General features: G+C 70.9%; 52 protein-coding genes (1 of these 52 cut by a window edge). 18 read left to right on the top strand and 34 right to left on the bottom strand.

Features of this window, described 5'->3' with window-relative positions:
• Positions 1 to 789: the 5' portion of a hypothetical protein gene (locus ACPT94_RS21410; RefSeq protein ID WP_360340221.1), read on the bottom strand. Its footprint begins 645 nt before the window's first position; the window shows 789 of its 1434 coding nt (coding positions 1–789); it begins with the start codon at positions 787 to 789; the stop codon falls past the left edge of the window.
• Positions 790 to 1042: 253 nt separating this feature from the next.
• On the opposite strand from ACPT94_RS21410, the gene ACPT94_RS21405 reads away from it, so the two are divergent.
• Positions 1043 to 2869 carry a DUF8508 domain-containing protein gene (locus tag ACPT94_RS21405; protein ID WP_425246566.1) on the top strand — a complete coding sequence of 609 codons (1827 nt, stop codon included), beginning with the start codon at positions 1043 to 1045 and terminating at the stop codon, positions 2867 to 2869.
• 115 nt (positions 2870 to 2984) lie between these two features.
• Here the strand turns inward: ACPT94_RS21405 and ACPT94_RS21400 are convergent, their stop codons facing one another.
• Positions 2985 to 3671 (bottom strand): antibiotic biosynthesis monooxygenase, encoded by a 687-nt coding sequence (locus ACPT94_RS21400; RefSeq protein ID WP_360340227.1) that lies wholly within the window; start codon positions 3669 to 3671, stop codon positions 2985 to 2987.
• 78 nt (positions 3672 to 3749) lie between these two features.
• On the opposite strand from ACPT94_RS21400, the gene ACPT94_RS21395 reads away from it, so the two are divergent.
• Positions 3750 to 4766 carry a YihY/virulence factor BrkB family protein gene (locus ACPT94_RS21395; RefSeq protein WP_360340230.1) on the top strand — a complete coding sequence of 339 codons (1017 nt, stop codon included), beginning with the start codon at positions 3750 to 3752 and terminating at the stop codon, positions 4764 to 4766.
• 237 nt (positions 4767 to 5003) lie between these two features.
• On the opposite strand, the gene ACPT94_RS21390 is transcribed toward ACPT94_RS21395, so the two are convergent.
• The 4 genes from ACPT94_RS21390 to ACPT94_RS21375 are packed head-to-tail and all read right to left on the bottom strand — an operon-like array spanning position 5004 to position 6945.
• Positions 5004 to 5651, bottom strand: coding sequence for a DUF3618 domain-containing protein (locus tag ACPT94_RS21390; protein WP_425246565.1), 648 nt, complete (start codon positions 5649 to 5651; stop codon positions 5004 to 5006).
• Positions 5648 to 6067: a phage holin family protein gene (locus ACPT94_RS21385; protein WP_360341705.1), complete on the bottom strand. Its 420-nt coding sequence runs from the start codon at positions 6065 to 6067 to the stop codon at positions 5648 to 5650. Before ACPT94_RS21385 ends, ACPT94_RS21390 begins: the two co-directional genes overlap by 4 nt.
• Before the next feature lie 54 nt (positions 6068 to 6121).
• Positions 6122 to 6808, bottom strand: a complete 687-nt coding sequence (locus ACPT94_RS21380) for a hypothetical protein (RefSeq protein ID WP_425246564.1) — start codon at positions 6806 to 6808, stop codon at positions 6122 to 6124.
• Positions 6805 to 6945, bottom strand: coding sequence for a hypothetical protein (locus ACPT94_RS21375; protein ID WP_425246563.1), 141 nt, complete (start codon positions 6943 to 6945; stop codon positions 6805 to 6807). Before ACPT94_RS21375 ends, ACPT94_RS21380 begins: the two co-directional genes overlap by 4 nt.
• Positions 6946 to 7149: 204 nt before the next feature.
• Between ACPT94_RS21375 and dapA the strand changes: the two genes are divergently transcribed.
• Both dapA and ACPT94_RS21365 read left to right on the top strand, forming a co-directional pair.
• Positions 7150 to 8049 (top strand): 4-hydroxy-tetrahydrodipicolinate synthase, encoded by a 900-nt coding sequence (dapA, locus tag ACPT94_RS21370; protein ID WP_425246562.1) that lies wholly within the window; start codon positions 7150 to 7152, stop codon positions 8047 to 8049.
• 67 nt (positions 8050 to 8116) lie between these two features.
• Entirely contained in the window at positions 8117 to 8620 is a 504-nt protein-coding gene (locus ACPT94_RS21365) for an HAD domain-containing protein (RefSeq protein ID WP_360341714.1), read from the top strand.
• A 57-nt stretch (positions 8621 to 8677) separates the two neighbouring features.
• Here ACPT94_RS21365 and dapD read toward each other — a convergent pair whose 3' ends face one another.
• A complete protein-coding gene (dapD, locus tag ACPT94_RS21360) occupies positions 8678 to 9667 on the bottom strand; it encodes a 2,3,4,5-tetrahydropyridine-2,6-dicarboxylate N-succinyltransferase (RefSeq protein WP_360341773.1) in 990 nt (329 codons plus the stop codon).
• A 221-nt stretch (positions 9668 to 9888) separates the two neighbouring features.
• On the opposite strand from dapD, the gene ACPT94_RS21355 reads away from it, so the two are divergent.
• Positions 9889 to 10773, top strand: a complete 885-nt coding sequence (locus ACPT94_RS21355) for a winged helix-turn-helix transcriptional regulator (RefSeq protein ID WP_360341776.1) — start codon at positions 9889 to 9891, stop codon at positions 10771 to 10773.
• Here ACPT94_RS21355 and ACPT94_RS21350 read toward each other — a convergent pair.
• Positions 10751 to 11299, bottom strand: coding sequence for a TetR/AcrR family transcriptional regulator (locus ACPT94_RS21350; protein ID WP_425246561.1), 549 nt, complete (start codon positions 11297 to 11299; stop codon positions 10751 to 10753). The two genes, ACPT94_RS21355 and ACPT94_RS21350, sit on opposite strands and share 23 nt — an antisense overlap.
• Positions 11299 to 11619, bottom strand: a complete 321-nt coding sequence (locus ACPT94_RS21345; RefSeq protein WP_425246560.1) for a DMT family transporter — start codon at positions 11617 to 11619, stop codon at positions 11299 to 11301. Before ACPT94_RS21345 ends, ACPT94_RS21350 begins: the two co-directional genes overlap by 1 nt.
• A 198-nt stretch (positions 11620 to 11817) precedes the next feature.
• On the opposite strand from ACPT94_RS21345, the gene ACPT94_RS21340 reads away from it, so the two are divergent.
• Positions 11818 to 12672 carry an AbfB domain-containing protein gene (locus ACPT94_RS21340; protein WP_360341785.1) on the top strand — a complete coding sequence of 285 codons (855 nt, stop codon included), beginning with the start codon at positions 11818 to 11820 and terminating at the stop codon, positions 12670 to 12672.
• Positions 12673 to 12768: 96 nt separating this feature from the next.
• Here the strand turns inward: ACPT94_RS21340 and ACPT94_RS21335 are convergent, their stop codons facing one another.
• From ACPT94_RS21335 to ACPT94_RS21300, 8 genes are all read right to left on the bottom strand, one after another.
• Complete coding sequence (locus ACPT94_RS21335) at positions 12769 to 13101, bottom strand: metal-sulfur cluster assembly factor (RefSeq protein ID WP_360341788.1); 333 nt, start codon at positions 13099 to 13101, stop codon at positions 12769 to 12771.
• A complete protein-coding gene (gene sufU, locus ACPT94_RS21330; RefSeq protein ID WP_360341791.1) occupies positions 13098 to 13562 on the bottom strand; it encodes a Fe-S cluster assembly sulfur transfer protein SufU in 465 nt (154 codons plus the stop codon). Before sufU ends, ACPT94_RS21335 begins: the two co-directional genes overlap by 4 nt.
• 10 nt (positions 13563 to 13572) lie before the next feature.
• Positions 13573 to 14829 (bottom strand): cysteine desulfurase, encoded by a 1257-nt coding sequence (locus ACPT94_RS21325; protein WP_360341794.1) that lies wholly within the window; start codon positions 14827 to 14829, stop codon positions 13573 to 13575.
• Complete coding sequence (gene sufC / locus ACPT94_RS21320) at positions 14826 to 15590, bottom strand: Fe-S cluster assembly ATPase SufC (protein ID WP_360341797.1); 765 nt, start codon at positions 15588 to 15590, stop codon at positions 14826 to 14828. The genes ACPT94_RS21325 and sufC overlap by 4 nt, the downstream gene beginning before the upstream one ends.
• 7 nt (positions 15591 to 15597) lie before the next feature.
• On the bottom strand, positions 15598 to 15918 hold the full coding sequence (locus ACPT94_RS21315; RefSeq protein ID WP_360341800.1) for a non-heme iron oxygenase ferredoxin subunit: 321 nt from the start codon (positions 15916 to 15918) through the stop codon (positions 15598 to 15600).
• The gene (sufD, locus tag ACPT94_RS21310) at positions 15915 to 17099 is read right to left on the bottom strand and encodes a Fe-S cluster assembly protein SufD (RefSeq protein WP_360341803.1); all 1185 of its coding nucleotides are present in this window, start codon (positions 17097 to 17099) and stop codon (positions 15915 to 15917) included. Before sufD ends, ACPT94_RS21315 begins: the two co-directional genes overlap by 4 nt.
• A 92-nt stretch (positions 17100 to 17191) precedes the next feature.
• The gene (sufB, locus tag ACPT94_RS21305; RefSeq protein ID WP_360341806.1) at positions 17192 to 18613 is read right to left on the bottom strand and encodes a Fe-S cluster assembly protein SufB; all 1422 of its coding nucleotides are present in this window, start codon (positions 18611 to 18613) and stop codon (positions 17192 to 17194) included.
• Positions 18610 to 19353 (bottom strand): helix-turn-helix transcriptional regulator, encoded by a 744-nt coding sequence (locus ACPT94_RS21300; RefSeq protein ID WP_360341809.1) that lies wholly within the window; start codon positions 19351 to 19353, stop codon positions 18610 to 18612. The genes sufB and ACPT94_RS21300 overlap by 4 nt, the downstream gene beginning before the upstream one ends.
• Positions 19354 to 19525: 172 nt before the next feature.
• Between ACPT94_RS21300 and ACPT94_RS21295 the strand changes: the two genes are divergently transcribed.
• From ACPT94_RS21295 to ACPT94_RS21280, 4 genes are all read left to right on the top strand, one after another.
• Entirely contained in the window at positions 19526 to 20341 is an 816-nt protein-coding gene (locus ACPT94_RS21295) for an AAC(3) family N-acetyltransferase (protein ID WP_425246559.1), read from the top strand.
• 128 nt (positions 20342 to 20469) lie between these two features.
• Positions 20470 to 21393, top strand: a complete 924-nt coding sequence (locus tag ACPT94_RS21290; protein WP_425246558.1) for an ABC transporter ATP-binding protein — start codon at positions 20470 to 20472, stop codon at positions 21391 to 21393.
• A gap of 50 nt (positions 21394 to 21443) precedes the next feature.
• Entirely contained in the window at positions 21444 to 22160 is a 717-nt protein-coding gene (locus tag ACPT94_RS21285; protein WP_425246606.1) for an ABC transporter permease, read from the top strand.
• Between the two features lie 47 nt (positions 22161 to 22207).
• Complete coding sequence (locus ACPT94_RS21280) at positions 22208 to 23227, top strand: COX15/CtaA family protein (protein ID WP_425246557.1); 1020 nt, start codon at positions 22208 to 22210, stop codon at positions 23225 to 23227.
• Here ACPT94_RS21280 and ACPT94_RS21275 read toward each other — a convergent pair.
• From ACPT94_RS21275 to ACPT94_RS21260, 4 genes are all read right to left on the bottom strand, one after another.
• Positions 23182 to 23919 carry a nucleotidyltransferase domain-containing protein gene (locus tag ACPT94_RS21275; RefSeq protein ID WP_425246556.1) on the bottom strand — a complete coding sequence of 246 codons (738 nt, stop codon included), beginning with the start codon at positions 23917 to 23919 and terminating at the stop codon, positions 23182 to 23184. The two genes, ACPT94_RS21280 and ACPT94_RS21275, sit on opposite strands and share 46 nt — an antisense overlap.
• Positions 23920 to 23937: 18 nt before the next feature.
• Positions 23938 to 25044, bottom strand: coding sequence for an amidohydrolase family protein (locus ACPT94_RS21270; protein ID WP_425246555.1), 1107 nt, complete (start codon positions 25042 to 25044; stop codon positions 23938 to 23940).
• Positions 25045 to 25124: 80 nt separating this feature from the next.
• Complete coding sequence (locus tag ACPT94_RS21265; RefSeq protein ID WP_360341827.1) at positions 25125 to 25457, bottom strand: hypothetical protein; 333 nt, start codon at positions 25455 to 25457, stop codon at positions 25125 to 25127.
• 90 nt (positions 25458 to 25547) lie between these two features.
• Positions 25548 to 26501 (bottom strand): heme o synthase, encoded by a 954-nt coding sequence (locus tag ACPT94_RS21260; protein WP_360342063.1) that lies wholly within the window; start codon positions 26499 to 26501, stop codon positions 25548 to 25550.
• 411 nt (positions 26502 to 26912) lie between these two features.
• On the opposite strand from ACPT94_RS21260, the gene tkt reads away from it, so the two are divergent.
• Genes tkt through pgl form a run of 5 tightly spaced genes read left to right on the top strand, consistent with a single transcriptional unit; the run spans position 26913 to position 33598 of the window.
• Positions 26913 to 29000, top strand: coding sequence for a transketolase (gene tkt / locus ACPT94_RS21255; protein WP_360341830.1), 2088 nt, complete (start codon positions 26913 to 26915; stop codon positions 28998 to 29000).
• A gap of 33 nt (positions 29001 to 29033) precedes the next feature.
• The gene (gene tal, locus ACPT94_RS21250) at positions 29034 to 30152 is read left to right on the top strand and encodes a transaldolase (RefSeq protein ID WP_360341833.1); all 1119 of its coding nucleotides are present in this window, start codon (positions 29034 to 29036) and stop codon (positions 30150 to 30152) included.
• A gap of 4 nt (positions 30153 to 30156) precedes the next feature.
• Complete coding sequence (gene zwf, locus ACPT94_RS21245; RefSeq protein ID WP_360341836.1) at positions 30157 to 31680, top strand: glucose-6-phosphate dehydrogenase; 1524 nt, start codon at positions 30157 to 30159, stop codon at positions 31678 to 31680.
• Positions 31677 to 32819, top strand: a complete 1143-nt coding sequence (opcA, locus tag ACPT94_RS21240; protein ID WP_360341839.1) for a glucose-6-phosphate dehydrogenase assembly protein OpcA — start codon at positions 31677 to 31679, stop codon at positions 32817 to 32819. The genes zwf and opcA overlap by 4 nt, the downstream gene beginning before the upstream one ends.
• Complete coding sequence (gene pgl / locus ACPT94_RS21235; protein WP_425246554.1) at positions 32816 to 33598, top strand: 6-phosphogluconolactonase; 783 nt, start codon at positions 32816 to 32818, stop codon at positions 33596 to 33598. The genes opcA and pgl overlap by 4 nt, the downstream gene beginning before the upstream one ends.
• 74 nt (positions 33599 to 33672) lie before the next feature.
• Here the strand turns inward: pgl and ACPT94_RS21230 are convergent, their stop codons facing one another.
• From ACPT94_RS21230 to ACPT94_RS21210, 5 genes are all read right to left on the bottom strand, one after another.
• On the bottom strand, positions 33673 to 34512 hold the full coding sequence (locus tag ACPT94_RS21230) for a carbohydrate ABC transporter permease (protein WP_425246553.1): 840 nt from the start codon (positions 34510 to 34512) through the stop codon (positions 33673 to 33675).
• Positions 34509 to 35870 (bottom strand): ABC transporter permease subunit, encoded by a 1362-nt coding sequence (locus ACPT94_RS21225; RefSeq protein WP_425246552.1) that lies wholly within the window; start codon positions 35868 to 35870, stop codon positions 34509 to 34511. The genes ACPT94_RS21230 and ACPT94_RS21225 overlap by 4 nt, the downstream gene beginning before the upstream one ends.
• Before the next feature lie 6 nt (positions 35871 to 35876).
• The gene (locus ACPT94_RS21220; RefSeq protein ID WP_425246551.1) at positions 35877 to 37205 is read right to left on the bottom strand and encodes an ABC transporter substrate-binding protein; all 1329 of its coding nucleotides are present in this window, start codon (positions 37203 to 37205) and stop codon (positions 35877 to 35879) included.
• A gap of 37 nt (positions 37206 to 37242) precedes the next feature.
• Positions 37243 to 38904 (bottom strand): glycoside hydrolase family 13 protein, encoded by a 1662-nt coding sequence (locus tag ACPT94_RS21215; protein ID WP_425246550.1) that lies wholly within the window; start codon positions 38902 to 38904, stop codon positions 37243 to 37245.
• 142 nt (positions 38905 to 39046) lie between these two features.
• A complete protein-coding gene (locus ACPT94_RS21210) occupies positions 39047 to 40315 on the bottom strand; it encodes an ABC transporter substrate-binding protein (protein WP_425246549.1) in 1269 nt (422 codons plus the stop codon).
• Between the two features lie 122 nt (positions 40316 to 40437).
• On the opposite strand from ACPT94_RS21210, the gene ACPT94_RS21205 reads away from it, so the two are divergent.
• From ACPT94_RS21205 to ACPT94_RS21195, 3 genes are read left to right on the top strand one after another with little or no spacing between them, the layout of a single operon-like run.
• Complete coding sequence (locus tag ACPT94_RS21205) at positions 40438 to 40953, top strand: PadR family transcriptional regulator (protein WP_425246548.1); 516 nt, start codon at positions 40438 to 40440, stop codon at positions 40951 to 40953.
• Positions 40950 to 41699: an ABC transporter ATP-binding protein gene (locus ACPT94_RS21200; protein ID WP_425246547.1), complete on the top strand. Its 750-nt coding sequence runs from the start codon at positions 40950 to 40952 to the stop codon at positions 41697 to 41699. Before ACPT94_RS21205 ends, ACPT94_RS21200 begins: the two co-directional genes overlap by 4 nt.
• A gap of 53 nt (positions 41700 to 41752) precedes the next feature.
• Entirely contained in the window at positions 41753 to 44035 is a 2283-nt protein-coding gene (locus ACPT94_RS21195; protein ID WP_425246546.1) for an ABC transporter permease, read from the top strand.
• Between the two features lie 794 nt (positions 44036 to 44829).
• On the opposite strand, the gene pgi is transcribed toward ACPT94_RS21195, so the two are convergent.
• The 8 genes from pgi to ACPT94_RS21155 form a co-directional block, all read right to left on the bottom strand.
• Positions 44830 to 46533, bottom strand: coding sequence for a glucose-6-phosphate isomerase (pgi, locus tag ACPT94_RS21190; protein ID WP_425246545.1), 1704 nt, complete (start codon positions 46531 to 46533; stop codon positions 44830 to 44832).
• A 467-nt stretch (positions 46534 to 47000) separates the two neighbouring features.
• Positions 47001 to 48269 (bottom strand): MFS transporter, encoded by a 1269-nt coding sequence (locus ACPT94_RS21185; protein ID WP_425246544.1) that lies wholly within the window; start codon positions 48267 to 48269, stop codon positions 47001 to 47003.
• A gap of 168 nt (positions 48270 to 48437) precedes the next feature.
• Entirely contained in the window at positions 48438 to 48773 is a 336-nt protein-coding gene (locus tag ACPT94_RS21180; RefSeq protein WP_003976875.1) for an RNA polymerase-binding protein RbpA, read from the bottom strand.
• 210 nt (positions 48774 to 48983) lie between these two features.
• The gene (secG, locus tag ACPT94_RS21175) at positions 48984 to 49214 is read right to left on the bottom strand and encodes a preprotein translocase subunit SecG (protein ID WP_207228689.1); all 231 of its coding nucleotides are present in this window, start codon (positions 49212 to 49214) and stop codon (positions 48984 to 48986) included.
• A 137-nt stretch (positions 49215 to 49351) separates the two neighbouring features.
• Positions 49352 to 50107: a triose-phosphate isomerase gene (tpiA, locus tag ACPT94_RS21170; protein WP_425246605.1), complete on the bottom strand. Its 756-nt coding sequence runs from the start codon at positions 50105 to 50107 to the stop codon at positions 49352 to 49354.
• A gap of 41 nt (positions 50108 to 50148) precedes the next feature.
• Positions 50149 to 51360 (bottom strand): phosphoglycerate kinase, encoded by a 1212-nt coding sequence (locus ACPT94_RS21165; protein ID WP_360341872.1) that lies wholly within the window; start codon positions 51358 to 51360, stop codon positions 50149 to 50151.
• A 132-nt stretch (positions 51361 to 51492) separates the two neighbouring features.
• Positions 51493 to 52500 carry a type I glyceraldehyde-3-phosphate dehydrogenase gene (gap, locus tag ACPT94_RS21160; protein WP_360341875.1) on the bottom strand — a complete coding sequence of 336 codons (1008 nt, stop codon included), beginning with the start codon at positions 52498 to 52500 and terminating at the stop codon, positions 51493 to 51495.
• 229 nt (positions 52501 to 52729) lie between these two features.
• Complete coding sequence (locus ACPT94_RS21155; protein WP_425246543.1) at positions 52730 to 55687, bottom strand: M14 family metallopeptidase; 2958 nt, start codon at positions 55685 to 55687, stop codon at positions 52730 to 52732.
• Positions 55688 to 56056: the final 369 nt, after the last annotated feature.

The following is a 56056-nucleotide window of genomic DNA, read 5'->3' as shown; positions in this document are numbered from 1 at the left end:
CATGCCGTAGCGGGAGACGTCGGTGTCGTCGACGGGGACGGCGGGCTCCTCGGTGGCCTCTTCGGCGTCTCCCATGAGTGCCTCGTCCACGGGCTGGTGGACGACGAGGCCGATCGGCTCCAGGAGCCGGAACTGGTCGTCGAGGCGCATCATCGCCTCGGAGACCTGCTCCAGTATGTCGTTGGTGGGTTCGGTCATGTCACCGGGGATCACGGAGGCGGCGAGCGCGGGCAGCGGGACCGGGCCGTCGCCGGGGGTGTCCTCACCGACGGTGAGCAGGTAGAGGTTGCCGAGCACGCCGTCGAGGAAGGCGGCCTCACGCTCGGGGTCCCAGTCGAGCTGGGAGAAGTCGACCTCGCCGCCCTCGTCCATCGCTTCGATCAGCTCGTCGAGGTCGGGCACGCTCGCGTCGGCGAGGACCGCCTCCAGGGCGCCGAGCCAGACGGAGAGCACGTCGTGCGGGGAGCCGCCGGTCAGCAGGGCGAGGTCCTCGCCGGCAGTGACGGTGCCGGCCTCGTCGTCGGTGACCTCGACCAGCCCGGCGTCCAGGGCGATCCGCCAGGCCTCGCTCGCGTACGCGGCGGCCTCGTCGCCGGTCAGTCCGAGCACCTCGGCGGCGGCCGACAGTTGCTCGTCGACGAGAGCGCCGCCGGCGTCGACGCGGGTGTCGGGACCGGCCCAGCGGGCGAGGCGGGCGGCACGGGAGAACAACGGGGTCGACAGCGCGTCGCGCGCCAGCTCCGCTTCGGGGTGCAGCCGTGCGGGCGGCAAGGGGGAGCTGTCTGACATCGGCTGGTTCTCCTAGGACGTGTCGTGCCACTCAGTCACTCAGCCTAGACGGATTTCCACCCATGCCGCCCGGTTCATCTCCCAGTCAGGTCCTGTACATGGCTGAAACCTTGACAACTGGCGTGACCAGGCAGGAGATTGACGCGCGTAGAAGTTGGGGGGACAGGTGTTCACTGTTTTTCTCCGCGCGTCCGTCCGCGCCCCACGCCTCACCCTCGTCCCGGCGCTCATGCACGTCCCCGGAGGGAACCCGTTGCCTAGCAGGTCTTCCGCGCGCCTCGCCGCGCTCACCGTCGCCGCCGTCTGCTCCGCGGCGTCCACCGTCGTCATCGCCGCGCCCGCGCACGCGGACTCGGTGCGCATCCACGACATCCAGGGCACGACCCGCACCTCGCCCTACGCCGGCAAGCAGGTCACGGACGTGACCGGAATCGTCACCGGCGTGCGCACCTACGGCTCCTCCAGAGGCTTCTGGATCCAGGACCCGAACCCGGACGCCGACCCCGCCACCAGTGAGGGTGTCTTCGTCTTCACCAGCTCCACCCCGAAGGTCGCCGTCGGTGACGCCGTCACCGTCTCCGGCACGGTCTCGGAGTTCGTCCCGGGCGGCACCTCGTCCGGCAACCAGGCGCTGACGGAGATCGTCCGGCCGACGGTGACCGTCGTCTCCAGCGGCAACGCGGTCCCGGCCGCGACCGTCGTGAACGCGTGGTCGGTGCCGGCGGCGTACGCCCCGGCCGGCGACCCCGCCGCGAACAACTCGATCAACGGCCTCACCCTGCAGCCGCGGAAGTACGCCCTGGACTACTACGAGTCCCTGGAGGGCATGAACGTCCAGGTCTCCGACGTCCGCGTGGTCGGCGCCACGGACCCGTTCACCGAGCTGTGGGTCACGGTGAAGCCGTGGGAGAACCGCAACCGCCGCGGCGGCACGGTCTACGGCTCCTACGACTCCCAGAACACCGGCCGGCTGCAGATCCAGTCGCTCGGCAAGGTCGCCGACTTCCCGGCCGCGAACGTCGGCGACCAGCTCACCGGCGCCACCGCCGGCCCGCTGGACTACAACCAGTTCGGCGGCTACACCGTCGTCGCCAACCAGATCGGCACCCTGAAGAGCGCCGGCCTGGAGCGGGAGACGACGCAGAAGCAGAAGAACGGCGAGCTGGCGGTCGCGACGTACAACGTCGAGAACCTCGACCCGGGCGACGCGACGTTCGCACAGCACGCGTCCGCGATCGTGAACAACCTGAAGTCGCCCGACATCGTGTCGCTGGAGGAGATCCAGGACAACAACGGCGCGACGAACGACGGCACGGTCGCCGCCGACCAGACGGTGACCAAGCTGATCGACGCGATCGTCGCGGCGGGCGGCCCGAAGTACGACTGGCGCTCGATCGACCCGACGAACAACACCGACGGCGGCGAGCCGGGCGGCAACATCCGCCAGGTGTTCCTGTTCAACCCGGAGCGCGTCTCCTTCACCGACCGCGCGGGCGGTGACGCCACGACCGCCGTCGGCGTCACGACGGTCCGCGGCAAGGCCGCCCTCACCGTCTCCCCCGGCCGGATCGACCCGGCGAACGCGGCCTGGAACTCCAGCCGCAAGCCGCTGGTCGGCGAGTTCGTCTTCCGCGGCCGCACGGTCTTCGTGATCGCCAACCACTTCAACTCCAAGGGCGGCGACCAGGCCCTGACCTCGCAGTACCAGCCGGTGGCGCGCAGCTCGGAGACCCAGCGCCACCAGCAGGCCGCGCTCGTGAACGCCTTCGTCAAGGACGTCCTCGACACCCAGAAGAACGCGGACGTCATAGCCCTCGGCGACATCAACGACTTCGAGTTCTCCGACACCGCCAGGATCCTCGAGGGTGACGGCGAGCTGTGGTCGGCGATCAAGTCGCTGCCGAAGAGCGAGCGTTACTCCTACGTCTACCAGGGCAACGCCCAGGTCCTCGACCAGATCCTGGTCAGCCCGTCGATCCGGCGCGGCTGCGACTTCGAGTACGACAGCGTGCACATCAACTCGGAGTTCAACGACCAGATCAGCGACCACGACCCGCAGGTGCTGCGCTTCAAGCCGTAAGGCGCGCCGGCCGTAGGCGGCTTCGACCGGTGCCGGCGGAACACGCCGTTCAGCCGGCACCGCCGCACTGCCTCGTCCGCCTCCGCGCCCGTGTGCGCGGCGCGGTGCGGTCCGGTCAGTCGGGGACGAGGCCCGCCGCGTGCGTGAACCGGCTGCCGGTGAAGCCCTTCACCCCGGGGTATGTCCGCACGCGCTCCCACGGCTCCTCCTCCGGCGCGGCCACGGCCTCGTCGTAGGCCTGCGCGCTCTCCCACTCGGCGTAGTTGAGGACGTGGGTGCCGTCGGTGGCGAGGTGGAAGTGGGCGGAGATCAGGCCGCGGTGGCCGACCGGGTCGTCGGCGACGGCACCCAGCACGAGGTCGACCCAGTCGGCGCGGTGCTCGGCGGCGGACGGTTCGAAGTCGATGCGCACGGTCACGATCAGGCCCGGGACGCGTACGTCCCCGGCGGCGCGCTCGCGGCTGCGGTGCCGCCGGTAGCGGTCGAGCCGGAGCCGCTCGATGCCGGGTACCGCGGTGTCGATCTCGTCGTTGCGTTCCTGACGGTGGGTCCTGACGAAGGCCTCGTACGCCTGCTCGGTCGTCCACTGGGAGTGGTGGAGCAGGGTGGAGCCGTCGTGGCCGGTGTAGAGGTGGTATCCCAGCAGGCCGGCCGAGGGCCAGGGGCGCCGCTCCCAGGCGTGCGCGACGGCCTCGACGGCCCGGGTCTGGCGCTCCGGCGTGCCGACGCGCCAGGTGCTGAAGAAGGGGGCGCCGGTGCGCGGGTCGGCGACATCGGGATGGGTGTGCGTACGACGAGTCATGTGCGCCACCCTCCAACCTCAACCAAGATTCAGGTCAAGTGCGCGGTTCGTGGCCCCCTTTCCGGAGACCCGCAGGTCATGGACGAGGACACGGATGACATGGACGGCAGGGACCGTCCGGGTCGGTTGCCCGCACGGTCGTGGTGGGCGGTGGCGCGGCGCACGGCGAAGGAACTGCTCGACGACGAACTCGCCGACCGCGCCGCCGCGTTGACGTACTACGGCGTTCTGTCGCTGTTCCCGGCACTGCTGGTGCTGGTGTCGCTGCTGGGTGTGGTGGGACGGCGCGCCACGGACCACATCCTCGACAATCTGGGAGAGTTGGCGCCGGGACCGGCCCGGGACATCCTGCGGAACGCGGTGGTCCAGCTCGGCGAGAGCGGCGGCACCGGAAGCGTGCTCGCGGTCGTCGGTCTGCTCGCCGCCCTGTGGTCGGCGTCCGGGTACGTCGCCGCGTTCATCCGGGCGTCCAACGCGGTGTACGACCTGCCGGAGGGCCGCCCGGTGTGGAAGCTGACGCCGCTGCGGCTGGCGCTGACCGTGACGCTGATGCTGATGCTCGCGGCCAGTGCGCTGATCGTCGTCTTCACCGGACCGCTGGCCGAGCGTGCGGGGCGGCTGGTGGGTCTCGGCGACGCGGCGATCGCGCTGTGGGGCGTCGCCAAGTGGCCGGTGCTGCTGCTCCTGGTCGTGCTGATGATCGGCCTGCTGTACTGGGCCGCCCCCAACGTCCGTGGACGGGGCTTCCGTTGGGTCTCCCCGGGCAGCGTCCTCGCCACCCTGGTCTGGCTGGTGGCATCCGCCGGCTTCGCGGTCTACGCGGCCAACTTCTCCCTGTACAACCGGACTTACGGCACCCTCGCAGGTGCCGTCGTCTTCCTGGTGTGGTTGTGGCTGAGCAACCTGGCGATCCTGCTGGGGCTGGAGTTCGACGCGGAGCTGGCGCGGGAACGGGCGGTCGCCCGCGACGGGCGGGCGGTGCGGGAAGAGCCGTATGTCGAGCCGCGGGACATCCGGAAGTGGCCGGTGCGGTTGCGCGCGGCGTGGTCCGGGTCACGCCGCGGGGGCTCGGCCCCGACGCCGCCGTCGGTCTGAGCGGCCGGCGGCGGCGAAGGGCCCGGCACCCGCGGGGGGATGCCGGGCCCTTCCTCTCGTGTGGGCAGGGGCCTCTCGGCTAGGGCGTGTTTCGAAAGTCCCGTCTGCCTGGCGACGCCTGGCACGCACGCTCGCCACGTTGTCGGGACGCCCCGATACAACCAGTATCGGGGCGACCCTCCGCCTTGCGAGCGCACGCACCAGACGCCGCCAGGCCTGCCCTTCGGGCAGACGACGCTACTTTCGAAACACGCCCGAGTGAGCGGCCCTGCGTCGCGCCAGGATCCCCGCCGCGACGAGCACCACGCCGGCCGCCGCCACGATCACCACCGGGCGCGGATGCCGCTGTGCGAACTGCGCCGGCGCACGGAGTGGCGCGGGGGCCTGCTCCACGGCCTGACCGGCGCGGGAGGCCCGCTCCTGCATGCCGTGACCGGCGTGAGCGGCCTTGCTCTGGAGGGTGTGTCCCGCCTCCCTCGCCTTGAGCTGAACGGTGTGACCGGCCTGGGTGGCCCTGTCCTGTACGACGTGGCCCGCGCCCCTGGCCCGGTCCTGGACGGTGTGACCCGCGTGGGTGGCCCTGTCCTGTACGACGTGACTCGCGCCCTTAGCCCGGTCCTGGACGGCGTGGCCCGCACGGCTCGCCCGCTCCTGGACGGTGTGGCTCGCCTGGGCGGCGGTGCTGCGGAGCTGGACCGTCATCGCGCCCGCCCGGTCCCTGAGGTCGGCCGCGCGGGCCCGTGCCCGCCCACGGATGTCCGTCATCGCCGCCAGCTCCTCCACCGTGTTGCCGAGTTGACTCCTGGTCTCCGCTATCTGCCGACGCAGTTCCGCGGGGCCCCCGGCCCCGGCCGTCCTGCCGTCCGCCGTCGTCCTGTCCGTCATCGGTGCGCCCTTTCCCTGATCTCCTCGACGTCGGCCCTGACGCTGCCGAGGGCTTCCTCGGGGGTGGGGGGTGCGGCCCGGCGCAGCTGAGCGCGGCCGGTCGCGGCCAGCACGGCGGCGATCACGAACAGCACCGCCGTCACGATGAGCGCCGCGGCCCACACGGGCAGCGCCAGCGAGAGGGCGGCGACGCCCGTGCCGGCGAGAGCGAGCAGGCCCGCGTAGGCGAAGGCGCCCGCCGCCCCGAGCAGGCCGCCGCCGCGGCCGGCGCGGCGCCCCTTCTCGGCCAGCTCCGCCTTGGCCAGGGCGATCTCCTGCCGTGCGAGCCGGGAGAGCTGTTCGGTGGCCTGGCCGACGAGTTCGCCGACCGTGTGGTGCCCGTCGTGGACGGGCCGGGTCTCCATGGTCCCGGTCACGGTGTTCCGCCTCCTCTCGGTTCGGGAACACCCGGGTACCCCGGCGGGCGGCCCCTACCCCTGGGCGCCCCCGCCGGGACCGCCCTCGCCGAGCCTCGCCAGCTGGGTCTGGAACCAGTCGAGCCGGGCCTGCAACAGGGCCGCCTCCGCGGCGAGTTCGGGCACACCGAGATCGTCGCGCGCGGTGTCGTCCCCGACTCCGGTCCGGGGCGCCGCCACGACCCGCAGGCCCTCTCCGGCCAGCCGGGCGAACGCGGCCGGCGAGAGGGACGTCCGCGCGCCGACGCAGGTCGCGCAGGAGGGGGCCAGGGCCCGCCAGCCCGGCCTGCCCCAGCCGGCGTCGACGAGGGCGACGGCCGGCGCGCCGCACGCGCAGGGGCCCACGGTCGCCGTACGCACGCGCTGGCGGGCGTAGCGGAAGCCGTGCTCGAAACGGATGTAGGCGCCCAGGACCGTGACGTCGAGGAGGACGGCCGCGCGGTGCTCGGCCGTGCACAGCAGCGCCTCGGCGGCCGCGCGGTCGTGCACGCAGTGGAAGCCGCAGTCGCAGCGGCGGTGCGGCGCCCGGTGCCGCAGGCCGTAGACGCAGGACGCCTCGGCCAGGACTCCGTACGGCAGCGCGCCGCCCAGCGACACACCGGTGAAGCCCGCCCGGGTGCCGTCCTGGGACAGCATCGGGTGGGCGATCTTGTGTCCGGTCGGCGGCTCCGTGGGGCGTTCCTCGGGGAGCCGCAGCCTCATCGGTCGGCCGGGACCTCTTCGGGGGCCTCTTCGGCCGCCTTCGCCTCCGCGGGCCCTTCCGGAACGTCGAGTTCGTCGTCGATGACGAGCGGGCGCTCCTGCGCCACTCCGGTCGCCAGTGCCTTGCCGAGCTTCATGACGCCTCCCATGACCCGGGATCCGTGACCGTCTTCCGCCATGGTGACCCATGAGGCCGGTTTCGGCAGTGGGAGGACGCCGAACGCCGCTGCGCCGGCCGAGCCCGGACCAGCACGCACAGGCCCCTCACCTCAGCGCCTCTTACAAATACCTCGTAGAAAATTTAAGTGGAGCTTCACGATGCTCGTGCCGAGACTACCCCCATGACGAATCCACGCTCCTTGGCCTCTCCCTTCGGTCGTGCCCTCTGCGCGATGATCACGCCCTTCACCGAGGCGGGCACGCTCGACCTCGACGGCGCGCAGCGGCTCGCCGCTCGGCTGGTGGCGGAGGGCTGCGACGGGCTCGTCCTGTCCGGGACGACGGGTGAGTCGCCGACCACGACGGACGCCGAGAAGGCGGAGCTGGTGCGGGCCGTGCGGGCGGCCGTCGGCGACCGCGCGTCCCTGGTGGCGGGCGTGGGCACCGCCGACACCCGCCACACCGTCGACCTCGCCCTCGCGGCGGAGAAGGCGGGCGCGGACGGCGTGCTGGTGGTCAGCCCGTACTACAGCCGGCCCCCGCAGGACGCTCTGGAGGCACACTTCCGGGAGATCGCGGACGCGTCCGGGCTGCCCGTCATGCTGTACGACATTCCCGGACGCACCGGCACCCGCATCGAGCCGGAGACGATGATCCGGCTCGCCGCACACCCCCGGATCGTCGCCGTCAAGGACTGCGCCTACGACCTCCTCGGCACCCAGAAGGTGCTGGCCCGCACCGAGTTGGCGTACTACGCGGGCTGCGACGAGCAGATCCTCGCACTGTACGCGGTGGGCGCGGCGGGGTACGTCAGCACGGTCGCGAACGCCGTCCCCCGCCAACTCCGCGCGATCCTCGACACGTTCGACGCCGGTGACACCGACGCAGCCGCGCTCCTCCAGCAACGAGCCATGGAACTCATCGAGTTGATGATGGCCTCGGGGCTGCCCGGGACGGTGACCGCCAAGGGGCTGCTGAACGCACTGGACCTGCCGGCCGGCCCGGTCCGGCCACCGCTGCGTCCGGCAGCACCGGAGACACTGGACGGGCTGCGGGGGGCCTACGAGCGCTTCGTGGCCTGAGCACAGCAGGTGATGCCCGCCCGTAAATCCCGCGCGGAGCCTGATCCGGTCCCCCTACGGTGACCGGATGAGTCGTCCCCTGCTCTACCTCGACGTCGACGGCCCCCTCAACCCGTACGCGGCCAAGCCGGAACGGCGGCCCGAGGGCTACACGACGATCAGGGCCACCGTGCGGCCCGGGCGCCCGTTGCGGGTGTGGCTGCATCCCGGACACGGTGCCGCTCTGCTGGCCCTGCCCTACGAGCTGTGCTGGGCCACCACGTGGATGAGCGAGGCCAACCGTTGGATCGCTCCCGTGATCGGGTTGCCCGAGCTGCCGTACGTCGACTTCGGGGACCGCCTGCTCGCCCTGCGGAACGACGAGGTCCACTGGAAGACCGAGATCCTCGTCGCCCACGCCGCGGGGCGTCCCTTCGCCTGGGTGGACGACGAGCAGTCACCCGCCGACGAGGCCTACGTCGCCCACCACCATCCCGCACCGGCTCTGCTGCACCACGTCAATCCCCGGGTGGGCCTGCGAGAGGACGACTTCACCACGCTGACACGGTTCGCCGCAGCGCTGCCGACATGACGAAGCGCCCGCCCGCCGGTGGGGCGGGGAGGGCGCTCGCGGGGCTCCGGACCGGGCTCAGTTGTGGCTGTGCAGGATCTCGTTCAGGCCGCCCCACACCGCGTTGTTCGGGCGGGCCTCGACCGTGCCGGTGACCGAGTTGCGGCGGAAGAGGATGTTGGAGGCGCCGGAGAGTTCGCGGGCCTTGACGATCTGGCCGTCGGGCATCGTCACGCGGGTGCCCGCGGTGACGTAGAGGCCGGCCTCGACCACGCACTCGTCGCCGAGGGCGATGCCGACGCCCGCCTCGGCGCCGATCAGGCAGCGCTCGCCGATGGAGATGATCACGTTGCCGCCGCCGGAGAGGGTGCCCATGGTGGAGGCGCCGCCGCCGATGTCGGAGCCGTCGCCGACGATCACGCCGGCGGAGATGCGGCCCTCGACCATCGACGTGCCGAGCGTGCCCGCGTTGAAGTTCACGAAGCCCTCGTGCATGACCGTGGTGCCCTCGGCGAGGTGCGCGCCCAGGCGGACGCGGTCGGCGTCGGCGATGCGGACGCCCTTGGGCGCCACGTAGTCCGTCAGGCGCGGGAACTTGTCGATCGAGGTCACCTGGAGGTGCAGGCCCTCGGCGCGCGCGTTGAGGCGGACCTTCTCGACGTCGTCGACCGCGACCGGGCCGAGGGAGGTCCAGGCGACGTTGGCGAGGAGGCCGAAGATGCCGTCCAGGCTCTGGCCGTGCGGCCTGACCAGGCGGTGGGAGAGCAGGTGCAGGCGCAGGTAGGCGTCGTGCGTGTCGATCGGCTTGTCGTCGAGGGAGGCGATGACCGTGCGGACCGCGACCACCTCGACGCCACGGCGGGCGTCCGGGCCGATCGCCTTCGCGGCGCCTTCACCGAGCAGCTCCACGGCCTTCTCGGCGGACAGGCGCTCGGTGCCGGACGGGCCGGGCTCGGCGGCGAGCTCGGGCGCGGGGAACCAGGTGTCGAGAACGGTGCCGTCGGCGGCGACGGTGGCGAGGCCGGCGGCCGCGGCGCCGGTGGTGCGAGGAGCAGTGGTGTCGGTCATGAGGGAAACCTAACCGGCGGGGGGCCGCGGAGGCTAACCAGCGGGGTGGCGTCTCAGGTGGCGGTATGTGCGGTGCGGCGCGGTGTGGTGCGCTCCGTGCCGGATGGGGCGCCCGGCCGCGCTCAGGTCCCTCGACCCCGGGAAGTTCCCTTTGGAAACTGACTGTGTCAGCATGGCAGCCCCGGGGCGACGACGCCCGAGCGACGAAGGGACGGCAGCGCATGGCCCGCAGGACGAGCCTGGAGGATTCCACCTGCGCCGTCGCACAGGCCCTGGACGTCGTCGGCGACTGGTGGACCTTGCTGATCGTGCGGGACACCGCGCGCGGGGTGCACCGCTTCGACGCGCTGCAACGTGAGCTGGGGCTGTCCCGGAAGGTGCTGACCGAGCGGTTGCGGCTGCTGGTGGACGCGGACGTGCTCGCCCGGGTGCCTTATCAGGAGCGGCCCGTGCGGCACGAGTACCGGCTCACGCCCCGCGGCCGCGCCCTGTTGCCCGTGCTCGTCGCTCTTCAGGACTGGGGGGATGCCTGGGTGCTGGGGGACGGGAGCCCCACGGCCACCGCGGCGGAGGCGTCCGTGGAGGCGCGGCGCGTGCACGAGTTGGTCGGCAGTCGGGTGCCCGAGCTCCAGTTGGTGGATCTGGGGGGTGCGTTGCGGGATCCGGTGGGGGGTGGTGCGCCTTACACCGTTCTGTACTGCTTCCCGGGGGCCTATGCGCGTGCGGATGCCTGTCCGCCGGGGTGGTCGGAGATCCCGGGCGCTCCCGGCTGCACCCTGGAGTCCTGCACCTTCCGGGACCGGTACGCCGAGTTCGCCGCCGCCGGCGCCGTGGTGCACGGGGTGTCCACTCAACGTCCGGACGAGCTGGCGGCGTTCGCGCGCAAGGAGCGGCTCAGCTTTCCCCTGTTGTCGGATGCCGAGCTCGCGCTGATCACCGCGCTGCGGCTGCCGACGTTCCGGGCGGCGGGGGCGACGCGGTTGAAGCGGCTGACGCTGGTGGTGGACCGGGAGCGGGTGGTGCGGGACGTGCAGTACCCGGTGACCGATGTGGTGGCCGGCGTGGAGGCGGCGTTGACGGCGGTCAGGGACTTGCGGGCGGAATGAGGCGGGCCAGTGCCTCCCTCGCGTACTCCTCGTCGTAGGGCACGTCCGTCAGGAGGACCTGGAGGCAGATGCCGTCCATGAGGGCCACGAGGGCGCGTGCCGTCGTCGGGTCCGTGCGGGGCGTGAGGAGGTCGGCGAGGTCCTGGGCCCACTCGGCGGCCACCGGGCGCAGGGGCGGGCGGCGCAGGGCGGCCAGATAGAGCTCGTACTCCAGCTCGACCCCGGTGCGGTCGCCGGCCAGCCACTCGCCCATCAGGGCGGCGAGTTCGGCGGGCAGGTCGGCGTGAGTGTTCGTCAGGCTTCCACGCTGCGCGACGAGTCGGGCGAAGCCCTCGTTCGCCTGCCGGAGGGCGGCGACCATCAGGTCGTCCAGGGTCGTGAAGTGGTACGTCGTGGAGCCGAGCGGGACGTCCGCCTCGGCGGCCACCGTGCGATGGCTCAGGCCGGCCAGGCCCTTCCTCCCCACGACGCGGATCGCCGCGTCGATGATCCGTTGCCGGCGGTCGGGGTCGTGGCGACGGGGCATCAGTGCGCGCCTCCCAGGTTGAGCACCACCACTCCCCCGACGATCAGCAGGATGCCGGCGACCCTGGTGAAGGTGAGGGCCTCCCCGAAGAGGACGAGGCCGATGACGGCGATCGACGCGGTGCCGACGCCGGCCCAGATCGCGTAAGCCGTTCCGATCCCGACGGACTTCAGGGTCTGGGCGAGCAGGGCGAAGGACACCACGTAGCCGATGGCCGTCAGAAGGGACGGCCAGAGTCTCGTGAAGCCGTCGCTGTACTTCATGGCGGTCGTCGCGGCCACCTCGGCGGCGATGGCGCCGGCCAACGTCAGGCATCCCATATGTACGAGCGTACACAGCATGCGTACGGGCGTACATATCGGCGGACCTCAAGGCGGAGGGGTGAGAAACCGTTATGGAAACCGCTCGCTCAAACTGCTACTCGCGAGTCACAGCATCCACTACTGTTTCACCGTTCACACACCGGGCCATCGCAGCCGCGGCCGCCGTCAGGCGCAACGCCGCGAGAGGAACAGCGCATGCCAGACAACAAGTCCCGGCCTTCCCTGGAGCATCCTTGGGAGAACGGTTGGGCCCCGGACACCTCCCGGGCTCCCGGAACGCGACGGCTGTGGCTGGCCGGCGCTCTCGCCGTGGCCACCATCGTGGCCTGCGTGACGGCAATAGCCGTCAACGACCGGGCCGATGAAAAGACGTCAGCCACTCGTGAGGGACGGACCACCTCCGACAAGGAGGACTCGTCGGGGTTGATCTCCTTCCCCACGCCGTTGCCGAGCGGTTCCGCCGCGGCTCCGGCCGGGAGCAGGAGCCCGTCGCCGTCCGCGTCCGCCTCCGCGTCGCCCTCGGCGTCCGCCTCGCCGCGACCGCAGGGCAGTTCGTCGCCCCGGGCCTCTGCCGCCCCGTCCACGCCGGCGGCCAAGCCGCCCAAGGACGCGTCCGATCCCAAGCCCAGGGTCGTGCAGCGGTCCGTGCAGTCGGTCAACTACCCCGACCGCTACTGGCACCTGAGGAACGGTTATGTCCGGCTCGACGCCATCGGCTCCGGACGCGAGCAGCGCGAGGACTCCACCTTCACCTTGGTCAAGGGGCTCGCCAACTCCTCCTGCTACTCCTTCCTCACCTCGGACGGCACCTACCTGCGTCACCGCAGCTTCGTCCTGGTCAAGCAGAGCAACGACGGTTCGTCCCTGTTCCAGCAGGACGCCACCTTCTGCGCCCGCGCCTCCTACGGCGGCACGGTCATGCTGGAGTCGGTGAACTACCCGGGCTACTTCCTCCGTCACGAGAACTTCCAGCTGAAGCTGGAGCGCTTCGAGTACAGCGGTCAGTACCGCGCCGACTCGGCCTTCCGGCTGGTGGAGGGGCTCGCCTGAGCCCGCTGAGCGGATGCGGAAAGCGGCGGCACCCGGTGGGTGCCGCCGCTTTCCACGGTCGGTGGACCTCGGACGTCTGTCCTCGGCCGATGGACCTCAGACGTTGAAGCCGAGGGCCCGAAGCTGATCACGGCCGTCGTCCGTGATCTTGTCGGGGCCCCACGGCGGCATCCACACCCAGTTGATGCGCAGCTCGCTGACCAGACCGTCCGTGGCGGACTTGGCCTGGTCCTCGATGACGTCCGTCAGCGGGCAGGCCGCGGAGGTCAGGGTCATGTCGACGGTGGCCACATTGGAGTCGTCGATGTGGATGCCGTAGATCAAACCCAGGTTGACGACGTCGATGCCCAGTTCGGGGTCGACGACGTCCATCAGGGCCTCACGGAGTTCCTCCTCCGAGGCCGGCTTCATCTCCACGGTCTCGCTCATGCCGTCTTCCTTTCGGCGTCGGCGCCCAGCGCCTGGGCCGTCGCGTCCTTCCACGCCATCCAGCTCAGGAGGGCGCACTTGACCCGGGCCGGGTACTTGGAGACACCGGCGAACGCGACCGCGTCCTCCAGCACCTCCTCCATCGCGTCGTCCGGCTCGATCCGGCCCTTGGACTGCATCAGCTCCAGGAAGGTCTCCTGGATCTTCTGCGCCTCGGACAGGTCCTTGCCCACGAGAAGTTCGTTGAGAACGGAGGCGCTGGCCTGGCTGATGGAGCAGCCCTGGCCCTCGTACGAGACGTCCTCGATCTTCGTGCCGTCGTACTTCACGCGCAGGGTGATCTCGTCGCCGCACGTGGGGTTGACGTGGTGTACCTCGGCGTCGCCGTCCCTCAGACCACGCCCGTGCGGGTTCTTGTAGTGGTCCAGGATGACTTCCTGGTACATCGAGTCCAGCTTCACAGCACGCCTCTCAGCCGAAGAAGTTCCGTACGTGCTCCAGCCCCTCGACCAGTGCGTCGATCTCGGCGGGCGTGGAGTACAGATAGAACGACGCTCGCGTGGTCGCGGGAATTCCGTACCGGAGGCAGACCGGGCGCGCGCAGTGGTGGCCGACGCGGACGGCGATGCCCTGCTCGTCGAGGACCTGGCCCACGTCGTGCGGGTGGATGTCGCCGAGGGTGAAGGAGATCGCCGCGCCGCGGTCCTCGGCCGTGGTGGGGCCGATGATCCGAAGGTCGGGGACCTCGCTCAGCTTCCGCACCGCGTACTCGGTGAGCGCGTGCTCATGGGCGAGGATCTTGTCCATGCCGATCGACGTGAGGTAGTCGATCGCCGCGCCCAGGCCGACCGCCTGCGCGATCGGGGGCGTGCCCGCCTCGAACTTGTGGGGCGCCGGGGCGTACGTCGAGGAGTGCATCGACACCGTCTCGATCATCTCGCCGCCGCCCAGGAACGGGGGCAGGTCCTCGAGCAGCTCCTGGCGGCCCCACAGCACGCCGATGCCGGTCGGGCCGCACATCTTGTGGCCGGTGAAGGCCACGAAGTCGGCCTGGAGGGCCTGGACGTCCAGCGGCATGTGCGGCGCGGCCTGCGAGGCGTCGACGCAGACCAGGGCGCCGACCTCCTGCGCACGGCGGACTATCGCCTCGACCGGGTTGACCGTGCCGAGGATGTTCGAGACCAGGACGAAGGAGACGATCTTCGTCTTCTCCGTGATGATCTCGTCGATGTCGGAGAGGTCGAGGCGGCCGTCGTCGGTCAGGCCGAACCACTTCAGCTTCGCGCCCGTGCGCTGCGACAGCAGCTGCCACGGCACGATGTTGGAGTGGTGCTCCATCTCCGTGATGACGATCTCGGTCTCGGAGTCCACGCGGTAGGGCTCCTCGGCCCAGCCCAGCATGTTCGCCACGAGGTTGAGCGACTCGGAGGCGTTCTTGGTGAAGATCACCTCGTCGCGGCTGGGCGCGTTGATGAACTCCGCGACCTTGTCGCGCGCGCCCTCGTACAGCGCCGTGGCCTCCTCGGCGAGCACATGCACACCGCGGTGGACGTTGGCGTTGTACCGCTCGTAGTACTCGCTCAGGGCGTCCAGCACCTGGCGCGGCTTCTGCGAGGTCGCCGCGTTGTCCAGGTACACGAGCTTCCGGTCGTCGTGGACCAGACGGTCCAGGATCGGGAAGTCCTTGCGGATCGCCTCGGTGTCGAGGAGGCCCGGCAGCTGTGTCACGCGGATGCGCCACCCTTCGTGTATGCCTCGTAGCCCTCGTCCTCCAGCTTGTCCGCCAGCTCGGCGCCGCCGGACTCCACGATCCGGCCGGCGGAGAAGACGTGGACGTGGTCAGGCTTGATGTAGCGCAGGATGCGCGTGTAGTGCGTGATCAGCAGGGTGCCGACCTCGCCGGTCTCGCGGACGCGGTTGACGCCCTCGGAGACGATGCGGAGGGCGTCGACGTCGAGACCGGAGTCGGTCTCGTCGAGGATCGCGACCTTCGGCTTGAGCAGTTCCAGCTGGAGGATCTCGTGGCGCTTCTTCTCACCGCCGGAGAAGCCCTCGTTGACGTTGCGCTCGGCGAAGGAGGGGTCCATGTTGAGGCGCTCCATGGCCTCCTTGACCTCCTTCACCCAGGTGCGCAGCTTGGGCGCCTCGCCACGGATGGCGGTGGCGGAGGTGCGCAGGAAGTTGGAGACCGAGACGCCGGGGACCTCGACCGGGTACTGCATCGCCAGGAACAGGCCCGCGCGGGCGCGCTCGTCGACGGACATCTCCAGGACGTCCTCGCCGTCGAGGGTGACGGTGCCGCTGGTGATCGTGTACTTCGGGTGACCCGCGAGGGAGTAGGCGAGGGTCGACTTGCCGGAGCCGTTGGGGCCCATGATGGCGTGCGTCTCGCCCTGCTTCACGGTGAGGTCGACGCCCTTGAGGATCTCCTTCGTGGCGTTGTCGGCCTCGACGGTGACGTGCAGGTCTCGGATTTCAAGCGTTGCCATGGGTGCCTCAGGACTCCTGGGTGAGGGAGACGAGCACGTCGTCCCCTTCGATCTTTACGGGGTATACGGGGACGGGGCGCGTCGCCGGAAGGGCGTCGGGCTTGCCGGAACGGAGGTCGAAGCGCGAGCCGTGCAGCCAGCACTCGATGTGGCAGTCGTCCACCTCGCCCTCCGACAGGGAGACGTTCGCGTGCGAGCAGATGTCGTGGATCGCGAACACCTCGCCCTCGGTCCGCACGAGGGACACCGGCGTGCCGTCGAGTTCCACCCGCTTCGGGGTGTCCTCCTCCAGCTCGCTCAGCCCGCAGGCGCGTACGAACGACGTCATGCGACCGACGCCTCCAGCTCCTCTTCGATCTTGGCGATGAGGCGCTCCTCGATGTCCGGGACACCGATCTGCTGGACCAGTTCGGCGAAGAAGCCACGGACCACGAGGCGGCGGGCATCGTGCTCCGGGATGCCGCGGGCCATCAGGTAGAAGAGCTGCTCGTCGTCGAAGCGGCCGGTGGCGGAGGCGTGGCCCGCGCCGACGATCTCGCCCGTCTCGATCTCCAGGTTCGGGACCGAGTCGACGCGCGCGCCGTCCGTGAGGACCAGGTTGCGGTTCATCTCGTAGGTGTCCGTGCCCTCGGCCTTGGCCTCGATCAGCACGTCACCGATCCACACGGCGTGCGCGTCGTCGCCCTGGAGCGCGCCCTTGTAGACGACGTTCGACTTGCAGTGCGGGGTGTTGTGGGTGACCAGGAGGCGGTGCTCCTGGTGCTGGCCCGCGTCGGTGAAGTACAGGCCGAACAGCTCGGCCTCGCCGCCGGTGCCGGCGTACGTCACGCGCGGGTGCAGGCGGACGACGTCGCCGCCGAAGGTGACGACCACGGACTTGAAGCTCGCGTCGCGGCCGACGAGGGCGTTGTGCTGGGCCACGTGCACGGCCTTGTCGTCCCAGTCCTGGACCGAGACGACGGTCAGCTTGGCGCCGTCGCCCAGGATGTAGTCGACGTTGGCGGCGAGCACGGCGTCACCGGTGTGGTCGATGACGACGACGGCCTCGGCGAAGGCGCCCAGCTCGACGATCTGGTGGCCGAAGGCGGTCCCGCCCTCGCCGTGCACGGCGATGCGGATCGGCTCGGTCAGCACCGTCTCCTTGGGGACGGTGACCACGCCGGCCTTCTCGAACGCCGAGTAGGCCTGGGCGGCGACGCGGTCCACGGGGGTGCCCGCCTTGCCGAGCCGGGCGTCGTCACGGCCGACGGCCTCGACGGTGACGCCCTCGGGGGCCTGGATGTCGACCTTCACGCCGTTGCCGTCGGCGACGGCGGTGCCGTCGTGCAGACCGCGCAGGCGCTCCAGCGGGGTGAACCGCCATTCCTCCTCACGGCCGTGCGGTACGGGGAAGTCCGCCACGTCGAAGGAGGGGGGCGCGCTCATGCGCGAGACGACGGTCGACTCAGCGGCGACCGCGATCGAGCCCGCGGTGGTCGACCCCACGGGGATGTTCTGGGCCTCAGCCATGGCTGTCGTTGTGCTCTCTTTCCTACGTCGGTGGAGATCTCGGCCCGCCCGAAGGGGGCGGGCCGCTGCTGCCGGGGACGGCGGGGCCGGTGTCAGCCGACCGCGCCCTCCATCTGCAGCTCGATCAGCCGGTTGAGCTCCAGCGCGTACTCCATCGGCAGTTCCTTGGCGATGGGCTCGACGAAGCCGCGCACGATCATGGCCATCGCCTCGTCCTCGGAGAGACCGCGGCTCATCAGGTAGAAGAGCTGGTCCTCGGAGACCTTGGAGACGGTCGCCTCGTGGCCCATGGACACGTCGTCCTCACGGACGTCCACGTAGGGGTACGTGTCGGAGCGGGAGATGGTGTCGACGAGCAGCGCGTCGCACAGGACGTTCGACTTGGAGCCCGGGGCGCCCTCGCCGATCTCGATCAGACCGCGGTAGGAGGTACGGCCACCGCCTCGCGCCACCGACTTGGAGACGATGTTGGAGGAGGTGTTCGGGGCCATGTGGACCATCTTGGCGCCGGCGTCCTGGTGCTGGCCCTCGCCCGCGAAGGCGATGGACAGGGTCTCGCCCTTGGCGTGCTCGCCCATCAGGTAGACGGCCGGGTACTTCATCGTCACCTTGGAGCCGATGTTGCCGTCGATCCACTCCATGGTCGCGCCCTCGTAGGCGACGGCGCGCTTGGTGACCAGGTTGTAGACGTTGTTCGACCAGTTCTGGATGGTCGTGTAGCGGCAGCGGGCGTTCTTCTTGACGATGATCTCGACGACGGCGCTGTGCAGCGAGTCGGACTTGTAGATCGGGGCCGTACAACCCTCGACGTAGTGCACGTAGGCACCCTCGTCGACGATGATCAGGGTCCGCTCGAACTGGCCCATGTTCTCCGTGTTGATGCGGAAGTAGGCCTGGAGCGGGATCTCGACGTGGACGCCCGGCGGGACGTAGATGAAGGAGCCGCCGGACCACACCGCGGTGTTCAGGGCCGCGAACTTGTTGTCACCGGCGGGGATGACGGTCCCGAAGTACTCCTTGAAGAGCTCCGGGTGCTCCTTCAGCGCGGTGTCGGTGTCGAGGAAGATGACGCCCTGCTCCTCCAGGTCCTCACGGATCTGGTGGTAGACGACCTCCGACTCGTACTGGGCCGCGACACCGGCGACGAGGCGCTGCTTCTCCGCCTCCGGGATGCCGAGCTTGTCGTACGTGTTCTTGATGTCCTCGGGCAGGTCCTCCCAGGACTCCGCCTGCTTCTCCGTGGAGCGCACGAAGTACTTGATGTTGTCGAAGTCGATGCCCGACAGATCCGAGCCCCAGTTCGGCATGGGCTTCTTCTCGAAGAGCCGCAGGCCCTTGAGGCGGAGCTTGGTCATCCACTCCGGCTCGGACTTCTTCCCGGAGATGTCCTTGACGACGTCCTCGTTCAGACCGCGCTTCGCCGCTGCACCGGCCTCGTCGGAGTCGGCCCAGCCGTATTCGTACTTGCCCAGACCCTCGAGTTCGGGGTGGGCAGTCTCCGTGGGGAGAGTCATGCGGGGTTCCTCCCGGCCGTGCTGGCAGATGCGTTGTGGGTGGTCTGGGAAATCTTGGGGATGAACGTCGTGCAGACGCCGTCGCCGTGCGCGATGGTCGCCAGTCGCTGGACGTGCGTTCCGAGCAGCTGGGAGAAGATCTCGGTCTCCGCATCGCACAGCTGGGGGAACTTCTCCGCGACGTGGACGACGGGACAGTGGTGCTGGCACAGCTGCTCGCCGACCGGTGCGCTCCGCGCCGTAGCAGCGTACCCGTCCGCGCTCAAGGCCTTGGCCAGGGCTTCGGTGCGCTCCTCGGGGGCGGCGGCCTCGATCGCCTCGCGGTACGCGGCGGCCTGTTCGGCGATCCTCGCGCGCGCGAAGGCGACGACGGCCTCGTCCCCGCCGAACCGCTCCTGGATCCAGCGCAGCGCGTCCGCGGCGAGCTGGTCGTACGACTGGTCGAAGGCGTCACGGCCGCAGTCGGTGAGGGCGAAGACCTTGGCGGGACGGCCCCGCGTCCGCGCTCCGTACACCCGCTGCTCTCGTGCCTCCACGACGTCGTCGGCGACCAGTGCGTCGAGATGTCGGCGTACGGCGGCCTGAGTGAGGCCCAGCCGTCCCGCCAGCTCGGCGACGGTCGACGGCCCGTGGTCCAGGATGGACCGCGCGACCCGGTTGCGCGTCGAGCGCTCACCGGTCGCTAGCTCCTCCTGAGGGGCCCCCGTGGGGGTCTCCCGAGCCTCGCCGACGTTTTTCACAACGCCATTGTTGCGTAATTCCTCAGAGTCGGGCAAGCCGCGTCCGGACCACCGGACGGTGCCCTACGTCACTTAGGCATACCTAATCTGACCTGCGGAAACGATCTTTGATCGGTCAGAGGTGCGGTTGAAACACTGGCCCCCGAGCCCCTCATCGAGGACACTCCGGACCATGCCCACACCCCCTCCGACCGGCCCACTTGTCACCCGCGACACCCTCGCCACCGCGTTGCGCCGACTGGGTGTCGACACAGGAGAAACCCTCCTCGTCCACTCGTCGCTCAGCTCACTCGGCTGGGTCTGCGGAGGCGCCGTCGCGGTCGTCCAGGGGCTGCGGGACGCGCTCGGCAGGAGCGGCACGCTCGTGGTCCCCACCCAGTCCGGCGACCTGTCCGACCCGGCGATATGGGGCAACCCGCCCGTGCCCGAGGAGTGGTGGGAGCGGATCAGGACCGCCATGCCCCCGTACGACCCGCTGATCACCCCCACCCGCGGGGTCGGCGTGATCCCCGAGACCGTGCGCACCTGGCCCGGCGCCCTGCGCAGCGCGCATCCGCAGACCTCGTTCGCGGCGCTCGGTCCGCGCGCGGCGGAGATCGTGGAAGGGCACGCGCCGGACTGCCGGCTGGGCGAGCAGAGCCCCCTTGCCCGGCTGGAGAAACTCGGCGCGCGCGTCCTGCTGCTGGGCGCCGGCTACGACAGCTGCACCAGCTTCCACCTGGCCGAATACCGCATCGAGTCGCCCCTGGTCGCCGTGGGCCGGCCCGCGCCCGGCGGAGGCTGGGAGGTCGTCACCGAGGTGTCCGTCGACTCCGACCGCTTCGACGAACTCGGCCATGACTTCGAACGGGACCGTCCGGTCGTACGGGGAAAGGTGGGCGCGGCCGACGCCCGCCTGTTCCCGGTCGCGGACGCCGTGGCCTACGCCGAGCGATGGCTGCCCCTGCACCGGCCGCGCGGGGAGGAGATCCTGCTTCCGCCTGCCTGAACCTCACCGTCCCTGCCCGGCGCACCACGTCCGCAGCTGTCCGGACCCGGGCGGTGCGCGGACCGTCCGGGGGCGGACTCTCCACCCGCCGACCCGAGCCCCCGGCCGCGAACCTAGACTCTGGAGCCATGCGAACTGAGCCTGTCGTCCGGGTCCAGGCCCTGGTGAAGCGGTACGGGACGAAGACCGCGGTGGACGGCCTCGATCTGGCGGCCCGGGCGGGCGTCACCGCCGTCCTCGGCCCCAACGGCGCCGGCAAGACGACGACGATCGAGACCTGCGAGGGGTACCGCAAGCCGGACTCCGGCACCGTGCGCGTCCTCGGCCTCGACCCGGTGAGACAGGCCTCCGACCTGCGACCCCGGATCGGAGTGATGCTGCAGTCCGGGGGCGTGTACTCGGGTGCGCGGGCCGACGAGATGCTGCGGCACGTGGCGAAGCTGCACGCGCATCCGCTGGACGTGGACGCGCTGATCGAACGGCTCGGGCTCGGCTCCTGCGGCCGGACCACGTACCGCCGGCTGTCCGGCGGGCAGCAGCAGCGGCTCGCGCTGGCGATGGCCGTGGTCGGGCGCCCGGAGCTGGTGTTCCTCGACGAGCCGACGGCCGGTCTCGACCCGCAGGCCCGCCGCGCCACCTGGGATCTCGTACGGGATCTGCGCGCCGACGGCGTGTCCGTCATCCTCACCACCCACTACATGGACGAGGCCGAGCAGCTCGCCGACGACGTGGCGATCATCGACGCCGGCCGGGTCATCGCCCAGGGCTCCCCCGAGGAGCTGTGCCGGGGCGGCGCCGAGAACACGCTCCGTTTCACCGGCCGCCCCGGCCTGGACATCGGCTCCCTGCTCAAGGCCCTGCCCGCGGACTGCTCCGCCGCCGAGCTGACGCCGGGCTCGTACCGGGTGAACGGCAAGGTCGACCCGCAGCTGCTGGCGACGGTGACGTCGTGGTGCGCCCAGCACGGCGTGATGCCGGACCGGATCTCGGTGGAACGGCACACCCTGGAGGACGTCTTCTTGGAGCTGACCGGCAAGGAGCTGCGCTCGTGACCGCCACTGGTACCTACACCCCGAAGCCGGGCGCGGCCCCCCTCCCCCGCATGATCGCGGCCCAGGCGGCGCTGGAGACGAGGATGCTCCTGCGCAACGGCGAGCAGTTGCTGCTGACCGTCGTGATCCCGACCCTGCTGCTGGTGCTGTTCAGCTCGGTCGACATCGTCGACACGGGCGAGGGCGAGGCGGTGGACTTCCTCGCGCCCGGCATCCTCGCGCTCGCCGTGATGTCGACCGCGTTCACGGGCCAGGCGATCGCGACCGGCTTCGAGCGCCGGTACGGCGTCCTGAAGCGGCTGGCGTCCTCCCCGCTGCCCCGCTGGGGCCTGATGGCCGCGAAGACGCTGTCCGTGCTGGTCACCGAGGTCCTCCAGGTCGCCCTGCTGACCGTGATCGCCTTCGCGCTGGGCTGGTCCCCGCACGGCAACCCCCTCGCCGTCCTGCTCCTGCTGATCGCCGGCACGGCCGCCTTCTCGGGCCTCGGCCTGCTGATGGCGGGCACCCTGAAGGCCGAGGCGACGCTGGCCGCCGCCAACCTGGTCTTCCTGCTGCTCCTGGTCGGGGGTGGGGTCATCGTTCCGCTGGACAAGTTCCCGGCCGGCGCCCAGGACGTCCTCGGACTCCTGCCGATCTCGGCCCTGTCCGACGGCCTGCGGGACGTGCTCCAGCACGGGGCGGGGATGCCATGGGCCGACCTGGGGATCCTGGCGGTGTGGGCCGTCGTCGGCCTGGCGGCGGCCGGGAGGTTCTTCCGCTGGGAGTGAGGCGCCCGGGGACCCTCGTGAAAGCGTGCACAAGCGGCCCCCTTACGATGGAACGCGTGCCAAACGTGACCCGCGCCGACGCCGTAGCGGCCGTCCGCAACCCCCTCGCCTTCATCGCCGCACGCTGGACCCCCACCCCACGGACCGTCCGGCGAGCGGCCCTCGCCGCGCTCGTGATGTCGGTGGTCATCGTGGTCACCGGCGGTGCGGTGCGACTCACCGGGTCCGGGCTCGGCTGCCCGACCTGGCCCAAGTGCACCGACGACTCGCTCACCGCCACCAGCGAGATGGGCTTCCACGGCGCCATCGAGTTCGGCAACCGCATGCTGACCTACGTGCTGTGCGCGGCGGTCGGCTGGGCGATCATCGCCGCCCGCTCCGAGAAGCCGTACCGGCGCAGTCTGACCCGGCTGGGCTGGGCACAGTTCTGGGTCGTGATGGGCAACGCGGTCCTCGGCGGGATCGTGGTCCTCGTCGGCCTCAACCCGTACACGGTCGCGGCGCACTTCCTGCTCACCTCGGGCCTGATCGCGGTCGCCACCGTGATGTGGCAGCGCACCAGGGAGGGTGACGAGGCACCGCGGGCGCTGGTCGGCAAGGCCGTGCAGCAGTTGGTGTGGTTCCTGGTCGCGGCCGCCGTCCTGCTCATCGCGGTCGGCACGGTGGTGACCGGCGCCGGCCCGCACGCGGGCGACTCCAGCGAGGTCGAGCGGATGCCGCTGGACTGGGAGACGGTCAGCAAGGCGCACGCAGTGCTGGCCTGGATCGTGGTGTCGCTGACGTTCGCCCTGTGGTTCGTCCTCAAGGCGGTCGACGCCCCCAAGGGTCCCCTGCACCGCACCCGCGACCTCTTCCTGGTCCTCCTCGCGCAGGGTGTCCTCGGGTACGTCCAGTACTTCACCGACCTGCCCGAGTTCCTGGTCGGCCTGCACATGCTGGGCTCGGCCCTGGTGTGGATCGCGGTCCTGCGGGTGCTGCTGGCGCTGCGGGAGCGGCCCGAGGCAGCCCTGCCCGAGGTGCCTCAGGCGTACGAGGCCACGAGCGCGTCGATCGCCGGACCCAGGTAGCTCCTGGTCAGCTCGCCCCGGCGCGCCCGCCACTCCTCGGCCGGCGGGGCGGGGGCGTCGTAGCGCCGCCTGCGGATGTCCTCGACGACCTCGGCGGGCGCCCCGAGACCGGGCAGCAGGTCCAGGGCCTCGCGCTTGGAGATCAGCCGGCCGTCGCGCAGGGTGACGGTCGCGCGGGCGAAGGTGAGCATCCCCAGGTCGACCCACACGTCCCGGGTCCACAGCGGGCGGTTGTCGAGGGCCGGCCGCCAGAAGTCCCGCTGGTCGCGCACCACGAAGTCGCCCAGCTCCCGGTCCGGCACCGGCGGCAGCAGCCCCGCGGGCGCCTTCCCGTGCAGCACCCGCCCGAAGCTGTGCAGCTCACGCCGGGTCACCGGGGTGACCGGCCGTTTGAAGAGCTCCTGGTGGGCCCAGGTCAGATGACGCCGGGCGGGGTCGCCCGCCGTGTCCGGTGTCAGATAGGTGCAGTGCAGTTGCCCGGCGAGCGGTTCGTTCCGCAGCCGGGCGTGCGACAGCGCCAGCCGCCAGACCGTCCGTGGTGTGACCGGATCGCCCAGTACGGCGATCAGGTCCAGGTCGCTGCGGCCCTCCTGGTAGTCACCCCCGGCGAGCGAGCCGTGCGCCCAGACGGCGAGCGGGTCCAGCGCCTTGAGGCCGGTGAGGAAGCGGTCGAGTAACGCGTCGGTCTGCATCCGCCCAGTCTGTACACCTCACTCCAGGCCGTACACCCTGCGCGCGTTCCCCGCCGCGATCAGCCCCGCCACCCGCCGCGCGTCCGCCGGTGACCACGCCCCCTCGGTGACCCAGGAGCCCAGCACCCGGCCCAGGGCCTCGCGGAAGAGCCGGGCGCCCACGACGTGGAGTTCGGGGAGGCCGTGGGCGCCGCTGGAGAAGAGGATCTTGCCGAAGGGGGCCAGTTCCAGGATCTCCGCGAGGATCGTCGCCGCGCGGGCGCCGGTGCGCACGAGAGCGGCGCCGGAGTCGGCGTAGACGTGCGGGAAGACGCCGGCGAGGTGGGCGGCGTGGCGGTGGTAGGGGTAGCCGTGCAGCAGGACCAGGTCGGTGCCGAGGCCGGCCGTCGCGCGGACGAAGTCCGTCAGGAGGACGGGGTCGGTGCGGTCGACGCGCAGGCCGGGCTCGCCGAGCCCCGCGTGCAGTTGCAGGGGCAGTCCTGAGGCGACGGCGATCCACAGCAGGTGCCGTAGCAGCACCGGGTCGCTGAGCTCCCCGCCCACCCGGCGGGCCGCCAGCCAGCGGCCCGCCGCGCCCCGCACCTCGCCCGGCCCGGGCGGCTCGGGCGCGAGCGCGAGGCCGTGCCGGACGCCGGCCACGGAGGTGAAGGCGACGGCGTGCGCGGCGGCGCCGTGCACCGCCTCGGCGAGGTTGGCGAGGAAGGACTCGACGGTGCCTGATGTGTCGGCGACCTGTTCGGCGAGGAGCTCCAGGCGCACGATCTCGCGCGCCTCGGCGGCGGCCGCGGAGGCGAGCTCGTCGGGGCCGGTGAGATCGCCGGGCAGGCCGGTGTCGACGAGGTACGTCGTGATGCCGCTGCCGCGCAGCAGCCGGCGGCCCGCCTCCAGTACGCCGATTTCACGACGGCGGGCGAGATAGCGGGCGGGCGGGCAGTGCGGCTCGAGGCCGAGAAGGGGGGGGCACCAGCGGCGTACCGCGAAGCCCGTCTGGGTGTCGAAGAGGGTGGTGCCGGCCGCGGGCGGACCCTCGGTGCGGGCCAGCTGGGCCTCGAAGGTGCCGAGGCCCAGCTCCGTTCTCAGGACGCCGTGGCAGTACTGGTCCACCAGGGACGGCGTTTCGATCATCCGGACTCCCCGACGGCTGGACCGTGTGCTCGGCGTACTCCTCACACGGCCTAACGGGTGAACCCGGTGTCAGGTGTTGCTCAGGGGTTGGACGGGCCGCCGACCTGGATGCCCGCCATTCGCGTCCACTCGTAGGGACCGGTGCTCACCTTGGCCGCGAACTCTCCGTCGAACGCCTCGTGGACGGTGATCCCGGCCTTCTCCACGGCCTTCTCGGCGATCTCGACCGAGGGCGCCACGAGGTCGCCCCAGCCGCCGTCCTCGCCGACGAGCACGATCCGGGCGCCGCGTTCGCCGATGTACGCGACCTGGCCCTCGGCTCCGCCGTGTGCCTTGGAGAAGCTGCTGATCTGCTGGGCGAGCCGGGCCGCCTTGCGCTCGGCCTTCGCGTCATCCTGCTTGGTGTCTGCCATGGTCAGGATGCTACCGACGGGTAGATGGAACGGCGACGGCCGGGGTGCGTGGCCTTGACCACGCGCCCCGGCCGTCGGCCGTCACAGGATCTAACGGAGGAAGGGGTCCACCGCCACCGCCACGAACAGCAGCGAGACGTAGGTGATGGACCAGTGGAACAGCCGCATCTCCTTCAGCTTCGTGCCCGTGGCCTCCGCCTTCGCCCGGTTCTGCAGGGCGTGCGCCTCCCACAGCCACCAGCCGCCGGCCGCCAGGGCGACCGCGGTGTAGAACCAGCCGGTGTAGCCGAGCGGGGTCAGCAGCAGCGAGACGGCGACCATCACCCAGCTGTAGATCACGATCTGCTTGGCGACGACCTTGTTGGAGGCGATGACCGGCAGCATCGGCACGCCCACGCGCGCGTAGTCCTCCCTCACCTTCATGGACAGCGGCCAGTAGTGCGGCGGCGTCCAGAAGAACATGACGAGGAAGAGGACGACCGGCGCCCACGACAGGGAGTTCGTGACCGAGGACCAGCCGATGAGCACCGGCATACAGCCGGCGATACCGCCCCACACGATGTTCTGGGAGGTACGGCGCTTGAGGATCATCGTGTAGACGACCACGTAGAAGAGGAGTGCGCCGAGGGCGAGCCAGGCCGACAGCCAGTTGACGGTCAGGCCGAACAGGAGCGTGGAGACCACCGCGAGGGTGATGCCGAAGGCGAGGCACTCGCGCGGGCTGACCATGCCGGTGACCAGCGGGCGCTGCGAGGTGCGGTCCATGAGCGCGTCGATGTCGCGGTCGATGTACATGTTCAGCGCGTTGGCGCCGCCCGCGGAGAGGTACCCGCCGACGCACGTGAGCAGCACCAGGCCGAGGTCCGGCACACCCTGCTGTGCCAGGAACATCACCGGAACGGTGGTGATCAGCAGCAGCTCGATGATCCGCGGCTTGGTCAACGCCACGAACGCCATGACGCGGGCCCTGACCGGCCGCCGACTCGGGCTCTGGCTCGTCCCGATAACCCCCACTGGACGGGATTCAACGGCCGTCACGCACACCCCTGACAGAGACATCCCAGCAAGCCTCCCCCTGTGAAGTCCCGGTAAAGGCTCGCGCGTACCACGCCACTGTAGACGTTGCCCATACCTTGCTCTTCGCGGGGGTGGGCTCGTGTTGGTCCGCCCCGCCGAGGGGCCGTCCGGGGGTGCGCGACGGGCCCGCTCATCGGTCGTACTGAAGCTCGATTGAGCAGTCAGATGAGCGGCTCCGTATTCATGTGCCGAATGCGATTCGGGCCAGTCGGCAGGCGTACTCGACATACTCCCGGCAGTCTGGAATGACTCGAAAAAACGCACGTCCTCACAGGGGTAGGCTCGACAGCGGCCGGTGGGCACCCAGTGCACCGGCAGCCGGTGGGCGCGCGCCCAAGCAGCCGGTATTCGACATGTGGAGAGGAGCCCTGACTCAGGGTGAGCACCAAGCCGACCACCACAGACCTCGAGTGGACCGAGTTGGACCAGCGGGCCGTGGACACCGCCCGTGTCCTGGCCGCCGACGCCGTACAGAAGGTCGGCAACGGCCATCCCGGTACGGCGATGAGCCTGGCGCCTGCCGCCTACACCCTCTTCCAGAAGGTGATGCGGCACGACCCGGCGGACGCCGACTGGGTCGGCCGCGACCGTTTCGTGCTGTCCGCGGGCCACTCGTCCCTGACCCTCTACACCCAGCTGTACCTGGCCGGTTTCGGCCTGGAGCTGGACGACCTGAAGGCCTTCCGTACGTGGGGCTCGAAGACTCCCGGTCACCCCGAGTACGGCCACACCGTGGGCGTCGAGACGACGACCGGACCGCTGGGCCAGGGTGTCGCCAACGCCGTCGGCATGGCGATGGCCGCCCGCTACGAGCGCGGTCTGTTCGACCCGGACGCCCCGCAGGGCGAGTCCCCCTTCGACCACTTCGTGTACTGCATCGCCGGTGACGGCTGCCTGCAGGAGGGCATCTCCGCCGAGGCGTCCTCGCTGGCCGGCCACCAGAAGCTCGGCAACCTGGTCCTGCTGTGGGACGACAACCACATCTCGATCGAGGGCGACACCGAGACGGCCGTCTCCGAGGACACCGTCAAGCGGTACGAGGCGTACGGCTGGCATGTGCAGCGCGTCGCCCCGAAGCCGGACGGCGACCTCGACCCGCACGCCATCTACAACGCGATCGAGGAAGCGAAGAAGGTGACGGACAAGCCGTCCTTCATCGCGATGCGCTCGATCATCGCCTGGCCGGCCCCGAACGCGCAGAACACCGAGGCCGCGCACGGCTCGGCGCTGGGCGACGACGAGGTCGCGGCCACCAAGCGCGTCCTGGGCTTCGACCCGGAGCAGAGCTTCGAGGTGTCGGACGAGGTCATCGGCCACACCCGGCAGGCCCTGGAGCGCGGTGCCCAGGCGAAGGCGGAGTGGGAGAAGTCGTTCCAGCTGTGGCGGGACAACAACCCCGAGCGTGCCGCCGAGTTCGACCGGGTCGCCGCGGGGAAGCTGCCCGTCGGCTGGGAGGACAAGCTCCCGGTCTTCGAGCCCGGCAAGGGCGTCGCCACCCGTGCCGCGTCCGGCAAGGTGCTCCAGGCGCTGGGTGCGGTGATCCCCGAGCTGTGGGGCGGCTCGGCCGACCTGGCCGGGTCGAACAACACGACGATCGACAAGACGTCGTCGTTCCTCCCCGCCGGCAACCCGCTGCCGGAGGCCGACCCCTACGGCCGCACGATCCACTTCGGCATCCGCGAGCACTCCATGGCCGCGGAGATGAACGGCATCGCCCTGCACGGCAACACCCGCGTCTACGGCGGCACGTTCCTCGTCTTCTCCGACTACATGCGCAACGCGGTGCGGCTGTCGGCGCTGATGCACCTGCCGGTGACGTACGTGTGGACGCACGACTCCATCGGTCTCGGTGAGGACGGCCCCACCCACCAGCCGGTCGAGCACCTCGCCTCGCTGCGCGCGATCCCGGGTCTGAACGTGGTGCGTCCGGCGGACGCCAACGAGACCGCGATCGCCTGGCGCGAGATCCTCAGGCGCTGGACGAAGGAGTTCGGCAAGGGCGCCCCGCACGGTCTCGCGCTGACCCGCCAGGGCGTGCCGACGTACGAGCCCAACGAGGACGCGGCGCGCGGTGGTTACGTGCTGTTCGAGGCGGAGGGTGGCGACGCTCAGGTCATCCTGATCGCGACCGGCTCCGAGGTCCACGTGGCCGTCGAGGCGCGTGAGCGGCTCCAGGCCGACGGGGTGCCGACGCGGGTCGTGTCGATGCCGTCCGTGGAGTGGTTCGAGGAGCAGGACCAGGGGTACCGGGACAGCGTGCTGCCGCCGTCGGTGAAGGCGCGGGTCGCGGTCGAGGCCGGGATCGGCCTGACCTGGCACAAGTACGTGGGGGACGCCGGCCGCATCGTTTCCCTGGAGCACTTCGGTGCTTCGGCCGACGGCAAGGTCCTCTTCCGCGAGTACGGCTTCACTGCCGAGAACGTGGCCGCGCAGGCCCGGGAATCCCTCGCTGCCGCCCAGCGCTGACGCTCACACACGACACGTAGGAGATGTAATCCCATGACAGACGCACTCAAGCGCCTCTCCGAGGAAGGCGTCGCGATCTGGCTGGACGACCTGTCGCGCAAGCGGATCACGTCCGGCAACCTCGCCGAGCTGATCGACCAGCAGCACGTCGTGGGCGTCACCACCAACCCGTCGATCTTCCAGAAGGCGATCTCGCAGGGCGACGGCTACGACCAGCAGCTCTCCGACCTCGCCGCCCGCAAGGTCACCGTCGAAGAGGCGATCCGCATGATCACGACGGCGGACGTCCGTGACGCCGCCGACATCCTGCGCCCCGTCTTCGACGCCACCGGCGGCCAGGACGGCCGCGTGTCGATCGAGGTCGACCCGCGTCTGGCGCACCACACCAAGGCGACGGTCGCCGAGGCCAAGCAGCTGGCCTGGCTGGTGGACCGGCCCAACACGCTGATCAAGATCCCGGCCACCCAGGCGGGTCTGCCGGCCATCACCGAGGTCATCGGCAACGGCATCAGCGTCAACGTCACCCTGATCTTCTCGCTGGAGCGCTACCGCGAGGTCATGGACGCCTACCTGGCGGGCCTGGAGAAGGCGCAGGCCAAGGGCCTGGACCTCTCCCTGATCCACTCGGTGGCGTCCTTCTTCGTGTCCCGTGTGGACACCGAGATCGACAAGCGGATCGACGCGCTCGGCACGCCCGAGGCCAAGGCCGCCCGCGGCAAGGCCGGCGTGGCCAACGCGCGCCTGGCCTACCAGGCGTACGAGGAGGTCTTCTCCTCGGACCGCTGGAGCGCGCTGGAGAAGGCGGGCGCCAACAAGCAGCGTCCGCTGTGGGCCTCCACCGGTGTGAAGGACCCCGCGTACAAGGACACCCTGTACGTGGACGAGCTGGTCGCGCCCAACACGGTGAACACCATGCCGGAGGCGACCCTGTTCGCCACCGAGGACCACGGCGGGATCCGGGGCAACGCCGTCGCCGGGACGTACGAGCAGGCCCGCGCCGACCTCGACGCGGTCGAGAAGCTCGGCATCTCGTACGACGACGTGGTCCAGCTCCTCGAGGACGAGGGCGTCGAGAAGTTCGAGGCGTCCTGGAACGACCTGCTCAAGTCGACCGAGGCGGAGCTTCAGCGCCTCGCCCCTTCGGAGGGCTGAGAAATTGTCGAGCAGCAACCCGCTGCGTGACCCCGCAGACCGACGGCTCCCGCGTATCGCGGGGCCGTCGGGCCTGGTCATCTTTGGCGTCACGGGCGATTTGTCACGAAAGAAGCTGATGCCCGCGGTGTACGACCTCGCCAACCGGGGTCTGCTGCCGCCGGGCTTCTCGCTGGTCGGGTTCGCCCGCCGCGAGTGGGCCCACGAGGACTTCGCCCAGGTGGTCCACGACGCGGTCAAGGAACACGCCCGCACTCCCTTCCGCGAGGAGGTCTGGCAGCAGCTCATCCAGGGCATGCGCTTCGTCCAGGGCACCTTCGACGACGACGACGCCTTCGAGCGGCTGCGCTCGACCATCGAGGAGTTGGACAAGGCGCAGGGCACGGGCGGGAACTTCGCCTTCTACCTGTCGGTGCCCCCGGGCGCCTTCCCGGTGGTCATCCAGCAGCTGAAGAAGCACGGGCTGGCGGACCAGAAGGGCGGCTCCTGGCGGCGCGCGGTCATCGAGAAGCCGTTCGGCCACGACCTGAGGTCGGCCGAGGAGCTCAACGAGATCGTCCACGAGGTCTTCGCCCCGGACCAGGTCTTCCGCATCGACCACTACCTGGGCAAGGAGACCGTCCAGAACATCCTGGCGCTGCGCTTCGCCAACACGATGTTCGAGCCGATCTGGAACCGGTCCTTCGTGGACCACGTGCAGATCACGATGGCCGAGGACATCGGCATCGGCGGCCGGGCGGGCTACTACGACGGCATCGGCGCCGCCCGTGACGTCATCCAGAACCACCTGCTGCAGCTGATGGCGCTGACCGCGATGGAGGAGCCCGCCTCCTTCGACGCGGACGCGCTCGCCGCGGAGAAGACCAAGGTGCTGGGCGCCGTGCGGCTGCCGAAGGACCTCGGCCGGGACACCGTGCGCGGCCAGTACGCGGCCGGCTGGCAGGGCGGCGAGAAGGCGGTCGGGTACCTCCAGGAGGAGGGCATCGACGCGAAGTCGAAGACCGACACGTACGCCGCGATCAAGCTGGAGATCGACAACCGTCGCTGGGCGGGCGTCCCCTTCTACCTGCGCACCGGCAAGCGCCTCGGCCGGCGGGTCACCGAGATCGCGGTCGTCTTCCAGCGCGCCCCGCACTCCCCCTTCGACCACACGGCCACGGAGGAGCTGGGCAAGAACGCGATCGTCATCCGCGTCCAGCCCGACGAGGGCGTGACGGTCCGCTTCGGTTCCAAGGTGCCGGGCACCTCGATGGAGATCCGGGACGTCTCCATGGACTTCGCCTACGGCGAGTCCTTCACGGAGTCGAGCCCGGAGGCGTACGAGCGCCTCATCCTGGACGTCCTGCTCGGCGACTCGAACCTCTTCCCGCGCACCGAGGAGGTCGAGCTGTCCTGGAAGATCCTGGACCCGATCGAGGAGTACTGGGACACCAACGGCAAGCCCGCGCAGTACCCGGCCGGTACCTGGGGGCCCGTCGAGGCGGACGAGATGCTCGAACGAGACGGACGGAGCTGGCGCCGGCCATGAAGATAGACCTCACGGACACCACGGCCAGCAAGATCAACAAGGCGCTGGTGCAGGGCCGCCGGGCGATCGGCACCCCGGCCGTGGGCATGGTCCTCACGCTGGTCATCGTCACCGACGAGGAGAACGCGTACGACGCCCTGAAGGCCGCGAACGACGCGTCGCACGAGCATCCCTCGCGCACGCTCGTGGTCATCAAGCGCGTCTCGCGCTCCCCCCGCGACCGCACCCAGTCCCGCCTCGACGCCGAGGTACGGGTGGGCGCGGACGCGGGCACCGGCGAGACGGTCGTGCTGCGGCTGTACGGCGAGGTGGTGGACCACGCGCAGTCGGTGGTGCTGCCCCTGCTGCTGCCGGACGCGCCCGTCGTCGTCTGGTGGCCGGTGAACGCACCGCTCGACCCGGCCAAGGACCCCCTGGGCGCACTGGCCCAGCGCCGTGTCACCGACACCTACTCCGCGGAGCAGCCGGTACGGGATCTGGCGGCCCGCTCCGGGACGTACACCCCCGGCGACACGGACCTGTCGTGGACCCGCATCACGCCCTGGCGTTCGATGCTGGCCGCGGCCCTGGACCAGGTCACCTGCGCGGTGGAGTCGGTCGAGGTGGAGGGCGAGGAGTTCAATCCGAGCTGCGAGCTGCTGGCGATGTGGCTGGGCGACCGGCTGGGCGTCCCCGTCCAGCGTTCGCTGTCCGGCGGGCCGGGGCTGACGGCGGTGCGCATGGCCACCGACTGCGGCCCGATCGTGCTGGACCGGGCCGACGGCTCGCTGGCCACGCTCTCCATCGAGGGCCAGCCCGACCGTGCGGTGGCGCTCAAGCGCCGGGACACGGCCGAGCTGATCGCGGAGGAGCTGCGCCGGCTGGACCCGGACGACACCTACGCTTCGGCGCTGCGGTTCGGGGTGGAGCGGCTGAACACCTCGAACGGCAAGGGCGGCAAGGGCACGAAGGGCGGCGAGAAGCCGGCCGCGGACCCGGCCGCCGACGCGCAGGAGCCGGCCGCCGACGCTGCGGAACCTGTGGCCAAAGGAGGGGAAGGAGAAGCGGTCGCGGTCCCCGCTCCCGTCGAAACGGCTGCCAAAGCACCTGCGAAGGAAGCGACGGCGCAGGCCCCGGTGAAGAAGGCGGCCGCGAAGTGAGTGCTCCGCAGCTCGTCGTGCACCGCGACAAGGACCTGATGGCGCAGGCCGCCGCGGCCCGCCTGATCACGAAGATCGTGGACGCGCAGGCCTCCCGGGGCCACGCGTCCGTGGTCCTCACCGGTGGCCGCAACGGCAACGGCCTGCTGGCCGCGCTGGCCGCCGCGCCCGCCCGGGACGCCGTCGACTGGGGCCGGCTCGACCTGTGGTGGGGCGACGAGCGCTTCCTGCCCGAGGGCGACCCGGAGCGGAACGTCACGCAGGCCCGCGAGGCCCTGCTGGACTCCGTCCCCGTGGACCCGAAGCGCGTGCACGCCATGCCCGCGTCGGACGGTCCGTACGGCGCCGATGTGGAGGCCGCCGCGGAGGCCTACGCCGAGGAGCTGGCCCACGCGGCCGGCCCCGAGAACCACGGCCCCGTCCCCACCTTCGACGTCCTGATGCTGGGCGTCGGCCCGGACACCCACGTGGCCTCGCTCTTCCCGGAGCTGCCGGCCGTACGGGAGACCGAGCGCACGGTGGTCGGCGTGCGGGGCGCGCCCAAGCCGCCGCCGACCCGTGTCACCCTCACCCTCCCGGCGATCCGGGCGGCCCGTGAGGTGTGGCTGCTCGCGGCCGGTGAGGACAAGGCGCAGGCGGCCGCCATCGCCCTGTCGGGGGCGGGCGAGATCCAGGCCCCGGCGGCGGGCGCCCACGGTCGCTCCCGCACCCTGTGGCTCCTGGACTCGGCGGCGGCGTCCCAGCTGCCGAGGTCGCTGTATCCGCCGGCGTCGCCCTGAGAGGCGTGAGAGCGGCGGACGAGTGAGGGCGGCGGGCCAGGTGCCCGCCGCCCTCACCGCGCATGGGTGGGCGGTCACTTCACCGAGCCGGCCATCACTCCCTGCACGAAGTGCCGCTGGAAGGCGAAGAACACGGCCACCGGTACCACCAGGGACACGAACGCCCCCGGTGCCAGCACGTCGATGTTGCTGCCGAACTGCCGTATCTGGGACTGGAGCGCGACCGTCAGCGGCTGTGCGGAGCTGTCCGCGAACAGCAGTGCCACCAGCATGTCGTTCCACACCCACAGGAACTGGAAGATCGCCAGGCTGGCGAGGGCCGGCCGGCCCACCGGCAGGACCAGGCGGGTGAAGATCCGCCATTCGCTGCCGCCGTCCATCCGGGCCGCCTCCAGCATCTCCTTCGGTATCTCGACGAAGTAGTTGCGCAGCAGGAACACCGCGAACGGCAGCCCGTACGCCACGTGGAAGAGCACGACACCCGGGATGGTTCCGAACAGCCCCAGTTGGCCGAAGAGTTTGGCGACCGGCAGCAGGCCGATCTGCACCGGCACCACCAGCAGCGCGACCACGACCCGGAAGACCGCGTCCCGCCCGGGGAAGTCCAGCCACGCGAAGGCGTATCCGGCGAGTGCGGCGAGGACGACGACCAGCACGGTCGTCGGCACCGAGATCAGGACGGTGTTCCAGAACGCCTGGGTGATCCCGGCGTTCTGCAGCAGCGCCGAGTAGTTGTCGAAGGACAGTTGGCCGGGACTGGCGAACACCGTCCACCAGCCGCCCTTCGCGGTGTCCTCGGCGGACCGCAGCGAGGACAGGAACAGTCCGGCCAGGGGGGTCATCCACACCAGGCCGACCACCACGAGGAAGACCTGGACGACCCCCTTGCCCAGGTGACGCCGGAGGGCGTTCATCGCTGACTCCTTCGGAAACGGCGGACGTTGAAGACCATCGCCGGGACGACGAGCAGCAGGAGCAGCACACCGAGCGCGCTGCCCAGCCCCTGGTTGTTGCCGCCGCCGAACGACACCAGCCACATCTGCGTCGCGAGGACGGTCGCGTCCTCCTGCACCGGCCCGGGCGCGATGATGTAGACGAGGTCGAAGACCTTCATCACGTTGATCACCAGGGTCACGAAGACCACGGTCAGGACGGGTGCCAGCAGCGGGACCGTGATCCGCCGGAAGATCTGCCACTCGTTGGCCCCGTCCATCCGCGCCGCCTCCAGCGCGTCCCGGGGCAGCGTCGCGAGCCCGGCGCCGATCAGCACCATCGCGAAACCGGTCCAGATCCACAGGTAGGCCCCGATGATCGCGGGAGTGACCAGCGCCGGCCCGAGCCAGGAGATCCCGTCGTACGGCGGCGCGAAGTTCGACGCGGGAAGCCGCAGCGTGTACGTGCCCGCGTCCAGCCCGGAGAAGCGGAAGGAGCCGTCCGACGCCGTCGTCGTGCTCGCGACCGTCCTGCCGTCGCGGACCGCCTCGACCTTCATCTCGGGCAGCCCGCTCTCGCGCCGGTCGACCCTGCCCTGTTCGCCTCCCCCGCCGGGGGTGAAGTCCAGGTAGACCACGCCGCGCAGTTCGTCCGGCGCCGCCTTGCGGCCGGCGGCCGCGTAGGCGGGCTCGGCGCCCGTGGGGAGGTCCTTGGGGGGTACGCCGACCAGTGCGAGGGCCACCGAGTCGCCGGGGGACACGCTCGCACCGGTCCGGTACGAGCCGTCCGCCGCCTCGGTCAGCCCCTGGCCGTCGCGCGCCCGGGCCGTCGGATAGGCCGACGTGTCCCGGAAGGCGTCGTGGACGAAGACCACGGCGGCGTTCAGCACGCCCTTGTCCGGATCCTCGTCGTAGGCCAGCCGGAAGATGATGCCCGCCGCGAGGAAGGAGACCGCCATCGGCATGAACAGCAGGAGCTTGAAGGCCGTGGCCCAGCGGACCTTCTCCACCAGCACGGCGAGGATCAGGCCCAGGCCGGTCAGCAGGGCGGGTGCCACGACGACCCAGAGGGCCGTGTTCCGCACGGCCTTGAGCGTCGCCGGGTCGCGGAACATCTCGGCGTAGTTCTCACCGCCCACGAAGCGGGTGCCGGACGCGTCGAAGAAGCTGCGGCCGATCGAGAAGAGCACCGGGTAGACGACGAGGGCGCCCAGCAGGAGCAGCGCGGGGAGAGCGAACAGCAGGGCGACGATCCGTCCTCGCCGGCGCAGGCGCCGCGCGCGGTCGGCGAGGCCGCCGACGGGCGGTGGGGCCGTCTCTTTCACCAGGGTCGCGGTCATGACCGGTCAGCCCTTGTAGGCCTTGGCCGCCGCGGCTTCCAGCTGGGCCGCGGTCGCCTTCGGGTCGGCCGGGTCGCGCAGGAAGTCCTGCAGCAGCTTCCACTCCCCCGCGCCCTTCGTGCCGCCGAACGCGGCCGGCGCCTGGTCGGACATGTCGAACCGGACCGAGTCCCCGGCGTCGACGAGGGACTTGGCCGTGGCCCGGGTGACGTCGTCGCCGTACGAGGCGAGGTCGAGCTTCTTGTTCGGGGACAGGAAGCCGCCCGCCTTCGCCCACACGGCCGCGGCCTCGGGGGTGGCCAGGTACTCCAGGAGTGCCATGCCGGCCTTGGCGTTCTTGCCGTCCTTGAGGACGACCGCGGCGTCGCCGCCGCTGACCACCGGCGCCTCGCCGCCGTCGACCGCGGGGAAGGGGAAGAAGTTCGCGTCCTGGCCGATCGCCTTGCCGAACTGGTCCTTGGCGACCCCGGCGACGAAGTCGCCCTCGTAGACCATGCCCGCCTCGGGCTTCGGCCCGAACACCTTCTCCACGGACCCCGGGAAGTCCGTGTTCAGGGCCTCCTTCTGACCGCCCGCCAGCAGCTGCTTGTCCTTGAACAGCTTGCCGAGCGTGGTGAGGGCCCCGACCACGGAGGCGTCTGTCCACTTCAGCTTGTGGGCGGCGAGGGCGTCGTACTTCTCGGGTCCGGCCTGGGAGAGGTAGATGTTCTCGAACCAGTCGGTGAGGGTCCAGCCGTCCTGGCCGGCGACCGAGAAGGCGGCCAGGCCGGAGTCGGAGATCGTGCGCCCGGCCTTCAGCATCTCCTCGTACGTCGTCGGCGGCTTGACGCCGGCCTGGGTGAGGGCGTCGGGGCTGTACCAGACCGTCGACTTGTGGGCGGCCTTGAAGTAGAGCCCGTAGAGGGTGCCGTCGACGCTGCCGTACGTCTTCCACACGGGGGCGTAGTTGGCGTCGACGGCGCTCCGGGCCGTCCGGGACAGCGGCTGGAGCCAGCCGTTCCCGGCGAACTGCTTGAGTACTCCGACCTGCGGGACCATCACCACGTCGGGGGCGTTGCCGCCCTCGATCTTGCTGCCGACGACGGTGGAGACGTTGTCCCCGGTGGACATGAACCGGGTCGTGGCGCCGGTCTTCTCGCTGAACGCGTGCAGCACCTTCTGGAAGTTCTTCTGCTCGCTGCCGGACCAGACGCCGGCCACGGTGACGGTCTGGCCGCTGAGCGCCTTGTCTCCGCCGCCCGCCGAGACCGGGCCCCCGCCGCCGCAGGCGGTGGCGCCGAGCGCCAGGGCGAGGGCGGTGCAGCCGGTGAGCAGGGTGGTACGTCGTCGCATCATCGTTGATGTCCCTTCGGGGAGTGGGAGTTGACGGGAGTCAGAGGTCGATCGGCCACCAGGCCGAGGTCGAGCCGGGCAGCACGCCGGCCGGGCAGGGACCGCTGGACAGCAGGGGTGTGCCGGAGACCGGCGCGGGGGTGGGTGCGGTACCGAAGTTGACGGCGCAGACGAGGCCGTCGCCGCGGGTGAAGGCGAGGACACCGGGCGGGGTGTCCAGCCAGCGGAGCGTGCCCTCGCCCAACTGGGGCAGTGCGGCGCGCAGTTGGAGTCCGTCGCGGTACAGGTGCCAGAAGGAGCGGGTGTCGGCGAGGGCGCGGTCGGTGGCGTACTCGGCGAAGTACTCCGGCTGCGGCAGCCACGGCTTGGCGCCCTCCGCGCCGGAGGTGAAGCCGAAGGGGGAGGCCTGTCCCGACCACGGCAGCGGGACGCGGCAGCCGTCGCGGATGCGGGCGCGGCTGCCGGTGCGCCGGAAGATCGGGTCGGTGAGCACGTCGTCGGGCAGGTCGACGACCTCGGGCAGGCCCAGTTCCTCGCCCTGGTAGATGTACGCGGCGCCGGGCAGCGCCAGCATCAGCAGGGCGGCGGCGCGGGCGCGGGCGGTGCCGAGGCCGCTGCCCTCGGTGGCGGGTTCGCCGTAGCGGGTGACGGTGCGGACCTGGTCGTGGTTGTTGAGGACCCAGGTGACCGTGGAGCCCGTGCCGGCGATGTCCTGCATGGCCTCGGAGATCACCTTGCGGAAGGCGTCGGCGTTCCAGGGGGCGCTCAGCAGGTCGAAGAAGAAGGCCTGGTGGAGCTCGTCGGGGCGGACGTACCGGGCGTGTTCGCGGGCCGTGGGGACGGAGACCTCGCCGACCAGGAGCCGTTCGCGGCCGTCGCGGGCGGTGTACTCCTCGCACACCGCCCGCCAGTGCCGCCACACGTCGTGCACCTCGGGCTGGTTCCAGGCGAGCGGGTTGACCGAGTCCCGGGTGCGGGCGTCGGCCTCGGGGTCCGGGGAGTCGGGCAGGTCCGGGTGCTTGAAGAGGCCGGCGGCGACGTCGATGCGGAAGCCGTCGACGCCCCGGTCCAGCCAGAAGCGGAGGATCCGGTCGAACTCGGCGGCCACCTCGGGGGTGCGCCAGTTCCAGTCCGGCTGTTCGGGGGTGAACATGTGCAGGTACCACTGGCCGGGCCGCCCGTCCGGCTCCGTCACCCGGCTCCAGGCCGGACCGCCGAACATGGCGTGCCAGTTGTTGGGCGGCTCGGCGCCGTCCGGGCCGCGGCCGTCGGCGAAGTGGAAGCGGGCCCGCGCCGCGCTGCCGGGAGCGGAAGCGAGCGCCTCACGGAACCACGGGTGCTCGCTGGAGCAGTGGTTGGGGACGATGTCCAGGAGCACCTTGACGCCGAGCCGCCGGGCGGCCGCCACCAGCAGGTCGAACTCGGCGAGGTCGCCGAAGAGCGGGTCGACGTCGCAGTAGTCGGCCACGTCGTAGCCGTGGTCGTGCTGCGGGGACGGATAGAAGGGGCTCAGCCAGATCCCGTCCACGCCGAGCTTCTTCAGGTAGGGCAGCCCGGCCCGGACTCCGGCGAGGTCGCCGACGCCGTCGCCGGTGCTGTCCAGGAAGCTGCGGACGTACACCTGGTAGATCACCGCGTCGCGCCACCAGTGGTGCCTGTTCAACCCATTTGCCTGTCTCTGTGAAGGGCAGCAGTTATGCATGCATGTTAAGTAGCGATGTCGCGAGGGTGTCAATGAACAGACAGAAGCTACCGGAGAGTTCGGTGCTCAAATCCGGACTTGTTCGGGCACTTCGAAGCGAGATGAGACGTCAGCGTTACCCAACAAGTAACTAGGAGCGCTGTCAGCGAGACAGGGCGGCGAGCTCCCGGGCCAGACGCCGCACCGCTGCCGCGGGCGTCTCGTGCCCGCTCATCGCGTCGTGCACGACCGCCTGCACCACCAGGCTGACCTGGTCGTACCGCGGACTCTTGGGGCGCGGCGCGGCCGCGAGCACGCTCTCGCGCAGGGTCGGCAGATAGGGGAACGCACGGATCAGCTCGGGGTCGTCGTACAGCGCGGCGCGTACGGGCGGCAGGGCGCCGCGCGTGAGGACCTGGCGCTGGACGGGCTCACTGGTGAGGTAGGCGATCAGACGCGCGGCCGAGTCCGGGTGGCGTGCGTGGGTGTTGACGGCCAGGTTCGAGCCGCCGAGGACACTGGTGCCCGGGCCGTCCGGTCCCGGCAGCGGTACGGCGCCGATCCGTCCGGCGACCTTCGAGCCCCGGGCCGAGGCGACGACGTAGGCGTACGGCCAGTTGCGCAGGAAGAGCAGCCGGCCGTCCTGGAAGGCCTGCTTGGACTCCTCCTCCTTGTAGGTCAGCGCCTGTTTCGGTATCCACCCCTCGCGCACGCCCCGGGCGAGGAAGCCGATGCCCTCGCGCGCGGCGGCCGAGTTCACGGTGACGCGCTCCCCCTCGTCGCCGAGGATCGTGCCGCCCGCCGAGTAGACGGCCTCGGCCGCGTTGACGGTGAGGCCCTCGTACGGCAGGAACTGGCCGGCGTAGCCGTCGAGTCCGTGCTTCGGGGCGATGGTCCGCGCGTCCCGCTCCAGCTCGGCCCAGGTGCGCGGTGGCGGGACGCCCTCCTCGGCGAGGATGTCCTTGCGGTAGAGGAGAAGGCCGGCGTTGGTGACGTACGGGACGGCGTACAGCCGTCCGTCGTAGGTCGCCGTGTCCACGACCGGCGCCAGGAAGGTGTCGAGGGGGAAGCGGTCACGGGGCAGCGGGCGGATCCAGCCGGCGGCGGCGAACTCGGAGGTCCAGCTGACGTCGATGTTGAGGACGTCGAAGCGGCTGCGGTCGCCGTCGCGCAGGTCGGTGGCCATCTGCGCATGGGTCTCGTCGGCGGAGTCCGGGAGTTCGACGAGGGTGACCCGCTCGCCGGGGTGGGTGCGGTTCCAGCCCTCCAGCAGGGGGCCGAGATAGCCCGTGAGGTCTCCCGCGGTGGCGAGCGTCAAAGGCCCTCGGCCGCCTGCCGCGCCCTCGTCCGCCCGGGCGCCCGAGGCGATGTAACCGGTCATGACCACGACGAGGACGAGGAGGCCCCTACCGGTGGCGCGTATCCACCGCATAGGTTCCTCCTTGCACACCCGGCGCCGGGCGTCTTCGCCCGGAGTCAGAGGCCATGTATACCTGTTAGGTATGGGCGATACTAGGGCCTGGAGCACATTACGTAGACAGGAGGACTGCACACGTGCGCCTGCCCCTCCTGGCTCTCCTCGCGCGCGGCCCGGCCCACGGCTACGAGCTCAAGCAGGACCTTGAGCAGATGCTGGGCTCCGCGTACCCTCAGCCGAACGTCGGCCAGATCTATGTGACCCTCGGGCGCCTCGAGAAGCAGGGACTGATCGAGGGCGAGGACGTCGAGCAGTCCAGCCGGCCCAACAAGAAGGTCTACCACCTCACCGACACCGGGCGGGAGGCGCTGCGCGCCTGGTTCGAGGAGCCCGAGGACGAGCCGCGGGTGCGGGACGAGTTCTTCATGAAGCTGGCCCTCGCTCCGCAGACCGGTCTCGCCGACCAGATCGCCCTCATCAACAAACAGCGGCGCCAGTACCTCAACACCATGCGCGACCTGTCGAAACTGGCGGCCGCCGAAGACCGGGACAACCGCATCGCCCATCTGCTCATCGAGGGCGCGATGCTGCACCTGCAGGCCGACCTCGACTGGCTGGAGCGGTGCCAGGAAGAGCTGGAGGAGCTGGAGTGAGCGACCGCCCCACTCCCGTGCTGCGCGCCGAGGGCCTGGTCAAGACCCACTACGGCGAGGGCGCCCCGGCGCATGCCGTGCGCGGGGTCGACCTGTGCGTACGCCCGGGCGAGTTCGTGGCGATCACGGGCCCGTCCGGCGCCGGGAAGTCGACGCTGTTGCACCTGCTCGGCGGGTTGCAGCGACCGGACAGCGGCAGCCTCTGGCTGGACGGCGAGCGCACGGACGCCTACAGCGAGGCGCGCTGGGCGGTGGAGCGCAGAAAGCGCATCGGCATCGTCTTCCAGTTCTTCAACCTGGTGTCGAACCTGTCGGTCGCCGACAACGTCGAGCTGCCCGCGCTGCTCGCCGGGGTGTCCCCCCGGCAGGCGCGCGCCGAGCGTAAGGGGCTGCTGGCCGAGCTGGGGCTCGCGGGCAAGGAGCGGAGCATGCCGGGCGAGCTGTCCGGCGGTGAGCAGCAGCGGGTCGCGCTGGCCCGGGCCCTGGTCAACCGTCCGCCGCTGCTGCTCGCCGACGAGCCCGCGGGCAGCCTGGACAGCAGGGGAACCCGCGAGGTGATGCGGCTGCTGTCCCGCTTCCACCAGCGCGGCCAGACGATCGTGCTGGTCACCCATGACGCGCGGCTGGCGAGCGCCGCGGACCGGGTGATCAGCTTCTTCGACGGGCGGATAGCCGACGACGCGGCACTGGACGGCGGGTCCTCGCGGGGCACCGGGATATCCGGTGTGCTGGAGCTGAGGGACTGACATGCGGGTTCACGACCGTCCCCGCACCCCGTCCGGGCGGAGGGGCTGAAGCCGTGCGAGCCACGTTGCGCTGGGCCCACTCCGATCTGCGCACACACCGCGGCGAGGCGCTGTTCCTCGTGCTCGCCACGGCGGGCATCGTCGCCTCGCTCCTGCTGGCCACGGCGCTGTTCGGGTACGCCACCAACCCCTGGCAACGGGTGTTCACCCAGGCGCGCGGCGCGCACGTGTGGATCCACACCGGCCCGTCCGCCGCGGCGGACAAGCTCGTCACACTGGACGGCGTCGAGTCCGTGGCGGGTCCCTACCCCGTCGCCTCCGTCACCCTGACCTCCCGCGGCGCCCGCGCCTCCGTGGAACTGCGCGGCACGTCCGAGCGGCCCGCCGTCGGCCGGCCGCTGCTCACCTCCGGCCGCTGGCTGGACGCCGCGACGCCCGACGGCGTGGTCCTGGAGAGCCGCCTCGCCCGCGCCCTGCTGGCGGCTCCCGGCGACACCCTCACCGTGCCCGGCACCGCGCGGAAGCTGACCGTCGTCGGCGTCGCCGACAGCGCCGAGCCGCGCTACCGGCCGGGCGGGGAGCCCGGGCTGGTCTGGGCGCTGCCGTCGGCCGTGCCCGATCCCGGCGAGCAGGTGATCGGGCTGCGCCTGACGGACCCCGACGACACGGACTACGCCGTCCAGCGCGCCGTCACCGTGCTGGGTGCCGGCGCGATCGGCGAGGTCTCCACGTGGAAGCAGGCGCGTGCCGAGGCCCAGGGCGACAACCGGCTGCTCGGGCAGGTGCTGGGCCTGTTCGGACTGGGCGCGCTGGTCGCCGCCGGACTCGCGGTGCACGGTGCGATCGCCACCCGTATCCGCGGCCACCTCCGGGACATCTCGGTCCTGAAGGCGATCGGCTTCACCCCCGGCCAGGTCGTCCGCGTCTTCCTGCTCCAGCACATCGCCTACGCGCTGCTCGGCGCCGTGGCCGCGGCGGCGCTCACCCAGACGCTGGGCCGCCGTGTCCCGGGGCGCCTCGGCGACGCGGTCGGCGTGTGGCAGGGGCTGCCCGGGCACACCGTGGCGCTGTTCGCGGTGCCGGTGGCGGCGGTGCTGTTCATCGGCGCGACCACCGGGCTCGCCGCCTGGCGGGCGGGACGCGTGCCTCCGGTACCGGTGCCACGGCCCGCGGCTCCGGCGGGCGGACGGCTCTCCGGCCTCGCGCGCCGTGCGCTCGGACTGCGGCTGCCGCCCGCTCTGGTCCTGGGCTGGCACAAGGCCTTCACACGCCGGCTGCGGTCGCTGGCGACGGTGGCCCGGCTCGCGCTGCCGCTGCTGCTGATCGTGGTCGCGATGAGCGCCTGGACGACCATCGACCGCTTCCACAGCAGTCCCGAACAGACGGGTCTCCCGACCGCCCTCACCGTCCACGCGGACACCGGCCCGACCGACCGGGAGACACGCACCCTGCTGGAACGCGACCCGCAGGTCGCCGCCGCCTACCCCGGCGTGGAGGTTGCGGCCCTGGTCCCGGGCCAGACGGCCACGATCGCCCTGCGGGGCCTCGGCACCCGCCAGGACGCCTACCCGTACACCCTGGCCGAGGGCCGCCCCGCGCGCGGCCGTGACGAGGCGGTCGCCGGACAGGGCCTGCTCGACCTGCTGGACGTCCGCGTCGGCGACTGGGTGCGGATGACCGTGGGCGACCAGCCGCAGATCCTGCACATCGTGGGCCGCAGCATCGAGCCGGAGAACGCCGGGCGCGTCATCTCCACCTCGCTCGACACCCTCCGCGAGAACGACCCGAAGCTCGGCCCCACGCTGTACGAACTACGGCTGCGCCCCGGCGCCGACCCCCACACGGTCGCCGCCCGCCTCACCACGGCCGGACAGGGCCACCTGGACGTGCAAACCGTGACGAACCCGGCCGACGGGCTCTCCGCGCTGCGCGGAGTCGTCGTGGGCCTCATCGTCGTCCTGGCCCTCATCGGGCTCCTCGAGCTGCTGACCGTCATCGGCGGCACCGTGCGCGAGAGCGAACGGGACCTGCTCGCGCTCAAGGCGATCGGCCTGTCCCCCCGCCAGATCACCGCCATCACCGTCACGGCCACGGGCTGCACCGCCCTGGCCGCGGTCCTCGCCGGCACGGCCCTGGGCACCCCCCTCGCGCACTGGCTCATCGACACCCAGAGCAGATCGAGCGGCATCGGCGCCGGCATCGCCCAAGCCCCCTCCCCCACCTTCCTCCTCCTCTTCGCCACCACCGCAGTCCTGGGCGCCACCACCCTGTCCGCCCTTCCAGCAACCCGAGCATCCCACCGCCGCCTCGCCGACACGTTGAGCGCGGTGGGGTGAGGGAAGGGTGGGGGCACCGCTGGGGCGCTTGGAGGGCGGGGCCCGCGCTGGGGTTTGGGGTGGGGGCTGCGCCGGGGGCTGGGCGGGGCCCGCGTTGGGGTTTGGGGTGGGGGCTGGGCGGGGCCCGCGTTGGGGGTTTGAGACGGAGCCCGCGCCGGGTTCGGGGCGAAGCCCGCGTTGGGGGCTGGGACGGAGCCCGCGTTGGGGTTTGAGACGGAGCCCGCGCCGGGTTCGGGGCGAAGCCCGCGTTGGGGGTTTGGGGCGAAGCCCGCACCGGGTCTGGGACGAAGCCGGGGTAGTGGTTTGGGGCCAAGCCTTGAGGGGGCAGGGGCATAGCCCCAGCAGGGGCGCGGGGGGCAAGCCCCGCCAGGGCGCCTCGCCCGAGGCGAAAAGAGGCAATCTCTGCGCCAAGGTCCAAGGCGCGGCCCCGCCGGAACGCAGGGACCGAGCCCCGCCAGGGCGCTGGGCGGATCCACGGCCGGGGTGCGGAGGGCGAAGGACTCGCCGGGGTCTGGGGCGGAGCCCCGCCGGGCCCCGGGATGGCCGCCGCCTGGGTGCAGGGGCCTGGATCCACGGCCGGGGTGCAGGGCGAAGGACTCGCAAGGCGCAAGGGCGAGGCCTCCCTGAGCGCTGAGGCGGAGCCCTCTCCGGGGCTCGGGACGGAGCCCCACCGGGGCCCCGGGATGGCCGCCGCCAGGGCGCAAGGGCGCGGAGCCCCCGCCGGGGTCCGGGGCGGGGACCCGGGCGGGGGGTGGGGCTTGGTCTACCGAGACGGGTGGGTGCGCGGGGAATCCTTACTTGCGGGACCGCAGCTCCCGGTACCTGGCCACCAGCGCCCGCGTCGACGCGTCGAGTCCGGGCACCTCCGAGCCTTCCGTCAGCGCCGGTTCGACGCGCTTGGCGAGGACCTTGCCGAGTTCCACTCCCCACTGGTCGAAGGAGTCGATGTTCCACACCGCGCCCTGCACGAACACCTTGTGCTCGTAGAGGGCGACCAGCTGACCCAGCACCGACGGCGTCAGCTCGCCCGCGAGGATCGTGGTCGTGGGGTGATTGCCCTGGAACGTCTTGTGGGCCACCAGCTCCTCCGGCACACCCTCGGCGCGCACCTCGTCCGGGGTCTTGCCGAAGGCCAGCGCCTGCGTCTGGGCGAAGAAGTTGGCCATCAACAGGTCATGCTGCGCCTTGAGCTCGTCGCTCAGCTCGGCCACCGGCTCCGCGAAGCCGATGAAGTCCGCCGGGATCAGCTTCGTACCCTGGTGGATCAACTGGTAGTACGCGTGCTGCCCGTTGGTACCGGGGGTGCCCCAGACGACGGGACCGGTCTGCCAGTCGACCTCCTTGCCGTCCCGGCCGACGTACTTGCCGTTGGACTCCATGTCGAGCTGCTGGAGGTAGGCGGCGAACTTGGACAGATAGTGGCTGTAGGGCAGGACCGCGTGCGACTGGGCGTCGTGGAAGTTGCCGTACCAGATGCCCAACAGACCGAGCAGCAGCGGGGCGTTGGCCTCGGCGGGCGCGGTGCGGAAGTGGTCGTCGACGAGACGGAAGCCGTCGAGCATCTCGCGGAAGCGGTCCGGGCCGATGGCGATCATCAGGGAGAGACCGATCGCCGAGTCGTAGGAGTAGCGCCCGCCGACCCAGTCCCAGAACTCGAACATGTTGGCCGTGTCGATGCCGAAGTCGGCGACCTTCTCCGCGTTGGTCGACAGCGCGACGAAGTGCTTGGCGACGGCGGCCTGTCCCCCGCTCCCGGCTTCTCCCCCACTCCCGGCTTCACTCGAGGAGGTACCGCCGTCGAGCGCGTCCAGCAGCCAGGTGCGGGCCGAGGTGGCGTTGGTGATGGTCTCGATGGTGGTGAAGGTCTTGGACGCGATGATGAACAGCGTCTCGGCCGGATCCAGGTCCCGGGTCGCCTCGTGCAGGTCCGCGCCGTCCACGTTGGAGACGAAGCGGACCGTGAGGTCGCGGTCGGTGTAGCTGCGCAGCACCTCGTAGGCCATGGCCGGGCCGAGGTCGGAGCCGCCGATGCCGATGTTGACGATGTTCTTGATGCGCTTGCCGGTGTGGCCGGTCCAGGCGCCGGAGCGGACCCGCTCGGCGAAGTCGGCCATCTTGTCGAGGACGGCGTGCACACCGGGGACGACGTTCTCCCCGTCGACCTCGATCACCGCGTCGCGCGGGGCGCGCAGGGCGGTGTGCAGCACCGCGCGGTCCTCGGTGGTGTTGATCTTCTCGCCGCGGAACATGGCGTCCCTGAGCCCGAAGACATCGGTGGCGGCGGCCAGCTCGCGCAGCAGCCGCAGCGTCTCGTCGGTGACGAGGTGCTTGGAGTAGTCGATGTGCAGGTCGCCGACCTGCACCGTGTACCCGCTGCCACGCCCGGGGTCGGCGGCGAACAGCTCGCGCAGCTGCACCTCGCCGAGTTCCTCACGGTGCTTGGCCAGAGCGGTCCACTCAGGCGTCTGGTTGAGCCTCGTACGGCCGTCTGCGTTCATGTCGGACCTAGGTCCTCTCTTTCGGATCTTGCCGGGGTCGCGGACCCTGGCACGCGCATCTGCCGCGGTGTCGTCGCTCGCCGACTCCCCCGCTCCGGGCTTCTCCCCCCCACTCTCGGCTTCGCCCGAGCAGGAGGGACCCGCATCCGCGGAGAACCCAAGGCTCCGGGGAACCCAAGGCTCGGGGGAACCCAAGGCTAGGGGGGACCCATGACTCGGAGGACCCACGACTGACTCGCAGGACCCACGACTCGGGGGACCCACGACTCGCGGGAACCCAAGGCGCAGGGACCCCATCGCGTCGGCTCCTTCCTCCGCCCCGCAGCTGCACGCACGCACCAGACCCCGCTCCGCTCGGGGACAAGGCGCGATCGCTCGGGGCCGGCCTGGTCCGAAAGACAGGCCTGGCCCTCTTTCCTCACCTGTCCGTGCTGCGCGCCTCGTCCCGCTGGTCCCAACCTAATTGATCAGCGCGTGACGTGAGCTGTCATGGGACCGTCCTGCGGTGCAACAACAGGTACGTCCGCCTTGCCCGCGGGTATCAACGCGACGACGGCCAGAGCGAACAGCGCGGCAGCGCACAGCGCCGGTGCGTTCAGGCCGAAGGCTCCCGCCACGGCTCCGCCGAGCAGCGCACCGAGCGGGGCGCCGGAGGTGGAGGCCGTACGGAAGGCGGAGGAGATGCGGCCCACCATGGCCTCGGGGCTGCGCTGCTGCATCAGCGTGACCTGGTTGACGTTCCACACCATGTTCATGATGCCGAGCAGCAGCATGCCTGTGAGGAGGGCGCCGAGATGGCGCACGGTGCCCATGAGCAGCAGGGACGCCGTCTGCACGGCCCCGCCGGCCAGCAGGGCCCGGGCCCGCCCGGTGCGCCGCGCGATCCGCTGGGCGACGAAGCCGCCGACGACGCTGCCCACCGCGTACGCGGTCATCGCGGCGGCGAACTCGGTGTCGCCCGCGTGCAGCCAGTGCGTCACATGCAGCACGAGAGTGGCGATCAGGGCGCCCATGCCGATGTTGCACAGCAGGGTGGCCAGGCACACCGGCCTCAGCACCCGGTCGTGCCACAGCGCGCGCAGCCCTTCGGCGATCTCCGCCCGCAGGGTGCTGCCCGCCGGGCGCGGCTCCCGCGCGGGCGGGCGTATCCGCAGGGAGGCCACGAGGGCGGCGGCGAGCAGATAGGTGGCCGCGTCGGCCGCGAACGGCAGGAAGGCGCCGCCGGTGAGCAGCAGCGGCACGACCGGCCCGGCCGGCAGGCCTCCGGCGAGTTGCTGGCCGGTCATCAGCCGGGCGTTGGCCCCGCCCAGAGCCGCACGGTCCACCAGGGACGGCAGCAGGGCCGTGGAGGCGTTGTCGAAGAGCGTCTGCAGGGTGGTCAGCAGGAAGGCGAGGGCCAGCAGCAGCGGGATCGAGGCGTGGCCGAGGCCGACGGCGAGCGCGAAGGCGGCCACCAGCAGCCCGCGGACGGTGTCCACGGCCCACATCGCGCGCCGCTGGTCCACCCGGTCGGCGACTGCCCCGCCGAGCAGGCCGAACAACAGCCAGGGAACATAGCCGCAGGCGGTCACCGAGGCGATGACCAGGGGCGAGTCCGTGAGCCGGACGGCGAGCAGGGGCAGGGCAGTGGCGCGCAGGGCGTCCCCGAACCGCGAGATCACGGCGGCGCTCCACAGCCGCCCGAACCCGCCGCGCCACGCGGGCGCGCCGCCGTCCGCCGTCCCGACCGTGCCCACAACTCCCCCTCCCCGTTCACCGGTTCGCCGTCGCGGCGAGAACCGCGACGACTACCGCTGTGAAAACCGTAGAGGGCGCCACTGACAATCGGTCCGACGGCCGTCGGCCGCAGGTGCGGGAGACGGGTCCGGCCAGGCGCCCGCAGGCACCTGGCCGGTCCTCAACTCCTAGATTTCGCCCCGCAGTTTGGCGAGCGCCTCGGCGAGGATCGCCTCGCCGTCCGCGTCGCTGCGCCGCTCCCGCACATAGGCGAGGTGCGTCTTGTAGGGCTCGGTGCGCGGCGGGTCCGGGGGGTTGTCCCGGTCCTGGCCGGCCGGGAAGCCGCAGCGCGGGCAGTCCCAGGTCTCGGGCACCTGCGCGTCGCTGGCGAAGCTGGGCTGCGTCTCATGCCCGTTGGAGCACCAGAAGGAGATGCGCAGACGCGGCGCGGACTCGCCGCGCTCGGCCTCGCCCATCGGCCCCGCCCCGACCCGGCTTCCTCGGATCGCGTTGCCACTTGCCACGGTCGTAACTCCCTGCGTGATGGTGCCGCGAAGCGAGTCGGCGTTTCGCTTCGCTGCGAGCGCCTCAGTCTACGTAAGGCCCAACGCGCGTCCAGTGATTGGAGTTACAACCCCCACACCTAGACGCAAGCCCCATGATAGGCCGCGCTCAGCTGCGCGTACCGAACATGGGGCCTTACGTACGGAATGTGCGTTTATGTGCGTCGCTGATCAGCTGTTCGTCTTCATCAGAATGCCGAGGACGACGATGCACGCGAACCAGAGCAGACCGATCACGACGGTGATGCGGTCGAGGTTGCGCTCGGCGACCGAGGAGCCGCCGACGGAGGACTGCATGCCGCCACCGAACATGTCGGAGAGGCCGCCGCCCTTCCCCTTGTGCATCAGCACCAGCAGCATCAGCAGCAGGCTGAAGACGATCAGGGCGATCGAGAACCCCAAAACCACGGCTGGACCAACTTCCTCGGATTCGGATGACTAGGGGGCCGAAGCTTTCAGAGAAGCGTCACACTCCGCATGACAGCTTCGGCCCCGCAAGGGTACGACGGATCGCCGCTACCGCATACTCACAGCTCGGCTCACTGGTCGCGGAAGCGCACGATCTTGACGAACTCCTCGGGATCCAGCGAGGCACCGCCGACCAGCGCGCCGTCGATGTCGGCCTGCGCCATGATCTCGGCGACGTTGCCGGACTTCACGGAGCCGCCGTACTGGATGCGGACCTTGTCGGCCACGTCCTGGGAGTACAGCTCGGCGATCTTCCCGCGGATGGCGGCGCAGACCTCCTGGGCGTCCTCGGCGCCGCAGACCTTGCCGGTGCCGATGGCCCACACGGGCTCGTAGGCGATGACAACGGTCTCGGCGTGCTCGGCCGGGAGGTCCTTCAGACCGCCCTCGACCTGGGCGAGGGTGTGGGAGACGTGGTTGCCCGCCTCGCGGACGTCGAGTTCCTCGCCGACACACAGGATCGGGGTGAGGTCGTGCTTGTAGGCGGCCTTGACCTTGGCGTTGACGAGTTCGTCGGTCTCGCCGTGGTACTGGCGGCGCTCGGAGTGGCCGATCGCCACGTATGTGCACTTCAGCTTGGCCAGCATCGCGCCGGAGATCTCGCCGGTGTAGGCACCGGAGTCGTGCGCCGAGATGTCCTGGGCGCCGTACTTGATCCGGAGCTTGTCGCCGTCGACCAGGGTCTGCACGGAGCGCAGATCGGTGAAGGGCGGCAGGACGGCGACCTCCACGGCCTCGTGGTCCTTGTCCGCGAGGGCGAAGGCGAGCTTCTGGACGTGGGCGATGGCCTCGAGGTGGTTGAGGTTCATCTTCCAGTTGCCCGCCATCAGCGGCGTGCGCCCAGAGAAATCGGATACAGCCATCTAGGTCAGTCCTCCAGTGCGGCGAGGCCGGGGAGCGTCTTGCCCTCGAGGTATTCGAGGGAGGCGCCGCCGCCGGTCGAGATGTGGCCGAATGCGGTCTCGTCGAAGCCGAGCGTGCGCACGGCCGCGGCGGAGTCACCGCCGCCGACGACGGTGAACCCCTTCGAGTCGACGAGGGCCTGGGCGACCGCCCGGGTGCCTTCGGCGTAGTCGGGGTGCTCGAAGACGCCCATGGGGCCGTTCCAGAAGACGGTCTGGGCGTCGGCGAGCTTCGAGGCGTACAGCTTGCGGGTCTCGGGACCGATGTCCAGACCCTCCTGGTCGGCGGGGATGGCGTCCGCGGCGACGACGGTGGGGTTGGCCGGGGCCTTCGTCTTCAGGTCCGGGAACTCGGTCGCGACGAGGACGTCGACCGGCAGGACCAGGTCGACGCCGGTCTTCTCCGCGCGCTCGATGTACTCGGTGACGGCCGGGATCTGGTCCTCCTGCAGGAGGGAGATGCCGACCTCGTGGCCCTTGGCCTTGAGGAAGGTGTAGGCCATGCCGCCGCCGATGAGGAGCCGGTCGGCCTTGCCGAGCAGTTCGTCGATGACGGCGAGCTTGTCGGAGACCTTGGCGCCGCCGAGCGCGACGACGTACGGGCGCTCGACGTCCTGGGTGAGCTTCTTCAGGACGCCGACCTCGGTGGCGATGAGGTGGCCGGCGGCGTGCGGCAGGCGGGCCGGGAGGTCGTAGACGGAGGCGTGCTTGCGGTGGACCGCGCCGAAGCCGTCGCCGACGTACAGGTCGGCGAGTTCGGCGAGTTGGTCGGCGAAGGCGCCGCGCTCGGCGTCGTCCTTGGCGGTCTCGCCCGCGTTGAAGCGGAGGTTCTCGATGACGGCGACCTGGCCGTCGTTCAGGCCCGCGACGGTCGCGCGGGCGGACTCGCCGACCGTGTCGGTCGCGAACGCGACGGCGGAGCCGAGGAGTTCGCCCAGGCGGGAGGCGGCGGGGGCGAGGGAGAAAGCCGGGTCCGGGGCGCCCTTGGGGCGGCCCAGGTGCGAGGCGACGACCACCTTGGCGCCCGCGTCCGCGAGGGCCTTGACGGTCGGCAGCACGGCACGGATGCGGCCGTCGTCGGTGATGGTGCCGTCGGCGAGCGGCACGTTGAGGTCGGCGCGGACGAAGACCCGCTTGCCGGCCACGCCTTCGGAGAGGAGTTCGTCGATCGTCTTCATGAAAGGGGCTCCCGGGAGGGCTCGTGGTACTCCGTGATCGTAGAGAGGGCTGATCCGTACGTGCGGCAGGGCTCGGGCGGCGCGTCCCTGCGCCGCCCGAGCCCTGCCTTCACATGGAGTCCGCTCTGTGGGTCAGAGCTGGCCGCCGACGAAGACCGTCAGGTCGACGAGGCGGTTGGAGTAGCCCCACTCGTTGTCGTACCAGCCGATGACCTTCACGTTCTTGCCCTCCTGGACCATGGTCAGGGAGGAGTCGAAGGTGCAGGACGCCGGGGCGTTGACGATGTCGGAGGAGACGATCGGGTCCTCCGTGTACTCGAGGATGCCCTTGAGCTCGCCCTCGGCAGCCTTCTGGAAGGCGGCGTTGACCTCTTCCTTGGTGACCTCGCGGCCCAGCTCCAGGACCAGGTCGGTGACCGAGCCGGTCGGGACCGGGACGCGCATGGCGATGCCGTCCAGCTTGCCCTTGAGCTGCGGCAGGACCAGGGCGGTGGCCTTGGCGGCACCGGTGGTGGTCGGGATGATGTTCTCGGCGGCGGCACGCGCGCGGCGCAGGTCCTTGTGCGGGAAGTCCAGGATGCGCTGGTCGTTGGTGTACGCGTGCACCGTCGTCATCAGGCCCTTGACGATGCCGAAGTTCTCGTCCAGGACCTTGGCCATCGGCGCCACACAGTTGGTGGTGCAGGAGGCGTTGGAGATGACGTGGTGGTTGGCCGCGTCGTACTTGTCCTGGTTGACGCCCATCACGATGGTGACGTCCTCGTCCGTCGCCGGCGCCGAGATGATGACCTTCTTGGCGCCGCCGGCGAGGTGCTTCTCGGCGTCGGCCTTCTTCGTGAAAATGCCGGTCGACTCGATGACGATGTCGACGCCCAGCTCGCCCCACGGGATGTCGGCGGGGTTGCGCTCGGACAGGACCTTGATGGTGTGGCCGTCGACGGTGATCGTGTCGGCGGTGTGGGTGACCTCCTGCTTGAGGCGGCCCAGGATCGTGTCGTACTTGAGCAGGTGAGCGGTGGTCGCGGTGTCACCCAGGTCGTTGACAGCCACGATCTCGATGTCAGCACCCTGCTCCAGCAGCGCGCGGAAGTAGTTACGACCGATGCGGCCAAAGCCGTTGATGCCTACGCGGATCGTCACGAACCGATCTCCTCGTTGGTACGCCGGCCATGCGGTGCCGGCGAGCTGTGTTTGGGATGTCCCCGACCACCCCCGACCCTACCTCTCCGAGGGCCCCGTGGTGACATCGAGTCGCCGCATACACGGCAGGACGGTCCGTACCCGCCAGTAGGGGTACGGACCGCCCTGTCAGGAAGGCGTGTTCGCTCGTTTCGGTCACATCGCGTCGAGCGGTGCTGACCTCAGCGTGTCACTCGTCAAGTGAGTCGAGCGCCTTTCCGATGAGCGCCTTGCGGTCGGCCGCCGCGGTGACGTGTTCCAGGCCGAAGCCCAGCAGCACCGTGTCGTCCGTCGTGACGGAGGCGTACGTCTGGAAGAGCGCTCCGGAGCGCGTCCAGTCGTTGACGACCGCGGGGCTGCCCGCGGGCGGGCCCGGAACGCGCCAGGCGCCGAGCGACGTCTCGAAGCCCTCGGTCTCGGTCGCGGTGCCGCCGATGACGAGGGAGGCGTTGTCGACGAGGACGCCGCGGCCGCCGGAGCCGGGGTCGGTGATGTAGGAGAGCGCCACCTCGACGGTCTTCCCGGCGTACGCGGAGAGGTCGAAGGACACCTCCTGCCAGCCGGCCGACGCTCCGGTGAAGCTGTTCCAGGAGCCGCTGGTGCCGGTGGGCGTGCAGGCGCCGCCGGCGAGCGTCAGGTACCGCTTGAGGGCGGGGTGCGCCTGGACGAAGTAGCCGGCCCCGCACTCGGCCGGTACGGCGGTGCCGGTGGCGCCGCCCGCCTCCGGGAGCGTGGTCCAGTCGTCGGCGCCGGCGGTGTGCGCCTCCAGGACGGCGTGGTCGTAACCCTCCTCCGTGTTCCACAGCATGCGCGTCCGCAGCGTCGGCTTGTCGGACGCGCTCACCTTGGTGAGGTCGATGGTGCGGGCGAGGCGGTTCCAGGCGTAGTCGCTGTGCGTGACGGCGGCCATGGACGTGCCCTCGTAGGGCCCGTACGGGTTGACGGTGCCGGGGTAGAGGCCCGCGCCCGCGCTCGTGAACTGCGGGAAGGTGTCCACGGGCAGGGTCTCGGACGTGACGCTGTACGACCCGGCCTGGTTGAGCGGGTTGCCGGGTGCGGCGCCCAGCGGCCCGGCGGCGCCGGCGAGCGCGCCCGTGCCCTTGAAGGAGGTCGCGTCGGACAGGGACGTACGGGTGTAGGCGCCCAGGTAGTACTGGCTGAAGTCGTTGGACGGGGTGCCGTCGCCGAGGTCGACGTCACCGCCGGCCCGCTCGCCCGCCTCGATCAGCTTGCCGCCCTCGTTGAGGAAGGCACGCAGCTCCAGCTGGGTCGGGTTGCCGGGGGCGCCCGCGCCCGTGTAGTGGACGACCGTGCCGAAGTGGTTCAGCACGCCGAGCGCGTCCGGCACGCCCTGGGTGGCGACGTCCCAGACGATCGCCCTGCGGCCGTTGGCCTTCAGCGCGTCGACGTAGGTCTGCGCCTGCGTGGCGGCCGCGCCCTCCTCGGCCACGACGAGGGTGTCGGCCTTGGGCCGCGCGGCGACGGTGTAGGTGAAGTGCTTGCTGGAGACCTTCTTGCCGCTCTTCGTCTCGCCGGTGAACCACACCTCGACCTTGTCGCCCGGTTCGCCGTGCCGGACCTTGGCGCGGTACTCGTCGAAGTGGAGGTTGTCGTCACCGCCGTAGGTCTCGCCGCCCTTCCAGGGCCTCAGCGTCTCGTCGTGGACCCGGCCGCCGTTGACGCGGTACCTGAGTTCCTTGTCGCGGACCGCCTTGCGGACGACGGCGGAGACCTCCTGGTCGGCGCCGCGCGCGTACGACGTGGTGAAGGCGGCCGGGGTGAAATCGGCGGCGGTCAGGCCGACCGAGGACTTCGGCTGGTCGGGGCGGGCGGCGCTCTCGGCGACGGAGAGCGCGAAGGGGATGTTCTTCGCGAACTCCTGCTGGATCAGCTTCTCGTCGTCCGGGAAGTTGAAGACCGACTGGCAGTCGGCCGCGTTCCACTGGTCGCCGGGGTCGAGGTTCGAAGCCGTCTGGCAGGTCGACATCTCGGGCGTGAACATCGCCGTGCCGTTGACGTTGGCCGCGTGGCCGTCCGCCTCGCCGTTGGTGGTGTACAGCTCCGAGGAGACCTGGGGGTGGTAGCCGGGGATCGCGGAGTTCTCGGGGGTGCCGGCCAGCGCCTTGTACATGACGTCGTCCGGGGTGTCCGTCGCGACCTGCCAGCCGACGCCGTAGAGGAGGAGCTCGGCGGCGGAGTGGTAGTTGATGCCGTACTCGAAGCCGATGCGCTTCTCGAAGGCGTCCAGGGCCTTCGTCTCGGGCTCGGAGCCGGGGCCGGCGCCGCGGTAGGTCTGGCTGGTGGGGTTGGGCGACGAACCCTCGTCGTCGTAGCCCCACTTGTAGGCGAAGTTGCGGTTGAGGTCGACGCCGTCGCCGGTGCTGATCACACCGTCGGCGTTGACGTCCCGCAGGTTCTTGCGCCACAGGCGGTTGTCGTCGTTCTGGAAGGTGTAGTCGTAGCCGTCGGGGTTGGCCGACAGGACGAACCACAGCTCGGTGGTGTCGACGAGCTTCCTGATGCGCTTGTCGGTCCTGTAGTTGTCCAGGTAGTGGTGGAGCAGCCGGCGGGTCATCTCCGGGGTGATCCACTCGCGGGCGTGCTGGTTGGAGAGGTACAGCACGGCGGGCTTGGAGCCGTCCTTGGTCTTCTTCGCGTTCTTGGTGAGCTTGAGCGCGAGGATGTCCTGGCCGTTGATCGTCCGGCCGATGGAGACGACCTTGGTGAGGCCGGGGTTCTCCTGGCCGGTGCGGAGGATCTCCTCCTTCAGGCCGCCCTTGCCGCTGTAGGGGCGGAACACGCCGTCGGCGGCGGCCTCGACGCGGTTCTCGGCCTTGGCCGACAGGGTGTGCTCGGTGAGGGCGACGCCCTGCTTCTCGAGCTTTCTTGCCTGGTCGTCGGTCAGGTAGACCTCGACGGTGGCGGTGCCCCGGTCGGGCGCCTGCTCACTGAGTTCGTGTCCGTCCTGACCGGCTGCCAGCAGCAGCGGGATCTGCTTCTTGGTGACCTCGGCGCGGAAGACCTTGACCTCGTCCGCGTCGGATGTCCGGGGTGAACTCCCGGGTTGTGCCTGGGCGATGGGTGCGATGCTCGCTCCGCCGATCAGGAGCGCGCCGACAGCGAGGATCGATCTCGCTCTACGTCTCATGAACCCCCCTAGCGTGGGTCCGCCACAGCAGCGAACACATGCCAGGCTCATGTCCGTCCATGATCGAGTCAAGGGTGCCTCAAGGGGGGTTCAAGGAGGGGCGGTTGTCATCAGGGGTGCTGCGATCCAAGAGCTGGGAAACGCTGGTGGGGGCGCCCCCCGGGGGGGGGGCCCCCCCCGGGGGGGGGGGGGGGGCCGGGGGGCGGGGGGGGGGGGGGGCCCCCCGGGGGGGGCCCGGGGGGGGGGTGGGGGGGGGGGGGGGTGGGGGGGGGGGGGGCGGGGCCCCCCCCCCCCCCACCGCGCATGGGTGGGCGGTCACTTCACCGAGCCGGCCATCACTCCCTGCACGAAGTGCCGCTGGAAGGCGAA

Origin of the sequence: Streptomyces aurantiaciflavus, from assembly GCF_049808595.1 — a bacterium.
GTDB lineage: Bacteria > Actinomycetota > Actinomycetes > Streptomycetales > Streptomycetaceae > Streptomyces.
The sequence above is the reverse complement of the archived record's forward strand: the minus strand, read 5'-3'. Positions and strand labels throughout refer to the sequence as shown.

Coding starts and splice junctions, on each gene's coding strand:
- ACPT94_RS21290 (WP_425246558.1), top strand. CDS start 20,470: ATGCGAACTGAGCCTGTCGTCCGGGTCCAGGCCCTGGTGAAGCGGTAC.
- ACPT94_RS21280 (WP_425246557.1), top strand. CDS start 22,208: ATGGAACGCGTGCCAAACGTGACCCGCGCCGACGCCGTAGCGGCCGTC.
- tpiA (WP_425246605.1), bottom strand. CDS start 50,107: ATGGCGGGCAACTGGAAGATGAACCTCAACCACCTCGAGGCCATCGCC.
- ACPT94_RS21315 (WP_360341800.1), bottom strand. CDS start 15,918: ATGACGTCGTTCGTACGCGCCTGCGGGCTGAGCGAGCTGGAGGAGGAC.
- ACPT94_RS21215 (WP_425246550.1), bottom strand. CDS start 38,904: ATGCATAACTGCTGCCCTTCACAGAGACAGGCAAATGGGTTGAACAGG.
- ACPT94_RS21295 (WP_425246559.1), top strand. CDS start 19,526: ATGCCCACACCCCCTCCGACCGGCCCACTTGTCACCCGCGACACCCTC.
- ACPT94_RS21220 (WP_425246551.1), bottom strand. CDS start 37,205: ATGATGCGACGACGTACCACCCTGCTCACCGGCTGCACCGCCCTCGCC.
- ACPT94_RS21230 (WP_425246553.1), bottom strand. CDS start 34,512: ATGAACGCCCTCCGGCGTCACCTGGGCAAGGGGGTCGTCCAGGTCTTC.
- ACPT94_RS21390 (WP_425246565.1), bottom strand. CDS start 5,651: ATGACGGACAGGACGACGGCGGACGGCAGGACGGCCGGGGCCGGGGGC.
- ACPT94_RS21225 (WP_425246552.1), bottom strand. CDS start 35,870: ATGACCGCGACCCTGGTGAAAGAGACGGCCCCACCGCCCGTCGGCGGC.
- ACPT94_RS21375 (WP_425246563.1), bottom strand. CDS start 6,945: ATGAAGCTCGGCAAGGCACTGGCGACCGGAGTGGCGCAGGAGCGCCCG.
- dapD (WP_360341773.1), bottom strand. CDS start 9,667: ATGACCGACACCACTGCTCCTCGCACCACCGGCGCCGCGGCCGCCGGC.
- ACPT94_RS21395 (WP_360340230.1), top strand. CDS start 3,750: ATGGACGAGGACACGGATGACATGGACGGCAGGGACCGTCCGGGTCGG.
- ACPT94_RS21155 (WP_425246543.1), bottom strand. CDS start 55,687: ATGAGACGTAGAGCGAGATCGATCCTCGCTGTCGGCGCGCTCCTGATC.
- ACPT94_RS21335 (WP_360341788.1), bottom strand. CDS start 13,101: ATGAGCGAGACCGTGGAGATGAAGCCGGCCTCGGAGGAGGAACTCCGT.
- ACPT94_RS21270 (WP_425246555.1), bottom strand. CDS start 25,044: ATGATCGAAACGCCGTCCCTGGTGGACCAGTACTGCCACGGCGTCCTG.
- ACPT94_RS21210 (WP_425246549.1), bottom strand. CDS start 40,315: ATGCGGTGGATACGCGCCACCGGTAGGGGCCTCCTCGTCCTCGTCGTG.
- dapA (WP_425246562.1), top strand. CDS start 7,150: ATGACGAATCCACGCTCCTTGGCCTCTCCCTTCGGTCGTGCCCTCTGC.
- opcA (WP_360341839.1), top strand. CDS start 31,677: ATGAAGATAGACCTCACGGACACCACGGCCAGCAAGATCAACAAGGCG.
- ACPT94_RS21285 (WP_425246606.1), top strand. CDS start 21,444: ATGATCGCGGCCCAGGCGGCGCTGGAGACGAGGATGCTCCTGCGCAAC.
- ACPT94_RS21275 (WP_425246556.1), bottom strand. CDS start 23,919: ATGCAGACCGACGCGTTACTCGACCGCTTCCTCACCGGCCTCAAGGCG.
- pgi (WP_425246545.1), bottom strand. CDS start 46,533: ATGAACGCAGACGGCCGTACGAGGCTCAACCAGACGCCTGAGTGGACC.
- ACPT94_RS21380 (WP_425246564.1), bottom strand. CDS start 6,808: ATGAGGCTGCGGCTCCCCGAGGAACGCCCCACGGAGCCGCCGACCGGA.
- ACPT94_RS21350 (WP_425246561.1), bottom strand. CDS start 11,299: ATGCCCCGTCGCCACGACCCCGACCGCCGGCAACGGATCATCGACGCG.
- ACPT94_RS21400 (WP_360340227.1), bottom strand. CDS start 3,671: ATGACTCGTCGTACGCACACCCATCCCGATGTCGCCGACCCGCGCACC.
- sufC (WP_360341797.1), bottom strand. CDS start 15,590: ATGGCAACGCTTGAAATCCGAGACCTGCACGTCACCGTCGAGGCCGAC.
- ACPT94_RS21340 (WP_360341785.1), top strand. CDS start 11,818: ATGCCAGACAACAAGTCCCGGCCTTCCCTGGAGCATCCTTGGGAGAAC.
- sufD (WP_360341803.1), bottom strand. CDS start 17,099: ATGGCTGAGGCCCAGAACATCCCCGTGGGGTCGACCACCGCGGGCTCG.
- ACPT94_RS21355 (WP_360341776.1), top strand. CDS start 9,889: ATGGCCCGCAGGACGAGCCTGGAGGATTCCACCTGCGCCGTCGCACAG.
- ACPT94_RS21345 (WP_425246560.1), bottom strand. CDS start 11,619: ATGGGATGCCTGACGTTGGCCGGCGCCATCGCCGCCGAGGTGGCCGCG.
- ACPT94_RS21165 (WP_360341872.1), bottom strand. CDS start 51,360: ATGAAGACGATCGACGAACTCCTCTCCGAAGGCGTGGCCGGCAAGCGG.
- ACPT94_RS21365 (WP_360341714.1), top strand. CDS start 8,117: ATGAGTCGTCCCCTGCTCTACCTCGACGTCGACGGCCCCCTCAACCCG.
- tal (WP_360341833.1), top strand. CDS start 29,034: ATGACAGACGCACTCAAGCGCCTCTCCGAGGAAGGCGTCGCGATCTGG.
- ACPT94_RS21265 (WP_360341827.1), bottom strand. CDS start 25,457: ATGGCAGACACCAAGCAGGATGACGCGAAGGCCGAGCGCAAGGCGGCC.
- sufB (WP_360341806.1), bottom strand. CDS start 18,613: ATGACTCTCCCCACGGAGACTGCCCACCCCGAACTCGAGGGTCTGGGC.